Consider the following 56313-nt stretch of genomic DNA (forward strand, 5'->3'; position numbering starts at 1 on the left):
AGTTCGTGCTGCACGACCTCGTCGAGGACGAGACGGTGGCGACGTCCGAGGTCTCCCCGGGGGCGGCGGTCCTCGCCGCCGGTGAGGACCGGGCGGTGCTGTGGGACCGGGGCAGACTGGTGCTCCACGGGGACGGTGCCCCGCTGGTCGTGCCCACGTCCGACGCGATGCCCCGCGACGCCGACCTGGCCGGGCAGGTCCTCTCGGTGACGGAGTACGGCGCGAGCGGGTCGATGACCACGCGGTTCTACGACGTCGGCGCCGGCGAGCCGGCCGGTCTGCCCGGCGGGGAGGTGCCCGCCGGCCCGGGGGCGCTCTCCGCGGACGGCACCCGCTACCTCGCCGAGACGCCCGAGGCCGAGGAGCCGGCCCTGGCCGAGAACCCGGCCGCGGTCGCCCTGTTCGACACCGGGACGGGGGAGCGCGCCGACTTCACCGGGCTGCCGCTGTGGGTGCACGAGTACGTCTGGGTCGACGCGGACACGGTCGCGGTGACCGGCAGCGACCTGGCGGGCGACGGGCAGGACGAGCGGCGCGACGTGTACACCTGCGACCTCGGCAGCATGCGGTGCGTGCTGCGGGCGCCCGACGCGAACCTGGAGGACCGGGCGCCGTACCTGGTCGGCGGCTACGCCGGCTGAGCCGACGCCCGGTCACCTCCGACGACGGCGCCCCGCACGGAGGGTGGGACAATCACCGGGTGCCTGACAACGCTCCCTCCTTCCGCAGCGGGTTCGCCTCGTTCGTCGGACGACCGAACGCCGGCAAGTCGACGCTGACCAACGCCATGGTCGGCACGAAGGTGGCGATCACGTCCTCGCGGCCGCAGACCACCCGGACCGTCGTCCGCGGCATCGTGTCCCGGCCCGACGCCCAGCTCGTCCTGGTCGACACCCCCGGTCTGCACCGGCCCCGGACGTTGCTGGGGGAGCGGCTCAACGACCTGGTCAAGACGACCTGGGCGGAGGTGGACGTGGTCGCGGTCTGCTTCCCGGCCAACGAGAAGATCGGCCCCGGCGACCGGTTCATCGTCAACGAGCTGTCCAAGGTGCGTCGCACGGTCAAGGTCGCGGTGGCCACCAAGACCGACCTCGCCACGCCGGAGCAGCTCGGCGAGCACCTGCTCGCCATCGCCAGGCTCGGCGAGGAGACCGGCACCGACTGGGCCGAGATCGTGCCCGTCTCCGCGAAGTCCGGGGACCAGGTCGGCCTGCTCGCCGACCTCCTCGTCTCGCGACTGCCCGAGGGGCCGATGCTCTACCCCGACGGGGAGCTGACCGACGCGCCCGAGGAGGCGATCGTCGCCGAGCTGATCCGGGAGGCGGCCCTCGAGGGCGTGCGCGACGAGCTGCCGCACTCGATCGCGGTCGTCGTGGAGGAGATGGGTCTGCGTGAGGGACGGTCCGAGGACAAGCCGCTGCTCGACATCCACGCGAACCTGTTCGTGGAGCGGTCCTCGCAGAAGGGGATCGTGATCGGGCACAAGGGCAGCCGGCTGCGCGAGGTCGGCAGCGACGCCCGCAAGCAGATCGAGGCGATGCTCGGCACGCCGGTCTACCTCGACCTGCACGTGAAGATCGCCAAGGACTGGCAGCGCGACCCCAAGCAGCTCCGGCGCCTCGGCTTCTAGGCCGCCCGCCGGTACCCGACGGGACGGTCAGTCCGGGGCCCAGCAGAAGCCGTAGTGCTGGCCCTGCTTCCACTGCGCGCGGGTCGGCCACTCCCAGCCGTACTCGAACCGGGTCGCCGACCCCGCGCCCTCGCTCGCCACGTCGCGGCAGTCGTCGTCGCCGGCGCCCCGCACCGAGGCCGTGCCCGGGTAGCTCTCGTCGTCCCCGAGGTCGATGGTGGCCACCGCGCGCCAGGAGTGGTCACGCGAGCAGATCACCCGCGAGAACCCCGAGGTGCCGGGCGCGGCGGTGCCGCACAGCCCCCAGGTGTCCAGGGCGCCCTCCTCGTCGAGGACCGACTCGAGGCGGGAGGGGCGGGGCAGGTCGGCGAGCCGGTCGCTGGTGGCGAAGGCGACCAGGTCGCAGCGGAACCAGGTGGCGCCGCGGTCGGACTGCTCCAGGGTGGGGCTGTACCAGACCACCTCGAAGCGGCTCAGCGCCCGCAGCTGCCGGGAGCCTGCGACGTACGACGCCAGCTCGCCCGAGCACGTGCCGGCGAGCTGGTCCTGCACGACCCAGGAGTCCACGGCCACCGAGTGCCCGTCGACGACCGTGTCGAGCTCGCCGACGTGGATGGTCTGGGCGTTGTGCGCGTCGGTGCAGGGGACCGGGTCCCGCGAGCTGGTCGGCTCGGTCAGCTCCCGCAGCCGCAGCCGGTAGCAGGCGTCCTCCGGCGGGGCGGGCGGGACCTCGACGGTGGGCTCGGCGGAGGTCGTGGACTCCGACGGCCCGGCCGGCCGTGAGGTGCCCGCGGACGTCGGGGCGTCCGTCGTGCCGGTGCCGTCCGGGGAGCCGGCGGAGGCGCTCGCGCTCGTGGCCGGCGAGGCCGGGGTCGCGGTCGGCTCGCCGGTGTCACAGCCGGCGAGCAGCAGCAGCGAGGCCACCGCGGTGGCCGTCGTACGCAGGGGGGTCAACGGGGTCCGCTCCGGGCTACTGGTCGGTCTTCGCCCAGCAGATCGAGCGGCGGTTGCCGGCGGTCCACTCGGCCTCGTGGAAGTAGGTGTACCCGTAGTCGTAGTCGACCGGGTAGTTGAGCCAGGCACCCACCGAGTCGGAGCAGTAGTCGCGCGACTGCACCTCCACCATCCGGTCCCCGGGGTAGGGGTCCTTCTCCTCGCCCAGCTTGATCGTGGTCACCGCGCGCCAGTCGTGAGGCTCGCTGCAGGGGATCTTCGGCGACCCCGCCACGGTGTCGCCGTCGACGCAGGTCATCCACTGGTCGTCGGGCTTGCCGCGGAGCAGGCCCTTCGCGGTCTCGGGCAGGCTCACGAACGACTCGGACTGCTCACCGCCGCCGACCACGTCGCAGCGGTACCAGCGCGCGCCCTTGTCCCAGGCCTCCTGCGAGGGCCGGAACCAGGCCCAGGTGAGCATCGACCGCATGACCAGGCTCTCGTCACCGCCGAGGAACGCCTGGAAGCGCTTGTTGCACGTGTCGTAGATGTAGGCGCCGAGGTCGGGGTCGTCGATGTCGTCACCGACCGCGAGCCCACCCGGGAAGGTGCCGACGGTGAACGTCTCCGCGGTGTGCTCCTCGGCGCAGTCGACGACCGCGGAGGCGTTGTCCGGCCGGGTGACGTCCTCCGGCGTCAACACCCGGCAGGCACCGACCTCGGGGACCTCGATCGAGTCGCTGCTCCCGCTGGGCTCCTCGGCGGTGAGCCCCGCCGAGCACGCGCCGAGCGCGAGGAGCACCAGCGTGGTGGCCGGTGCGGCCAGGCGGGAGAGCACAGCGGAACCTCTAGGCGTCGGGGGCGATCAGTGCAGCGATGGTACCCCCGAGCTCGTACGCCGAACCCCGGTGCTCGTCGCCGACGTCACCCACCACCTCGAGCACCTCGGCGGCCTGTCGCCAGGACAGTGCCTGCACGATCGACAGCACCGAGCGGACGGCGCCGGCGGTGTCGTAGCGGCCGTGCACGTAGAGCCCGAACGGCCGTCCGGACGTGCGACCTGCGGACTCGTCGGCCGAGCCCGTGCTCGACAGCGCCCCGCCGACCCTGAGGAACGTGGTGTCGAAGAAGTGCTTGAGCGCGCCGCCCATGTAGCCGAAGTTGGCGGGCGTGCCGAGCACGTACCCGTCGGCGGCGAGCACGTCCTCCGCGGTCGCCTCGAGCGCCGGTCGTACGACGACGTCGACGCCCTCGATCGCGTCGTCCCGGGCACCTGCGAGCACCGCCTCGGTCAGCGCCTCCACGGACGGCGTGGGGGAGTGGTGCACGACGAGCAGGGTGGCGGTCATCGGGTCAGCCTGTGGGTGACGTACCGGGCGACGACCCGGGCGCCGAGCAGCTCGTTGACCGCGATCATGTGGTGGTTGCCGACCGCGTTCCAGGTGTCGGTCGCGCCGACCTCGGGGCGCTCCTGGCCGATCCAGCGCAGCATCTCGGTCTTCATCAGCAGCCCGAGGCCGTGCCCGCGGTGGGAGCGGACCACCGAGGTGTCCTCCTGGAAGCCGGTCGCAGGTGCGAACTCGTCGACGCACAGCACCGAGTGCCCGGCCCACTCGCCGGTCTCGCGGTGCCGCGCGATGACCCGGTAGACCGTCTGCCGGCGGGCCGCCATCGCCGTGTCATAGGCGGCGACCCGGTCCGCGGTCCAGTGGTCGTCCTCCTTGTCGGCGTCCTCGCTGGGGGCGTCGTTGATGATCGCGAACAGCGCCACCATGTCCTCGAGCTGCTCGACGGGCGTGGGGCCGACCATCCGGACCAGCTCGTAGTCGCCGGCCTTCGCGGCCGCCTGCGCGTGCAACCGGTCCCACAGCCCGGGCTGCGTGTCGTGCAGGGAGATCCGCCGGATGACGTTGGTGCCGACCGGCTCGTAGCGGAGCGCCGCGAGCGCGGGGATCCCGTCGGTGCCCTCGAACGCCCCCGTGTAGACCTTCGTGCGGCCCGCCTCGGCGGCCACCTCGAGCAGCGCGTCGTGCAGGGCGCGGCCACCGCCGCGGCGCCGTACGTCGGGGTGCACCACGCCGCGGTAGTAGAAGCTGTCGGTGTTGTCGCGCCACGGCAGGTCGGCGTGCACCCGCCCGACGACACGGTCGCCGTCGCGCAGCACCCACAGCGCCCCCGCGGGCGTTCCGTCCCAGCCGTGCCGGGCGGCGTGGAGCAGGGTCGGGCCGGTCACCGGCGGGATCGGCACCCCGCCGGCCGCGTCCGAGGCCCGGACCACCTCCGCCATGGCGTCGGCGGTGTCGAGGTCGAGGTCGTGGGGGTCGATGCGTTCGATGTGCACCGGCACATCCAAACAGAGGGGCCCCGCCGCCGCGCGGGGATATCAGGCCGGGGAGGAGGTGCGGGTCCTGCCGCCCGTCTCAGATCCGGCCGCTCGGCGTGCGGCCTCGGGTGGTGCGGGCTAGGCTGGTCGCCATCATGACGCAGCAGCTTCTCCTCCTTCGCTGCCGCAGCGAGGTTCGCTAGAGCCGGACCCCCTCGCTGCGGAGTTCGTCGTTGCCATCCGGACCACGAGCCGACCCGAGAAGCGAGATGTCGATGAACCCCCAGCCCTCCCCGAAGAACCCCCAGCAGCCGAGCGGCATGCCGCATCAGCGCTACCGGCCGTTCCCCGCGGTCGACGTGCCCGACCGCACCTGGCCCGACCGGACCATCACCCGGGCCCCGCGCTGGTGCGCGGTCGACCTCCGTGACGGCAACCAGGCGCTGATCGACCCGATGACGCCGGCCCGCAAGAAGAAGATGTTCCAGCTCCTCGTCGACATGGGTTACAAGGAGATCGAGGTCGGCTTCCCCAGCGCGAGCCAGACCGACTTCGACTTCGTGCGGATGCTCATCGAGGAGGACCTGATCCCCGACGACGTGGTGATCCAGGTCCTGACCCAGGCCCGCGAGCACCTGATCGAGCGGACCTACGAGGCGATCGCCGGCGCCAAGCAGGCCATCGTGCACCTGTACAACTCGACCTCGACGCTGCAGCGCCGGGTGGTGTTCGGTCTCGACATGGACGGCATCGTCGACATCGCGGTGACCGGCGCGCGGCTGTGCAAGAAGTTCGAGGAGTCCCTCCCGGAGACGACCGTCTTCTACGAGTACTCCCCGGAGTCCTACACCGGCACCGAGCTCGAGTTCGCCGCGCGGATCTGCAACGAGGTGCTCGCGGTCTTCGAGCCGACCGCCGAGAAGCCGGTGATCATCAACCTGCCGGCGACGGTGGAGATGGCCACCCCCAACGTCTACGCGGACTCCATCGAGTGGATGAACCGGCACCTCGACCACCGCGAGCACGTGGTGCTGTCGCTGCACCCCCACAACGACCGGGGTACGGCGGTCGCCGCCGCCGAGCTCGGCTACCAGGCCGGCGCGGACCGGATCGAGGGCTGCTTGTTCGGCAACGGCGAGCGCACCGGCAACGTGTGCCTGGTGACCCTGGGGCTGAACCTGTTCACCCAGGGCGTGGACCCCCAGATCGACTTCTCCGACATCGACGAGGTCCGTCGCACCGTCGAGTACTGCAACCAGCTGCCTGTGCACGAGCGGCACCCGTACGGCGGTGACCTGGTCTACACGGCGTTCTCCGGCTCGCACCAGGACGCGATCAAGAAGGGCTTCGAGGCCCTCGAGCGCGACGCCGCCGCGGCCGGCGTACCCGTGGAGGAGCAGGAGTGGCAGGTGCCGTACCTGCCGATCGACCCGAAGGACGTCGGTCGCTCCTACGAGGCCGTGATCCGGGTGAACAGCCAGTCCGGCAAGGGCGGCGTGGCCTACATCATGAAGTCCGAGCACAAGCTCGAGCTGCCCCGCCGGCTGCAGATCGAGTTCAGCCGGGTGGTCCAGCAGCACACCGACGACGAGGGCGGCGAGATGTCCTCCGAGGAGATCTGGGCCGACTTCGAGGCCGAGTACCTCGCCCGCGAGACGCCGTTGAAGCTGGACTCCGTGCATACCTCCTCGGCGGCCGGGGAGAAGGACGCGCTCGCGGTCAACGTGTGGGTGGACGGCGAGCTGCGGTCGCTGGAGGGCACCGGCAACGGCCCGATCGCGGCGTTCGTGGGCGCGGTCAACGAGCTGGACGGCAACTACGACGTCCGGGTGCTCGACTACCACGAGCACGCGCTGTCCTCGGGCGGCGACGCGATCGCGGCGGCCTACGTGGAGTGCGCGGTCGGCGACCAGATCCTGTGGGGCGTCGGCCTCGACCCGAACATCGTCACCGCCTCGCTGAAGGCCGTGATCTCCGCGGTCAACCGCGCGTAGCCGTTGCGGACCCAGGGCGCTCAGGCGTCCGGGGGCTCCGCGACGCACGCCGTGCCGACCCGGACGAAGCCGACCCGCTCGTAGACCCGGGCGACGGCGTCGTCCTGAGCGGAGAGGAACACCGTCTCCACACCACGGCGGCGGGCGTCCTCGACCAGGGCGTGGGTGATCGCGGCGCCGACCCCGAGCCGGCGTGCCCGGGGCACCACCGCGATCCCGGCCAGCTCGGTGGTGGTGCCGCGCGGCGAGTGGGAGCCCCCGCCGACGGGCCCTCGCCCGTCGTACGCGCCGGCGACGGCGAGCAGCCCGCGCTCCATCGTCCGCGGCTGGCTGCCCGGGTCGCGCGGGGTGACCTCGTCGCTGCCGGCGAAGCCCGCGCCGACGGCGGCGAGCACCGCGCCGAGCGTGGGGGAGTCGGGGGCGAGCAGGTCGACCCGGAGGCCGTCGGGGAGCGCGGGCAGCTTCGGGTCGGCGTCCTCGGGCAGCACCAGCAGCGGGCACTCGTGGACGTGCAGCCCGGACTCGCGAGCGGCGGACAGCAGTGTGGGGGTGGTCTCGTGCACCCACTCCAGCGCCTCGGGCACGCCGAGGTCGCGCTGACGCTCCCGCACCGCGTCGACGGCGGCGGCGGTGAACGGCACCTCGCCGCCCAGCCGCGGCCGTGCGTAGTACGGCCAGCCGGTCGGCTCGGTCTTCACGAACAGCGTGAAGGGGCCGGCCTCCTCGGCGGAGGCGGCCGCCCGGGGCACGGTGTCGTAGTAGGTCTCCAGCGTCTCCAGAACGGTCACGCGGGTGAGCATGTCACCTGAGCTCCCGTCGCGCACGGAGGTTTCGCAGGTCAGCGGGCCCCGGCCCCGGCGAGCTCGGCCGGCGCGACCAGCGGGAGCTGCACCAGCACCCGGGTGCCGACCAGGTGCTCGGACTGCACGTAGATCTCGCCGCCGTGGCTGCGCACGATCGACTGCACGATGGACAGGCCGAGGCCGGTGCCCTGGATCGCGCGCTCACGGGCGGTGGTGGAGCGGAAGAACCGGGTGAACAACGCCGCCTGCTCCTGTGCTGGGATGCCGATCCCGGTGTCGCCCACCTCGAGGTGGGCGTGCGTCCCGTGCTGGTCGAGCCGGCAGGTGACCCGTCCTCCGTCGTCGGTGAACTTGACCGCGTTCCCGACCAGGTTCAGCACCACCCGCTCGAGCTGGCCGCGGTCGCCGAGCACGAGCACGGGCTCGTCCGGGACCTCGAACCTGACGTCGAGCCGGCGGTCGGCGACCATCGGCCGGAGCGTCTCGTGCGCGCGGGTGAGCACCGTGCGCAGGTCGACGGTCGACTTCTCGAGGACGAACGTGCCGGCCTCGATCCGCGAGAGCGTGAGCAGGTCCTCGATCAGCACGATCAGGCGCTCGCCGTTGCGGCGGACCGCGTCGACGAGCCGGTCCTGGTCGGGGGACACCGCGCCGGCGACCCCGTCCTGGAGCATCTCGGTGTAGCCGACGATGCTGGTGATCGGGGTGCGCAGCTCGTGGCTGATGGTGGAGACGAAGTCGTTCTTGGCCCGGTCGAGGTCACGCAGCCGCTCCGCGGCCTGCCGCTCCTTCTCCAGCGTGGCCTCGAGCAGCCGCTGCCCCTCGCGCTGCTCGGTGACGTCGCGGCCGACGGCGAGGTAGCCGATGTGCTGGCCGAGCGCGTCGCGGACGGCGGTGAGCGTGACCGCGACCAGCGAGGTGCTCCCGTCCTTGTGGACGTAGGTCCAGTCGCGGGTCTCGGCGCCCCCGTCGACGTTCGCCACGAGTGCGGCGAAGCCCGGGGCGGTGCCGAGCTCCTCGGCGCGCGCCGCGAGCTCGTCGGGGTCGTGTACGTCGTCCAGCCGGGCGTGCCCGACCAGCTCCTGGGCGGAGTAGCCGAGCAGCGCCTCGGCGCCGGAGTTGAACACGGTGATCGTGCCCCGGACGTTGGTGCCGATGAACGACGTCGCGGACGCGGCCTGGAGCAGGTGGTCGAGCAGGCGGCGGGTGGTGCGCTCCTCGGTGACGTCGATCCCGGTCATCACCACGTGGCTGTGCCCGCCGTCCTCGTCGTGGAGGAAGGCGTTGGACCACACCACCCGGCGGCGCCGGCCGGAGGCGGTCAGCAGGTCGCCCTCGAAACCGGCGGGCGCCCCTCCGGACGCGGGGTGGGCGAGCATGCGGCTCACGGTCGCCCGGTCCTCCGCGGGGACGAGCCTCTCCCACAGCTTCGAGCCGGCCACCCGCTCCTCGTCGTACCCGCTGGCCCGCTGCGCGGCCGGGTTCATCCCGACCACGGTGCCGTCGACGTGCACGACCACGATCAGGCAGCCGGTGGTGTCGAGCACCGCCGAGGTGAAGTCCTTCTCGGTCCGCAGCCGCTGTGACGCCTCGTGCGCGGAGGTGACGTCGATCAGCTGGGCGGTGAACATCGGCTCGTCGCTGTCGGTGGACAGCAGCGACATCGCCACGCCGACGCGGTGGCCCGGGTTCGACGCCAGCCAGGTCTCCTCGCGCCAGCCGGCGAGCGTGCCGGCCAGCAGCGCGTCGGCGACCTCGTCGACCGGGGTCTCGGTCGCCAGCATCGGTGTCCAGGCGCGGCCCTCGAGGTCCTCGGCGGGGGCGCCCAGGATCTCGGCGGCGGTCTGGTTGAGCTGGGCGATCCGCAGCCCGTCCCCGTCCCGGCGCAGCAGCAGCATGCCGACGAAGGACTCGTCGAAGCTCTTGCGGAACAGCTGCTCGCTGGCCTGCAGCCGGGCCGTGGCCGTCCGCTTCTGCTCGACGACCACGGCGAGCGTCAGGGCGATCACCGCCGTGGCGATCAGGAAGGTCTGCACGAGCGAGACGGTGGTGCCGAGGTCGGTGACGCCGGTCGCGGCGCTCACCGCGAACGGTCCCCAGCCACGCACGGTGAGCGCGGAGGTGAGCACCCCGACGAGCACCAGCTCGACGGAGACGGCGCGCAGACCGAGCCGCAGCGCGCCCCAGATCAGCAGCGGCAGGACCAGGAAGGTGAGCCCGAGGTCCTGGCCGGGCGAGAAGACGAGGGCGGTGGCCGTGAGCAGGAGGCTCAGCTGGGCCGCGGCCTCCGCACGGCGCGCGCGGAGCGGGGAGGCGCCCACCCGCAGGGCGAGTGGCGCGATCACCAGGATCGCCGCGCCGTGCGAGGCCGTCACGGTGCGCGCGGCGGCGAGGGCGTCCCCGCCGAGGAGCAGGCCGACGGTGGCGCCGACACCGGCCCCGATCACGAGCGCGCCGAGGACGGTGGCGACCAGGAGCCGGCGCAGGTCGTCCATGGTCCTCAGGGACGGGCGGCCGCCGGTGCCGCGGGTCAGCCACCACGCCACGACGTACGCCTCGGCGGCATTGGCGAGCCCGAAGCCGGCCGCCACGGGCACCGGCCGCCCGGCCGCGGAGTTGGCCAGCGCGCTGACCAGCGCCACGGCGAGGACCAGGTAGGGACGCCAGGCGCGCGGCGCGAGGAGCAGCAGGACGGCCGACAGGCCCGCCGCGGGCCACCACACCGCCACCCGGGTGTCGGCCGGCGCGAGGAGCACCGAGGTCACGCCCAGCAGGAACACGGCGGAGAGCAGCACGGCCACGAGCAGCAGCGGGTGCCTCGTGACGAAGGCAGGCCGGGGCCCGGTCCTTCCCGGGGGACCGGCGGGGAGGCGAGGGCTCATCGGCCGTCGCCCGCACGCCTGAGGTGGGTCCCGAGAAGGCTCATGGAGCAATCCTGATGCATCCGCACCGGCGCGCGGGGCGTTTCCCGTGCTCTCGGGAGGGGCGCGGGTGTGGCCTCCACTACGCTCGGGAACCTGTTCACCTACCGACGGGATGTGCGGATGGCGACCTTGGTCTCGGAGCGGATCGGCCAGTTCTTCCTCGACGAGGACCGGATCGAGTACACCGAGTACGGAGCCGGTGACCGCTGGGTGGTGCTCGTGCACGGCCAGCTGATGCCGCGCCGCATGCACCAGCCGCTTGCCCGCACCCTCGCAGGCGAGGGCTTCCACGTGGTCGCCGTGGACCTCCTCGGACACGGCCGCTCCGACCGGCCCACCGACCCGATGCAGTACTCGATGACCGCGTTCGGCGAGCAGGTGGTCGCCCTGCTCGACCACCTCGACGCCCCGCAGGCGGTGGTGGGGGGTACGTCGCTGGGCGCGAACGTCTCGCTCGAGGTGGCCGCCGCCGCGCCGGACCGGGTCCGGGGCCTGCTGCTCGAGATGCCCGTGCTCGACAACGCCGTGGAGGCCGGCATCATCGCGTTCGCGCCGCTGATGTTCGCGGCCCGCTTCGTGCCGGCCTCGGTGAGCGCCGTACGGGCGGTGAGCAGGATGGTGCCGCGCGGCCTCGTGCCGTTCTGGGCCGGCGTGGTGCTCGACACGCTGAACCAGCGTCCGGCGCCCATGGCGGCCACGATCCACGGCATCTTCTTCGGCCGGATCGCGCCCGCCACCGGGCTGCGCCGCACGATCACCGCGCCGGCGATGGTGGTCGGCCACCCGCGCGACCCGGTGCACCCGTGGGCGGACGCCGCGATGCTCGCCGAGGAGATGCCGCACGCCCGCTTCGTGCAGGCAGGCGGCATCCTCGAGTGGCGGATGCGCCCGGCCCGCCTCGACAAGGAGGCGATCGCCTTCGTCGAGGAGTGCTGGCGCCCCGCGGCCCGCCGCAGGCCCCGCAAGACCGCCCGACCGGGCTGACCGGAGGGCCTCGCGGGAGCGGTCAGCCGGCGGTGACCCCGAGGGCCGCGCGGGCCCGGGCCATTACCTCGGACAGGGGCGCGGCCACGTCGACCACCACGCCGCGCTCGTCGTCCTCGAGCGGCTCGAGGGTGTCGAACTGCGAGCGGAGCAGCGAGGGCGGCATGAAGTGCTCGCGCTCCCGCATCCGCCGCTCGAGCACGGCGAAGTCGGCGTGCAGGTGCACGAAGAACGACTCCGTGCCGGGGACGCCCTCACGGAGGACGTCGCGGTAGCAGCGGCGTAGCGCGGAGCAGGTCAGCACGGTGGACAACCCCTCGGCGTGCCGGTCCCGGGTGACCTGGGCCAGCGCGCGCAGCCACGGCATCCGGTCCTCGTCGGTGAGCGGCGTGCCCGACGACATCTTCGCGATGTTCGCCGCCGGGTGGTAGCTGTCGCCCTCCACCAGGGTGACCCCGAGGTCCGCGGCGAGCAGCGCCCCGACGGTGGACTTGCCGGTCCCGGACACCCCCATCACGACGACGTGCAGCGGCGCGGCGGGCGTCATCGCCGCACCTCCCCGGTGCGGCTCGTGCGCTCGCTAGGCTGCCTGGCATGGCCACCCTGCACAGCGACGTCCTCGCCGACCTCGGCCCGCGCATCGTGGGCGGGGCGCTGCCGGAGGGTGCGACGCTCACCCTGGAGTGGCTCGGCGAGGAGTACGGCGTCTCGCGGACCGTGGCCCGCGAGGTGATCCAGGTGCTCGTGTCCATGGGGCTCGTGGAGAGCCGGCGCCGTACCGGCATCCGGGTCCGTCCACGCCAGGAGTGGGACGCCTTCGACCCCGCCGTGATCCGCTGGCGGCTCGCCGGCGCCGGCCGGTCGACCCACCTGCACGAGCTGTCGCAGCTGCGCGCCGCCGTCGAGCCGGCGTCCGCCGCGCTCGCCGCCGACCACGCCACCGCCGAGCAGCGCCGCGAGGTGGTCCGCCTGGCCGAGGAGCTCGAGGTGACCGGCGCCGCGGGTGACCTCCGCACCTTCCTCGAGCACGACATCGCCTTCCACCGGCTGCTGCTCGAGGCCTCGGGCAACGTGATGTTCGCGGGGCTCGGGGAGGTCGTGGAGGAGGTGCTGCGGGGCCGCACCGACCACCACCTGATGCCGCCGGAGCCCAAGCCCGAGGCCCGCCGCCTGCACCAGATGGTGGCGCAGGCGGTGGCCTCCGGCGAGCCGGACGTCGCCCGCGCCGCGATGACGACGATCTGCCTGGAGGTCGCGACCGAGGTCGCCTCCACGATCGGCGGCACCCGCGACGCGAGCTGAACGTCCGAAGGTCACGTCACGACCCACAGCACGGAGGCGATCGCGAACGCGGTGACGCCGAGCGTCGTCTCCATCACGGTCCAGGTCTTCAGCGTGGTCTTCTCGTCCATCCCGAAGAACCGGCTGACCAGCCAGAAGCCGGAGTCGTTCACGTGCGAGAGCACGGTGGCGCCGGCGGCGATCGCGACCACGACGAGGGCGAGCTTGAAGTCGGTGAGCGCGGCCTCGTCGGCCTGACCCGCGATCAGACCGGCCGTGGTGGTCAGCGCGACGGTGGCCGACCCCTGCGCCACGCGCAGCGCGGTCGCGATCAGGAACGCCGCGAGCAGCAGCGGGATGCCGACGTTCTCCAGCGACTCGGTCAGCGCCGTGCCGATGCCGCTGGTGCGCAGCACGAAGCCGAACATGCCGCCCGCGCCGGTGATCAGGATGATCGAGCAGATCGGGGCCAGCGCCGCGTCGAGGATGTCGCTGGTCTCCGCGAGCGAGCGGCCGCGGGTGCCGAGGACGGCGATCGCGACGAGCAGCGTGATCAGCAGGGCCACCGGGGTGTTGCCGGCGAGCTGGAGGTACTCCACCCAGACGTTGCCCTCGGGGATCGCGCCGGTGGTGACCAAGGTGGTGAGCACGGTGTTGAAGGAGATCAGCGCGAGCGGGAGGAGCAGCAGGCCGAACACGGTGCCGAAGGAGGGCGTCGTGCGGGTCCGGGTGAGCACGGTGCCGGAGGCGGTGCCCGCGTCCGTGCCGGTCGCGCCGCCCCGGGTGCCGGTGGTGTCGTCGTACGTCGTACCGGGAGTGGTGCCGCCGTTGACCTCGCCGAACAGCAGGTCGGGCAGCGGGATGTCGAAGCGGGCGCCGAGCACCTTCGAGACGAGGTAGACGCCGACGTACCAGGAGACGATCGCGACGGGCAGGCCCACGAGGAGGACCACGCCGATGTCCGCGCTGATGGCCTCACCGGCGGCGACCGGTCCGGGGTGCGGCGGGACGAGCGCGTGCATCGCGGCGAAGGCGCCGGCCGCGGGGATCGCGTAGTAGAGCACGGAGCCGCCGAAGCGGCGGGCCACGGTGAGGATGATCGGCAGGAAGACCACGAGGCCGGCGTCGAAGAAGATCGGGAAGCCGAAGATCAGCGCGGCGACACCGAGCGCGAAGGGCGCCCGCTTCTCGCCGAAGCGGTTGATCAGGGTGTCGGCGAGGACCTGGGCCCCGCCGGTGACCTCGAGCAGCCGGCCGAGCATGACCCCGAAACCGACCAGGAGCGCGACGGCGCCCAGGGTGCCGCCGAAGCCGAAGAGCAGTGTCGCGGGCACGTCGGCGACCGGGATTCCCGCGACGACCGCGGTGATGAGGCTGACCAGCACGAGCGACACGAACGCGTGCAGCCGCAGCTTCATGATCAGGAACAGCAGGAGGGCGACGGCGACGGCGGCGATGACCAGCAGGGTGGCCGTGCCGTGGACCGGTGCAATGGGATCCACGAGTGGTCTCCAGGGGTTCGAGGGCATCGGTGTGATGCCGGGCTGTGATGCCCGTTACAGGGCGCGCCCTACTGTGACCGAAAGGTATTACCTTTGGCAAGCCCTGGTGACGGAATCATGTCGGCTCCGCGGGAGGTCGGCTCGGACATCGTGGCCCGGCGAGGGAGAATGGCGACGTGGGTCTCTACCGTGACGAAGCCGTGGTGCTGCGCACCCAGAAGCTGGGTGAGGCGGACCGGATCATCACGCTGCTGACCCGGGGCAACGGCCGGGTCCGCGCGGTCGCGAAGGGCGTCCGCCGTACCAGCTCCCGGTTCGGGTCCCGGCTGGAGCCGTTCACGTACGTCGACCTCCAGCTCGCCGAGGGCCGGTCCCTCGACGTGGTGACCCAGGCCGAGACGCTCTCGCCGTTCGCGGCCAGGATCGGCTCCGACTACGAGCGCTACACCGCCGGCACGGTGATGCTCGAGACCGCCGAGCGGCTGGTCATCGAGGACAAGGAGCCGGCGCTCCAGCAGTTCCTGCTGCTGATCGGGGCCCTCCGGGCGATGTCGTCGGGGGAGCGGTCGCCCTCGGCGGTGCTCGACTCGTTCCTGCTGCGCTCGCTGTCGGTGGCCGGCTACGCGCCGTCGTTCGACGGGTGTGCCCGCTGTGGCCTCGAGGGGCCGCACCGCGCCTTCAGCCCCTCCGGGGGCGGGATGCTCTGCTCCACCTGCCGCGTCCCGGGGTCGGCCAGCCCCGCCGTGGAGACCGTCGCGCTGCTCGGCGCCCTGCTCGCCGGTGACTGGGCGGTCGTCGAGGCCAGCGAGCCGCGGCACCGCAAGGAGGCGACCGGGCTGGTCGCGGCCTACCTCGCCTGGCACCTCGAGCGCGGGCTCAAGTCCCTCTCGCACGTGGAGCGCTGATCAGGAGGAGCGCTCCAGCAGCGCGTCCATCGAGGTGTTGAACTTCTCGAGCAGCCGGCCGAGCTCGGCGCGGTCGTCGTCGGACCAGTCGGCGAGGATCTCGTCGAGCCGGTGGCGGCGGAACTCCCGGGTGCGCTCGAGCACCACCCGGCCCTCGTCGGTCAGGTCCAGGATCGAGGCCCGCCGGTCGGCGGAGTCGGTGTGCCGCTCGGCCAGGCCGGCGCGCTCGAGAGCCTGCACCTGGCGGGTGATCGTGGAGGGGTCGAGGCCGAACGCGGAGGCGAAGGAGCCGAGCCGCTGGGGGCCCTCGTCGGCCACCCGGCACATGATCCCGTAGGCCGAGCGGTCGAGTTCCATCTCCCCGGAGGAGGTGGAGATGTGGATGCGCTGCACGCGCCGCAGCAGCGTCGTCATCTGCTGCTCGATCTTGTCGTTGCCGCCGGCCATGGTCCGTCCTGCTTCCGGGGTCCTGGCCCATGTCCCACGGGTGAGGCATAGGTTTGTCGGCATCATACGGCCGGACCAGGGAGGACGAGGGTGGCTCGAGGCAGGAAGGTGACGTCGCGTCCGCCGGTGCGCGCACCCCGTCCCCATCCCTCCGGCGCCACGCCTCCGGCGATCCCCTCCGAGCTCGTCCCGCACCACGTCGCGGTGGTGATGGACGGCAACGGCCGGTGGGCGAAGGAGCGCGGACTGCCGCGCACCGCCGGGCACGAGCAGGGCGAGCACTCGCTGTTCGACGTGGTCGAGGGTGCCATCGAGATCGGCGTGAAGGCGGTGTCGGCGTACGCCTTCTCCACCGAGAACTGGAAGCGCTCGCCGGACGAGGTCCGCTTCCTCATGGGCTTCAACCGCGACGTGATCCGCCGTCGGCGCGACGAGATGCACGAGCTCGGTGTCCGGGTCCGCTGGGCCGGTCGCGAGCCGAGGCTCTGGCGCTCGGTGGTCAAGGAGCTCAAGGAGGCCGAGGAGCTCACCCGCGACAACGACGTGCTGACGCTGACGATGTGCGTGAACTACGGCGGCCGCGCCGAGCTCGCCGACGCCGCGCGCTCGATCGCCCGGGAGGTCGCGGCCGGGAGGCTCGACCCGGAGAAGGTCGACGAGAAGACCTTCGCGCGGCACCTCTACGTCCCCGAGCTGTCCGAGGCCGACCTGGTCTGGCGGACGTCGGGGGAGGAGCGGCTCTCGAACTTCATGCTCTGGCAGGCGGCGTACTCCGAGCTCGTCTTCAGCGACGTGCTCTGGCCCGACGTGGACCGTCGCCACCTGTGGCAGGCCGTGGACACCTACGCACGCCGCGACCGGCGGTACGGCGGCGCGCTCCCCAACGCCTGACGGGGGCCGCTCAGGCCTCGGGGCCGGTGAGGTCCAGGTACATCACGTGCAGGCCGACGAAGCCGTGCACGGGGTGCCGGAACGCGCCGGGCACGGTGCCCAGGACCTCGAAGCCGAGCGCCTGCCACAGGTGCACGGCGGCCTCGTTGGTCTCCACGACCGCGTTGAACTGCATGCCGCGGTAGCCGGCCGCCCGCGCCCAGTCCACGGTGTGCCGGCCCAGCGCCCGGCCGACGCCGCGGCCGTGTGCCGCCGGGTCGACCATGAAGCTCGCGGTGGCCACGTGGTCACCGCGACCGGGGCGGTTCGGGCCCATCTTCGCCGAGCCGAGGACCCGGCCGGCGTCCACCGCGACCACGGTGCGGCCCGGCGGCCGCTCCATCCACAGCGAGCGCGCCTCGTCGTACCGCGGCTCGGGGAAGGCGTAGGTCTCCCCGGCGACGACGATCGCCTCGTAGATCGGCCAGATCGCGTCCCAGTCGGCGTCGGTGGCGGTGCGGATCTCCATGCCGCGCAGGCTAGCGGCGTGCGCCGCCGGTCCGCGAGCCGGTTCACCGGTGCAGGCGGGCCTCGTAGCCGGGCAGCTCCGCGTCCCGCCCGGAAAGTTCCGCGGCGCTCCCCGCCCTCCTGCCCCGGACGTCACGAACCGCACACGTGTGGAGCTGTGACACGTCCCGGCACGAGGACCGTGCCACGACCGCACACGTGTGCCGTTGTGACTGGCCGCGGTGCCGCCCCCGCGTCAGGCGCAGGTGGGGCAGGTGCCGAAGATCTCGAGCGTGTGGCTGACGTCGGTGAAGCCGTGCTGCGCGGCGACGGAGTCCGACCACTTCTCGACGGCCGGCCCCTCGACCTCCACGGTGCGGCCACAGGCGCGGCAGACCAGGTGGTGGTGGTGCGAGGTGCTGCACCGGCGGTAGATCGCCTCGCCCTCCTCGGTGCGCAGCATGTCGACGTCGCCGTTGTCCGCGAGCGCCTGGAGGGTGCGGTAGACCGTGGACAGCCCGACGTTCTCGCCGCTGCGGCGGAGCAGGTCGTGGATGTCCTGGGCGCTGCGGAAGTCGTCGAAGGACTGCAGCGCCGACGCCACCGCGCGCCGCTGGCGGGTGGGCCGCGCCCCGGCGATCGACGGGGCGGTGGCCGGGTCCTCGGTCTTCCGGCTAGTGCTCGTCATAGTGGCTCCCGTGGGGTGCGTGCCGGTGGCCGTCGTGGACGTAGTCCACGTGGTCGCCGTGGGGGACGGCGGCATGCCCGCAGTCCTCGCCGTGCTCGTGGGCGTGGGACTCCGGTACGACGGTGTGGTCGGCGGCGAGCGCGAGGTCGTCCTCGGCCGTCGCGACGAAGGGGGCGGCGAGCCGCTGCCGGCGGCGCAGCCACACGCCGAGCGGCCAGGCCGCCATGAAGCCGGCCAGGGCGAGGAGCACGATCGTCGACCCGGGCGGGATGTTCGGCACGTAGGCCGCCGTGACCAGCCCGCCGGTCGACGCGAGCGTGCCGAGGCCCATGGCGAGCAGGAGCGTCGTGCGGAAGCCGCGGGTGACCTGCTGTGCGGTGGCCACCGGCACGACCATCAGCGCGCTGACCAGGAGCAGGCCCACCGTGCGCATCGCCACGGTCACGGTGACCGCGGCCATCACGGCGACCAGGATGTTGTAGAACCGCACGTTGAGTCCGGCCACCCGGGCGAACTCCGCGTCCTGGGCGACCGCGAACAGTTGCGGAGACAGCCCGACCGCGACGACGACCACGACCGCGGCGAGCACGACGGTGACCCACACGTCCCCCGAGTCGATCGCCAGGATCGAGCCGAACAGGTAGGTCTGGAGCGTGTTGGCGCCCTGCCCGGCGAGACCGATCAGCATGACGCCGCCGGCGATGCCGCCGTAGAACAGCAGGGCCAGGGCGACGTCGCCGCTGGTGCGGCCCTGCTCGCGGATCACCTCGATCACCACGGCGCCGATGATCGCGACGACCACCGCGGTCACAGTGGGGGAGGTGCCGGTGAGCAGGCCGAGCGCGACGCCGGTGACCGCGATGTGGCCGATCCCGTCGCCCATCAGCGAGAGCCGGCGCTGCACGAGGTAGGTGCCGACCGCCGGGGCGGCGAGACCGGTGAAGAGCGCGGCGACGAGCGCGCGGACCAGGAAGTCGTACTCCAGGAAGCTCATGCGTCACCTCGTCGCGCGCTCTGGTCGAGCGGGGAGGTCACGACCGGGATGTGGTCGGAGGGCCTGCCCTGCAGGTCGGGGTGGTGGTGCCCCTGCCCGGCGAGCCCGGCGTGCTCCACCTCGTGCGCGGTCGCCACCGGGGCGCCGTCGTACGCCACCCGGCCGTCGCGCATCACCACGGTCCGGCCGATCAGCGGCGCCAGCGGGCCGAGCTCGTGGGCGACGAGGATGATCGTCGCGCCGCGGTCGACGAGCGCGCCCAGCGCGTCGGCGAATGCCTGCTGGCTGACCAGGTCGACGCCGGCGGTCGGCTCGTCGAGGACGAGGACGTCCGGGTCCCCGGCGAGCGCCCGGGCGATCAGCACCCGCTGCTGCTGGCCGCCGGAGAGGGTGGCGCAGCCGTCCTTGGCGCGGTCGGAGAGGCCGACCGCCGCGATCGCGTCGCGTACGGCGGCGCGGTCCTCGGCGCGCAGGGGCCGGAGGAACGGTCGGCGGGCGAGCCGCCCCGAGGCCACGACCTCCCACACGGTGGCCGGCACGCCGGAGGTGGCGCTGACCCGCTGGGGGACGAAGCCGATCCGCTGCCAGTCGTGGAAGTCGTCCAGCGGCGTGCCGAAGAGGGACACCTCGCCGCGGCTGGTCGGGACCAGCCCCATCATCGCGCGGACCAGCGTCGACTTGCCCGACCCGTTCGCGCCGAGGACCGCGACGACCTCGCCCTGCTGGACGGTGAGGTCGATGCCGCGCAGGACGGGGCGGCCGCCGAGCGCGACCGCGCCGTCGCGGATCCGGACCACCGGCTCGGGGGCGCTCATCGGCAGCCGTTCGCCTGCTGGAGGGCCCGGAGGTTGGCACGCATGAGGGAAAGGTAGTCCTCCTGGCCGGAGTCGGCGGGGAGTCCCTCGACCGGGTCGAGCACGCCGGTCTCCAGGTCGAGGTCGGAGGCGAGGGTCCGGGCCATGGCCGGGCTGGCGAGCGTCTCCGAGAAGACGGTGGTGACCCCGGTCTCCCGGATCAGGTCCTCGAGCTCGGCGAGGTGGGCCGGGGAGGGCTCGACGTCGGGGGAGAGCCCGGCGACGGCCTCGAAGGTGAGGCCGTACTTCTCCAGGTAGCCGAACGCGTCGTGGCTGACCACGACCGTGTCGAGCTCGCAGCCGGTCAGACCCTCGCGGTAGTCCGCGTCGAGCTGCTCGAGGTCGGCCCGGAGGTCGGCGAGGTTGGCGCGGTAGTCCGCGGCGTGGTCGGGGTCGACCTCGGCCATCTGCTCGGTGAACGCGGTCGCCGCCTCGCCGAGGAGCACGGGGTCGAGCCAGAAGTGCGGGTCGCCGGCCTCACCCTCGTGCGCGGCGTGCTCCTCGGCGCTCTCGCCCTCGTGCCCGGGCTCCTCCTCCGCGGCGTGCAGCGAGACCACCTCGGCCGCGTCCACGACCGAACCGGAGGCGTTCTGCTCGACCGCCTCGTCGACGGCGGGCTGGTACCCGCGCAGGTAGAACGTGAGGTCGGCGCCGGCGATCGCGGCGGTCTTCTCGACGTTGAGCTCCAGGTCGTGCGACTCGACCCCGGGCGCGGTCAGCTGCTCGACCTCCACGTGCTCCCCGGCCACCCGCTCCGCGACGTACTCCAGGGGGTAGAACGACGCCACGACCCGCGGACCGGTGCCCGTTCCGCCGCCGCCCAGCGGGTCGCCGCACGCGGCGAGAAGGGGCGCGAGGAGGGCGAGCGCAGCGACGGCACGGAGACGCGGCGCCGGTGACTTCTTCATGAGAATCATTCTCAATGCGATTGGGAACCATTGTCAAACGGGCTGGTTGTGGCACGCCCTCGCGGCGGGCGGGCGGCCGCGCGGGCGTAGGGTCGCCCCGTGCTGGTGGTGAACAGGTTCAGGGTCGCGGAGGCCGATGCGGCGTCGTTCCGGGGCGACCTGGAGACGGCGCACGGACTGCTGGCTTCGCGGCCCGGGTACGTCGACGGGACGGTCGGCCGGAACGTCGACGACCCGTCGCTGTGGGTGCTGCAGACCCGGTGGGCCGACGTGGGCAGCTACCGGCGCGCGCTGTCGGCGTACGACGTCAAGCTCGGCGCCGTACCGCTGCTGTCGCGCGCCCTCGACGAGCCGTCCGCCTACGAGGTCGTCGACCCCGGCGACGGCGCCGTGCTGAACGAGGCCAGGCCGCGCGATCTGCGCTGACCCACGGGGATTCCCGATTGACCCGCAGCGATAGTCTGAGTCTTCGCTGTCAGCCAGGCAGTGCCCCCGACTGATGGAGCCGGAAGCCCAAGATGAGCAAGCAAAAAGCGAGTGCCAACGTCGACAACATCGTCTCTCTCTGCAAGCGCCGGGGCTTCGTGTACCCGTGCGGCGAGATCTACGGCGGCACCCGGTCGGCCTGGGACTACGGACCGCTCGGCGTGGAGCTGAAGGAGAACATCAAGCGTCAGTGGTGGCGCTCCATGGTGCAGTCCCGCGAGGACGTCGTCGGCCTCGACTCGTCGGTGATCCTGCCCACCAAGGTGTGGGAGGCCTCGGGCCACCTGTCGGCCTTCGTGGACCCGCTCATCGAGTGCCAGTCCTGCCACAAGCGCTTCCGCCAGGACCACCTGCAGGAGGCGTACGCGGAGAAGAAGGGCCTCGACGACCCCGACGCGGTCGGCATGGACCTCATCGCCTGCCCCAACTGCGGCACGAAGAACGCCTGGACCGAGCCGCGGATGTTCAACGGCCTGCTCAAGACGTTCCTCGGCCCCGTCGAGTCCGAGGAGGGCCTGCACTTCCTCCGCCCGGAGACCGCGCAGGGCATCTTCGTGAACTTCGCGAACGTGATGAACTCCTCGCGCCGCAAGCCGCCGTTCGGCATCGGCCAGATCGGCAAGAGCTTCCGCAACGAGATCACCCCGGGCAACTTCATCTTCCGCACCCGCGAGTTCGAGCAGATGGAGTTGGAGTTCTTCGTCAAGCCCGGTGAGGACGAGGGCTGGCACCAGGCCTGGATCGACCTGCGCACCGAGTGGTACACCGACCTCGGCATCGACCCCGACAACCTGCGCCACTACGAGCACCCGACCGAGAAGCTGTCGCACTACTCCAAGCGCACCGTCGACATCGAGTACCGCTTCCAGTTCCAGGGCTCGGAGTGGGGCGAGCTCGAGGGCGTCGCGAACCGCACCGACTTCGACCTCAGCACGCACGCCAAGCACTCCGGCCAGGACCTGTCGTACTTCGACCAGGCCACCGGCGAGCGCTGGACGCCGTACGTCATCGAGCCCGCAGCCGGCGTGAACCGCTCGATGATGGCGTTCCTCATCGACGCCTACGCCGAGGACGAGGCGCCCAACGCCAAGGGCGGCGTCGACAAGCGCACCGTGCTCAAGCTCGACCACCGGCTCGCGCCGGTCAAGGTCGCGGTGCTGCCGCTGTCGCGCAACGCCGACCTCTCGCCGAAGGCCAAGGGCCTCGCCGCGGACCTGCGCACGGTGTGGAACGTGGAGTTCGACGACGCGGGCGCGATCGGCCGCCGCTACCGCCGCCAGGACGAGATCGGCACGCCGTACTGCGTGACCGTCGACTTCGACACCCTCGAGGACAACGCGGTCACCGTGCGCGAGCGCGACACCATGAAGCAGGAGCGGATCGGCCTCGACCAGATCAAGTCCTACTTCGCCGAGCGCCTGCTCGGCTGCTGATCGCAGGACCCGACCGGGACACCCCCGACCGTCGGCGCCGCCGGAGCCCTCCAGGGCTCCGGCGGCGTTTTGCCGTGTACGGGCGATGTGCACAATGAACGGGTGCGTCCTACGAAGAACACCACCCTGCCCATCCGCTCGCTGACCCTCGCGGCCGCCTCCGCGCTCGTCCTCGCCGGGTGCGGATCAGGCGGCGACGAGGCGTCGCAGACCCCGAGCAGCACGGTCAGCGTCTCGCCCTCCCCGAGCAGCACGGTCTCCGTGCCCGCGGGTGCCGAGCTGACCGAGATCGGCGCGGACCTCGCCTTCGGCGACACCGCGACGGTGATCTACGAGCCGAACCAGAAGAAGGGGACCGTCCTCGACCTCACGGTGGAGAGCGCCCGGCGGGGCTCGACCAAGGACTTCTCCGGGTTCATCCTCGACGAGGCCGCCCGCGCCTCGACGCCGTACTACGTCGACGTGAAGGTGAGGAACACCGGCGAGGGCGAGCTCGGCGGGACGCCGGTCCCGCTGTGGGGCGTCGACGACCGGAACACCCTGCTGCCCCCGGCGGCGTTCACCACGACCTTCCCGACGTGCGCGTCGAAGCCGCTGCCGGACGAGTTCAAGCCCGGATCGTCGTTCTCGACCTGCCTGGTCTTCCTGGCCCCGGACCGCGGCACGATGACCGCGGTCAGCTTCCGGCCCAACCAGGACTTCGACCCGATCGAGTGGACCGGCGACATCGCCACCCCCAAGCCGGAGCCGAAGAAGGACACCAAGAAGCCCGACGTGCAGAAGCAGGGCGAGAAACAGCGCTGACCCTGCGAGCGAAGGTGCGCCCGGGACGCCGGATTTGGGCGGTCGGGCGGCCCCCGGGGACAATGGTCCGGTGACCACTACCGCCGCCGCCGTACCCCGGGAGCTCGTCCTGGGGCCGTTGCGCGTGGGCCCGCCCGTGGTGCTCGCGCCGATGGCCGGGATCACCAACGCGGCGTACCGGCGGCTGTGCCGCGAGCAGGGCGCCGGGCTCTACGTCTGCGAGATGATCACCTCCCGCGGGATCGTGGAGCGCGACGAGGTCACCTTGTCGATGCTCGTCTTCGACGAGCTCGAGGACGTCCGGTCGGTGCAGCTCTACGGCACCGACCCGGTCTACGTCGGCAAGGCCGCGGAGATCCTCTGCGCGGAGTACGGCGTCGCCCACATCGACCTGAACTTCGGCTGCCCGGTGCCCAAGGTCACCCGCAAGGGCGGGGGAGGGGCGCTGCCGTGGAAGCGGCGGCTGCTCGGCGACATCCTCACCGCCGCGGTGAAGGCCGCCGAGCCGTACGGCGTCCCGGTGACGATGAAGACCCGCAAGGGCATCGACGACGACCACCTGACCTACCTCGACGCGGGCCGTGTCGCGCAGGAATCCGGCGCCGCCGCGATCGCGCTGCACGGGCGCACCGTGAGCCAGGCCTACTCCGGCACCGCGGACTGGGAGGCGATCGGCAACCTCGTGTCCCACGTCGACATCCCGGTGCTCGGCAACGGTGACATCTGGGAGGCGGCCGACGCGATCCGGATGGTCACCGAGACCGGGGCCGCCGGCGTCGTGGTGGGTCGCGGCTGCCTCGGCCGGCCCTGGCTGTTCCGCGACCTCGCGGCCGCGTTCGCCGGCCAGCAGGTCGCCACCCTGCCCACGCTCGGCGAGGTCGCGGCGATGATGCGCCGCCACGCCGAGCTGCTGTGCCAGCACATGGGCGAGGAGCGCGGCTGCAAGGAGTTCCGCAAGCACGTCTCGTGGTACCTCAAGGGGTTCGCGGCCGGGGGCGAGCTGCGTCGCTCGCTCGCGCTGGTCACCTCGCTGCGTGCCCTCGACGAGCTGCTGGCCCGGCTCGACCCCGACGAGGCGTTCCCGGTGGCCGAGCTCGGCACCCCGCGCGGGCGCCAGGGCAGCCCGCGCCGCGTCGTACTCCCCGAGGGTTGGCTCGACGACACCGACGGCACCGGTACGGCGCTGCGCGAGGACGCTGCGGAGATGTCGGGCGGCTGACCCGGTTCGGACAAAACGGGCGGTGTGTGTTTCACCACCACGACAGGGTCGAATTTGGAGACGGCGGGGGGCGTCATGTTTCACTCGACGTTCTGTTCCGGTTTCCCCTGTCGATCCCCTGGTTGGTGATTTGCCGTGGCGTTCTTCCGCCACAAGTCCGCGTCCTCCTCGTCCATGCCGCTGCCGGCGCGCCTCGTCCGGGTCGGGGTCCCGGTCGCCGCGGCAGCGGTCCTGGGCACCTCGGCCGCCGCGGTCGCCTGGCCCGAGACGAAGGCGCAGTCCACGTCCGCGATCTCGATGCCCGCGCCGGAGGTGCGGGTGAAGCCCGAGGCGGTGCCCGTCCGCGTGGCGCCGATCTCGCGCTCCGCGGACCGGGTCGAGCTGAAGGAGAAGCCCCCGAAGGTCGAGGACCAGGAGTACGCCAGCACGCTGCTCAACGTCTGGTCCGAGCCGACCGAGAAGAGCAAGCTGGTCGACGTGCTCGACGAGCGGGAGAAGATCGCCGTCTCCGAGGACGTCCAGGGCGCCTGGGCCGAGGTCGTCGTGGACAAGAAGTCGCTGTGGGTGCACCGCGCCTACCTCGTCGAGAACAAGCCGGAGCCGCCCGAGCCCGAGCCCGTGCCGGAGCCCGCTCCCGCTGAGGAGTCGGCCCCCGCGGCCGCGCCCGAGGAGGAGGAGGTCGCCTCCTCCGGCGGCCTGTCGACGGCCGAGTGCGCGTCCGGCTCCGACGTCGAGAGCGGTCTGGTGCCCAACGCCGTGGCCGTGCACCGCGCGGTCTGCGCCGCGTTCCCCGAGGTGACCACGTACGGCGGCGTCCGCCCCGGTGACGACGACGAGCACGGCACCGGCCAGGCGCTGGACATCATGATCAGCGACTCGGGCACCGGTGACGCGATCGCCGACTTCGCGCGGGACAACGCGGACGCCCTCGGCGTCAGCGAGGTCATCTGGGCCCAGCAGATCTGGACCGTGGAACGCAGCAGCGAGGGCTGGCGTTACATGGAGGACCGTGGTTCCGACACGGCCAACCACTACGACCACGTCCACGTCACCGTCTACTGACCCAGCCTCAGGGGGAAACTGCCGTGAGACCGCCGTCCGTCGTCGTCCTCGACGTCAACGAGACCCTGTCGGACCTGCGTCCGATGGGGCAGCGGTTCGCGGAGGTCGGCGCGGACCCGTCCCTGGCACGGCTGTGGTTCGCCTCGGTCCTGCGGGACGGGTTCGCGCTGACCGCTGCCCGGAGCACCGCCACCTTCCGGGACCTCGGCGCCGACCTGCTGCGTGAGCTGCTGCCCCGGGAGGTGTCCGCGGTGCCCGGCGAGGGGCCGGAGCTCGAGCGGGCCGTGGAGCACGTGCTGTCCGGGTTCATGGAGCTGCCGCTCTACCCCGACGTGGCCCCGGGCGTGCGTGCCCTCGCCGAGCAGGGGCTGCGCGTCGTGACGCTGAGCAACGGGTCGGCCGAGGTCGCGGAGCGCCTGCTCGGCGACGCGGGCCTGCGCGACCTGTTCTCCGACGTCCTCTCCGTCGAGGACGCCGGGGTGTGGAAGCCGGGGCCCGGCGCCTACGAGCACGCCGCCGACGTCTGCGGCACCCCGCTCCCGGACATGCTGATGGTCGCGGTGCACCCCTGGGACGTCGACGGCGCTGCCCGCGCCGGCATGCAGACCGCGTGGGTCGACCGCGACCGCCGGCCCTACCCGTCGTACGCCACGCCGCCGGTGCTCACCGTCGCCTCGCTCGTCGAGCTGGCCGGGACGCTCGGCGCCTGAGGGGTTCGCCACCGGCCCGGGGTGTCGGTGCCGCGCAGTACGCTCGCCTGCGATGGGGTCGATGACGAGCAGGTACGACGAGGCCGCGTGCGCCCGCTGGGTGGACGAGCCTCCGAAGCGCGCCGAGCGGACGCCGTTCGAGCGCGACCGGGCCCGCCTGGTGCACTCGGCCGCGCTGCGCCGTCTCGCCGCGAAGACCCAGGTCGTGGGGCCGCAGTCCGACGACTTCGTCCGCAACCGGCTGACCCACACGCTCGAGGTGGCCCAGGTCGCCCGTGACCTCGCCAAGACCCTGGGGTGTGACCCCGACGTGGTCGAGACCGCCGCGCTCGCGCACGACATCGGCCACCCGCCGTTCGGGCACAACGGCGAGCGGGTCCTCGCCGAGCTGAGCGCCGCGTGCGGGGGCTTCGAGGGCAACGCGCAGACGCTGCGGATCCTCACCCGGCTGGAGGCCAAGTCGGTCGACGCCGCGGGGCGCTCGGTCGGACTGAACCTCACCCGGGCCACCCTCGACGCGAGCACGAAGTACCCCTGGCCGCGCACCGGGGCGACCGACCCGCGCGGCGTCCACGCCGACGGCACGGCCAGCGCGGTGCGCAAGTTCGGGGTGTACGACGACGACCTGCCGGTGTTCAGCTGGATGCGTGCCGGCGCCGAGCCGGGCCGGCGCTGCCTGGAGGCGCAGGTCATGGATCTCTCCGACGACGTGGCCTACTCCGTGCACGACCTGGAGGACGCGGTCGTGGCCGGGCGGATCGACCTGTCCTGGCTGCGGGACACCGGCCGCCGCCGCGAGGTGTGGGGCACGGTGCGCGACTGGTACCTGCCCGACGCCTCCGACGCCGAGCTCGACGAGGCCCTCGACGCCCTGTCCGCGACGGGCGCGTGGCCCACGGCGCCGTACGACGGGAGCCGCTCCGCGCAGGCCGCGCTGAAGAACCTGACCAGCGACCTGATCGGCCGGTTCTGCACGAGCGTCCAGCACGCCACGCACGAGAAGTACGGCACCGGTCCGCTGGTGCGCTACGACGCAGACCTGGTCGTGCCGCGCGCGACCGGGCTGGAGATCGGCTGCCTCAAGGGGATCGCCGCGCACTACGTGATGCGCGCCGACGACCGGGTCTCGGTGATGGTCACCCAGCGAGAGGTGGTCGCCGACCTGGTCACCGCGCTGCGGGACGGGCCGCCCGACCTGTTCGAGCCGGCCTTCCGCGCCGACCTCGCGGAGGCCGGCTCCGACGCGGCCCGGCTGCGGGTGGTGGTGGACCAGGTAGCCTCGCTGACCGACGCCTCCGCCCTCGCCTGGCACGCCCGGCTGCGCTGACGGCGGCGTGCTCGCGGGCGTCGTGAAACGGCCCGACGAGACCGGTTCCACAGTGTCCGGGAACCGGGTCAACGGCCGCTCGGGCACGACGTAGACTCGCACCTCGTGGCAGGCCTGATCCGAGAGGAAGACATCGCGCAGGTGCGCGAGCGCGCCCGGATCGAGGAGGTCGTCGCCTCCTACGTCACGCTGCGCAACGCCGGCGGCGGCTCGGAGAAGGGCCTGTGCCCCTTCCACGACGAGAAGTCCCCGTCGTTCCACGTCACCCCGTCCCGCAACGTCTTCTACTGCTTCGGGTGCGGTGAGGGCGGCGACGTCATCGGATTCCTGCAGAAGATCGAGGGCCTCGGGTTCACCGGCGCCGTCGAGCGGCTCGCGGAGAAGTACGGCGTCCAGCTGCGCTACACCGAGGGCGACGGCCCAGCGAAGCCGCGCCGCGACACCAACCTGAGGCCCCGGCTGATCGAGGCGCACAAGGTAGCGGGGGAGTACTACGTCGACCGGCTCGGTTCCGCGGAGGGGGTCGCGGGTCGGCAGTTCCTCTCCGAGCGCGGCTTCGACAAGGCCGCTGCCGAGCGCTTCGGCGTCGGGTTCGCACCGCGCGACGGCGACGCGCTCTACAAGCACCTGCGCCAGAAGGGCTTCAAGGACGAGGAGCTCGTCACCGGCGGTCTGGTCGCGCAGGGCCAGCGAGGTCACTACGACCGGTTCCGCGGCCGACTGCTCTGGCCGATCCGCGACACCTCCGGCGACACCATCGGCTTCGGCGCGCGGCGGCTGTTCGACGACGACCGGATCGACGCGAAGTACCTGAACACCCCCGAGAGCCCGATCTACAAGAAGAGCCACGTGCTCTACGGGATCGACCTCGCCCGCCGCGACATCGCCCGCTCGTCCCAGGCGGTGGTCGTCGAGGGGTACACCGACGTGATGGCCGCGCACCTGGCCGGAGTCCCGACCGCGGTCGCGACCTGCGGCACCGCGTTCGGTGAGGACCACGCCCGGGTGCTGCGCCGGCTGCTGCACGACCACGAGGAGTTCCGCGGTGAGGTGATCTTCACCTTCGACGGGGACGAGGCCGGCCAGCGGGCGGCGCTGCGTGCCTTCGGCGGCGACCAGCAGTTCGTCGGGCAGACCTATGTCGCGGTGGAGCCCGACGGGCTCGACCCCTGCGACCTGCGGCTGCAGAAGGGCGACGCCGCGGTCCGGGAGCTCGTCGCGCGACGGATCCCGCTGTACCGGTTCGTGTTGAGCAACGTGGTCTCCCGCTACGACCTCGACCGCGCCGACGGCCGGGTCGACGCGCTGCGCGAGGCCGCGAAGCTCGTGTCGAGCATCCGCGACAAGTCCAAGGTGGACGCGTTCGCCCGCGAGCTGGCCGGCATGGTCGGCATCGACGTCGACGAGGCCCGGGCCGAGGTACGCCGCGCCGCCTTCCGTCCCGCGAAGAGCGGCGACGACCGCCGTCGACCGGGCACGGACCGCGGGGCGCCGTACGCCCAGGCCCCCGAGCAGCCGGAGCGGCCCGCCGCCCCGCCGCTGCCCGACCTGCGCGACCCGCGGTTCTCCCTCGAACGGGAGACCCTGAAGCTCGTCGTGCAGCACCCGCTCGTCGTGGGCCGCGCCGCGAAGGACGTCGACGCCGACGACTTCACCCACCCGACGTACCGCGGGGTGTGGGAGGCGGTCAGCGCCTGTGGAGGTCCGTCCGCCGCGCCCGGGAACGACGTCTGGGTGGCGAAGCTGCAGGAGAACGTCGCCGAGCCCGCGGTCGCGCAGGCGCTGAACGCGCTCGCGGTCGAGCCGCTGCTGTCGATGAAGGAGCCGAACGACGCCTACGTCGCCGCGCATGTCTACCGGCTCCAGGAGGTGACGGTGATGCGGCGGATCGCGGACGTGAAGTCGAAGCTGCAACGCACCAACCCGGTCGAGCACGCCACCGAGTACAACCGGATGTTCGGCGAGCTGGTCGCCCTCGAGCAGCACCGCCGCAACCTGCGCGAGCGGGCGATCGGCGGGGAGGCGTAGTGCGCAAGCCGTTCCGGCGCGGTGTCGAGGTGCCCGCCGAGGTGGTCGAGCGGGCCGAGCTCGGCCGCGGCGAGAAGGTGCTCGCCGGCGCCAGGACCGGGGACGGAGGCTGGCTGCTGGGCACGCGTGACGTGCTGCTGGTGGTGCCCGCGTCCGGTGCGCAGACCGTCTCGGAGACCGGGGGCGCGGCCGCCGTGACCCGGATCCCGTGGCAGCGGGTCGAGACCGCGGACTGGAAGCGTGACGACGAGCAGCTGCGGGTCGTCGAGGTCGGCGACTTCGGTCGTGAGCGGCCGGTGCACACGTTCTCCATCGGCGACCCCGGCTTGCTGGTCGAGCTGGTGCGGGAGCGGGTCACCGCCTCCGTGGTGCTCCAGCGGCGGGTCGTGGTCGAGGGCAAGCGCGGGCTCTACGTGATCGCGCGGCGGCCGCCCCGCGGTGACGGCGAGGTGACCTGGGTCTACGAGTTCGACCCCGGGATCGACCCGGAGGACCCGGCCGTGATGGCGGCCGCGGAGGCCGGTCTGGTGGCCGCCCAGGAGGAGCTCGGGCTCTGACGCCGCCGCTCCGCCCTCGATTTAGCGGAGCAGCAGTTGACTTGCTAACCTATGCGGGCCGCGGCGTTCGCGCCGCTTGATCCCCTGTAGCTCAATTGGCAGAGCATTCGGCTGTTAACCGGAGGGTTGTTGGTTCGAGTCCAACCGGGGGAGCTTCACGCGATAGGGCCCTGAGGGGCCCTTCGTCGTTTCCGGAGTCGTCTCGTGCGCCCGGCTCAGTCGCCCCAGCCCATCGAGAACACCTCGAACGGCGCCGCGTGGGCAACCCCGAGCCGGCTGCCGGACGCGCGGGACATCCCCTCCAGGAACTCGGCCGGGTCGAAGTCCTCCCAGCCCAGTCCGTCGATGTAGGCCCGGTGCGCGCGCAACGACGCCACGCCCTTGTCGAAGGTGGCGGTGATGTCGGCCGCGTGGCGGGCGTCGGGGGAGGCCGCCGCCCACACCTGGGACACCCCGCCCCACGGCTCGAGGCCGTCCTCGACCTGCTCGTGGAAGACCCACCGGTTCCCCGCGTCACGGACCGCGTCCAGCGTGGCCTTGCCGGTGGCGATGTGGTCGGCCTGGTTGAGGTTCCGGCCGCCCCAGCTGTCGCGGAAGTTGTTGGTGATCACTACGTCGGGCCGGTGCCGGCGTACGGCGGCGGTAATGGCACGCCGCAGCGGGACGCCGTACTCGAGGATCCCGTCGGGCAGCCCGAGGAAGTCCACCCCGTCGACCCCCACGATCCGCGCGGACTCGATCTGCTCGGCCTCGCGGACCGCCTTCGCCTCGGACGGGTGCATGCCGTCGATGCCCGCCTCGCCGCTGGTGACCATGCAGTAGACGACGTCCTTGCCCTGGCCGGTCCAGCGGGCGACGGCCGCGGCCGCGCCGAACTCCATGTCGTCGGGGTGCGCGACGACGCACAGGGCGCGCTGCCAGTCCTCCGTGACGTGCTCGAACGGGGGAGGGGCCTGGTCCGGGACGCTGTCGCTCATGCGTCGAGCATGGCACGTGGGTCTGCCCGAGGACATGGTCTTGCTGGCGGTAGGCTTCCGGGTCGGAGCGGCTGCGGTCTGGCGGCGCTCGAGCGGGGCGGTAGCTCAGTCGGTTAGAGCAGAGGACTCATAATCCTTGGGTCGTGGGTTCGAGTCCCACCCGCCCTACCCTGTGATGTCTCGAGACATCGTGGACGCCCGAACCCTCAGGTCCGGGGCGTTGTTCGTCCTGATGGGGCCTCTGGGTGCTCCGGTGGCACCAAGCTGCACAAGCAACGCGACCTTGGCCACCACGAATCCCAGCCTGAACAGAGCGATCCCCGTACGAAGCCACGTGAGAAGGCTGCGGTCATTGGCGAGCTCGTCACGGGTGAGGGGACGCAGGGGGCAGAACCATCGCTTCTGCCCGAGGACCGAGGTGGTCAAGCAACTCCTCCATCGCCTGCTTCCGGACCAACAACGGCACAAGGTCCCGGACAGGAGCGCCCTCGAAGTGAGACCAGAGGCACTCAACCAGGATTTTCACTTGATCGACCGTCACCGATGGAAACTGGACGTGGAGTTCGCGTTCGACCGATCTCTTGAGGTGAGCTTCGTCCGCCGCAGTGCGCTGCAGCGGGATCCGGGCGCGCGCGTCATCAGCCTCAATCGTCATGGCTCCCGTCCCTCTCCGCGGAGGCGAAATCGCCGAGGACCAGCAGCGCCGCCTCGCCATCGTCAGTTAGCTCACCGAGATCCCTTCAACAATGAGGGCGCCGACCCGGAGCCGCATCATCCGATGTGTAGGAGAGCCACCCCGGCGCTGTACCCGGACAAATTCAGCGGACAGCGCCTGCTGGAGAGTCACGTGCCGAACAGTCTGGCCGGGCCGCAGCCGTAGGAGAAGTCCCGTGCGTTGTTCCGCTGGCACTACTCCCAGTGATCCCAAGCTTGGACCGGCGTTGTCCGCAACTCACCCGAGACTTGGTTGCCCTCCGACGTCCCGAAGTGATCGCAGTCGACGGCGTTGTTGGTTCCGGCAAGATGACCTTTGCGAGCCTACTTGCGTGGGCGATCGATGGCGCCGGACGACCGGCAGTCATCGTGCACGAGGACGACTTCCTGGCTCCGCGGAAGACCCGGTACCGCCTCGGCCAGGAGTCGCCGGAGGGATTCTTCCGCGACTCCTGGTGGACCGGTGGGACTGGTCAGTCTTCCTCGACGTGCCCTTCACCGAGACTGCTCGACGGATGGCACACAGGGACGGCAGCCACCCTGATCCGGAGCATCCGACGATGCGGCGCTGCGTCGAGGGTCAACGGATCTACTTCGCCGTGTGCCGACCCGGGCCACGGTGGTCATGGACAGCACGCACCCGGTTCCGAACTAGGCACTCCATCGGCCGACGACCATCGCCCGGGACTGCCGCGGTGCGTGCGGGGCTGCCCGGGTCTTGCCGCCTCCTTATGCTGGTTAGACGGTCGACCCAGCGCCAGCTACTCGGGGACGACCTCCGGCCCTGGCGATCCGCTCTGCCATCGCGTTGTCACTCGACTCACTCCACTCCTCCGCCACCGTGAACCAAGCAGCTCTACCCGGTAAACCCCAGACTCCCGATAGTGCGGATCAACAGGCTCCTCCAGGGGCACACCAGTCCGGACATAGTGCCACCAACGTCGAGTCGCGAGTCTCGGCAGACTGAAGACGAAGAGCACGGCCGCGACGGCCTGGAGCCACGAAGTTCTGCCACTGACACCGACGAGCAGCAAGAACGTGGTCATCAGCAACCTGGGTGCTGCCCGCTGGCACTCGTGCGCGTCTAGCATCTCCGTGTGCCGTCGCTCTATTTCTATGCTGTCGAGGACGACCATCCCTTGCTCGTCGACTGCCTGTTCGAGCCCGACCTGGATCTCAGAGCGTTTGAGACCCAGTCGCGTCCGAACGAAGGCATACGCGAGTTCCATTCTGCTGACGAGGTGCTGGGTGCTTGGCGGGGTTCGTCGCCCAGCCGCCTCACCCTCGTGCTTCTTGCCCCCGACAGTGGCGTGGCTCCTACGTTCCGGAAGGTCTCGCTGCGAGGTCCGTCCTACCGACGGGGTGACTACGACTTCCGCTGCGAGGGTTGGGGCTTGATTCACCTCCACGTGGGCCAGGTGACGCACGACCAACTGTCCCGCTCAACGCTGGGACACAACAGCGAAAGGCGCGCTGCGGGTCGGGCGCAGACCTACGACTGGCTCGGTGCTCCCGACGCGTGGAACTGGGAAGCGGTGACTGCGACTTCTCGTGCACTGAACCGAGGAATACGAAAGGCTGCCTCCGGCTTCGTCGGCTCTCGTCCAATTCTGCCGGCGGCATATCAGGCGAGCCAGTCAGGGTTGTTGCTCGACCCCGCCTGAGCGCGCGAGCCTGAGGCCGCGGTGGTGGACTGTCTAGGTGGCGGCGCAGCGGAATCCCATGTTCCCGGTGGAGCTGTCCGGTGTGTTGGCTGTTCGGGCCGCGACGCGGTACCGGTTGCAGTAGGAGTGGTGACACAGGTAAGAGCCGCCGCGGATGACCTTGGACTCGCCGCCCCGCGGACCTCTGGGGTCGGCCGTCGCGGTGTTCGGGTGGGTGGCGCTGAACCAGTCGGCGCACCATTCCCAGACGTTGCCCGCGACGTTGTGGAGACCGAAGCCGTTGGGGTCGAAGGCCTCGACCGGTGCGGTGCCGAGATAGCCGTCGGCCATGGTGTTCTCGGTGGGGAAGGTGCCTTGCCAGATGTTGCACATCCACCGGCCGCCGGGTGTCAGCTCGTCGCCCCACGCGTACCTCGCGTTCTCGAGGCCGCCGCGAGCGGCGTACTCCCATTCGGCTTCCGTGGGAAGTCGCCGCCCGGCCCACTGGCAGTACGCGACAGCGTCGTTCCACGAGACATGCACCACCGGATGGTCCATCCGCTCGGTGAGTGACGAGCTTGGGCCCTCGGGGTGTCGCCAGTCGGCGCCATACACCTGCCGCCACCACGGTGCTTGCGTCACCGCGCTGGCGATCGGAAAGCCGGCAGGCAGCAGGCCGGCGAAGACGAACGACCAGCCGTACCGCTCGGCGTCGGTTCGGTAGTCGGTGGCGTTCACGAACTCCGCGAACCTCCGGTTGGAGGTGGCGTACCGGTCGATACGGAACGGTGAAAGGGTGACCCGGCGAATCGGGCCTTCGCCGTCGGCAGTGAACCCGTCAGGGTCGTCGCCGCCCATCGTGAACGACCCGCCTGGCAGATGCAGCAGCGAGCTGTCCGCGGCGATGCTTGTGGTGGTGGCCTGCCCTGGGCCGGCACGCGAAGGCGCGGGGTTGTCGCCGCTGTCCCCGCGCGGTGCCGCACAGCAAACGGGTCGCGCGGCTGCTTGTCGCTCATCCATGGGCGTGTCTACGGCCCGGTCGCGGCCATCTGCTGCTGCGCGCCGGCGAGTGCGCCTCTGAGCGCCTGGACGTGGTGGCCGCTCGCTTCGCCATGTGCCTTGATGACCGCCCTGGTCATGACCGGTTCCACTGCGGTGGCTGAGGAACGCGGGTAGGCCAGGATCAGCGCGGCGCAGCCGAGCGGGATCACCGTCGCCGCCTGACCCTTGACCTTTGTCTCGGTGAGCAGGTGCAGCGCCTCGCCGAGGACCCCGCCCATCGCGGCACCGAAGCCGGTGGTGAAGGGGATCAGCGGCCAGGCGACCAGTCCGGTGAGGAATCCGAGGGTGCCGAGCCCTTGCGCGGCCTCGCGGACCATGTGGTCGGACTGTTCCACCGAGACCTTGCCAGTCAGGTCCCTGCCGACCAGGATCGCGCCGTGCAGGTAGGCGCCGCAGGCCAGTGCGGCCTGGTAGTCGTCGTGGGCAGCGGTCTGGGACAGGTAGCTGCCGATCAGCACGTCGGTGGTCTCGTGGTCGAAGGGCAACGAGAGGACCTTGAGTCCGGCGGTGGCGGGGTTCATCCCGAGATCCCGTGTGCGGCGTGGGCGTGGTGGGCGAGCTTGTGGACGGCTTGCTCGTCCTCGACACTGAGATGCGGCTTGACGTCGAAGACGACTTTCTTGACCGTGCCGGTGAACGCGAACGGCCGCCGGTCGGCGTAGCTCAGGTCGACCACGCCGCCGTTGTCCCGGCCGATGTCCATGCCCGAGTAGGCGGAGAAGCGCATCGGGACCGTGTGGTCCATCCGTCCGCCGCCGACCGGGGCGTCGTTCACGAACAGCGTGACCTGCCCACCGGTGGCGGGCTTGGCCGCGTCGGCGGCGAACTCCATCCGCACGTTCACCTCGCCGGTCGGTAGCGAGCTGTCGGCCTGTTGGCGATAGACGAACACGCCCATCATCGAGTAGGTGTGGGTCAGTCGGCCGGCGTCGACGAACAGCGAGAAGCCGCCAAGGTGGTCGGCCTCGGCGACGATCACCCCTTCGACACCATCGTCGGGTACGACGAGGTCTGCGCTGATCGCGTAGGAGCGGTTGTAGATGCGCGGGATCATGCCGGGTGCGACGTTCTGGACATCACCGCGGAACTCCATCGTGTCGGTGTCGTCGAGGGGCGGCGTGATGCCGAAGAAGGACGACAGCGTGGCCAGAAGCGGCAGCACCTTGTACTTCTCTGCCTCCTGCCAGAACAGGTCCTTGAGGTCCTGGACCTTCTCGGGGTGGTCGGCGGCCAGATCGTGGGCCTGGGTGAAGTCGTCGGGCAGGTAGTACAGCTCGGCCGGGTCGGCGTCGGGATCCCATACGTCCGGGGCGTAGGGCCGCAGAGCCTCGGGGGTGACCACCCACGGGATGCGCGGGGTCCTCATCGCCAGCCACCAGCCGTCCTGGTACATGGCGCGGTTGCCGATCGTCTCGAAGTACTGCTGGGTGTGCGTCTCCGGCGCCGCCTCGTCGACCAGCGAGTCGGCGAAGGTGAAGCCGTGCAGCGGTTCCTGGTCGACCCCGTCCACCCGGGTCGGGGCGGGGATGCCGGCGATGTCGAGAATGGTCGCGCCGACATCGGTCACGTGGGTGAACTGGGAACGCAGACCGCCAGGCTCGACGATGCGCTCGGGCCAGTGGATCACCATCGGGTTGCGGGTGCCGCCGAGGTGCGAGCAGACCTGTTTTCCCCACTTGAACGGGGTGTTCCCGGCCCATGCCCAGGCAGCCGAGTAGTGCGGGTCCATGATGGGCCCGCCCCAGGACTCGTTGCCGCCGTACCGCTCGGCGAGCTGGAGCTGCATCTCGTCGGTGAGCGGGATGCCGTTCTGCATCGTCATCTCGTTGAACGATCCGGTGACGGTGCCTTCGAGGCTGGCGCCGTTGTCGCCCCAGATCCAGATGACCACAGTGTTGTCGAGCTCGCCCAGCTCCTCGATCGCGTCGATGACCCGACCGACGTTGTGGTCGGCGTTCTCCGAGTAGCCGGCGTACACCTCCATCTGACGTGCGTAGAGAGCCTGCAGTCGTGGAGGGACGTCGTCCCAGGCCGGGATGGCGTCGTCTCTCGGCGTCAGCTCCGCGTCTTCGGGGACGACCCCGAGCCGCTTCTGCCGCTCGAAGACCTCTTCCCGCAACCGGTCCCAGCCCTGGTCGAACTGGCCCTTGTACTTGTCTGCCCACTCCGAGGCGACGTGATGCGGGGCGTGGCTGCATCCGGTGGAGAAGTAGACGAAGAATGGCTTGTGCGCCTCCTGACCACGCACCCCGTGCAGCCATTCGATGGTCTTGTCGGCCATCGCGTCGGGCAGGTAGTAGGGGTTCTCCTCGTCGTAGTACTCCGCCGGGGTCCCGATGATCTTCTGGTTCTCCGCCAGGCAAGGGTCCCACTGGCCGGAGTCGCCGCCGAGGAAGCCGTAGAAGTAATCGAAACCCCAACCGTTCGGCCAGCGTCCGAGGGGGCCGGCCGGGCCCTGCTGCCCGTCTGGCGTCAGATGCCACTTCCCGAATGCGGCGGTGCTGTAGCCGTTGTCGCGCAGGATCCGCGGCAGCGGAGCACACTCGAGCGGAAGCATCGCGGTGTAGCCGGGGAAGCCGCTGGAGAACTCACCCACCGACCCGAAACCGACCGCGTGGTTGTTCCGGGCCGTCAGCAAGGCCGCGCGCGTCGGGGAGCACAGCGCCGTGACATGGAACCGGTTGTACCGCAACCCCGCCTCGGCCAGCCGTGTGTAGTTCGGGGTCTGAATCGGCCCCCCGAACGTGCTCGGATTCCCGAACCCGGCGTCGTCGATCAGCACCAACAACACGTTCGGCGCGCCCTGAGGAGGTTCGGGATGACGGATCAGGTTCCAGTCCGGTTCGGAGCCTCGAAGGGTATGGTTCGCCGTCCCTGCGAACTCCGGTGCGCTCAGCGGCAGGATCGTGCGGTCGGGCTCGGTCATGAGAGATCTCCACGTCAGTCATCCACGCCTTGACTCGGTCGGCGCGGGCGCCCCACTGGGCCGGTGTGCACGTCGAGCACACTCGTTCCTACGACCATCCGACGACCCGAAGACGATGTAATCATCCGCGACGGATGACCTCGATCAGACCGACCGTAGACCTCGGCGGGCGCTCGCAGAGCCCCTGGTCGCGAGCTCGTAGACCTGCGCCACCCGCTCGTCCGCCACACGATGACCGACGACTCGTTGGCCCCGGAGGGTGTCGGTCGGCTGAGACCTGCGGGTCACTCATCCATTCCTTGAGCTGACTCGGTCACCCGACCGGACTCGCAGGCGCGCGCCGGCGGCGCCTCGCCGTCACAGATTGCGGCGGCTAGCGCTACCGCCTCACTCTCACGCTTCGCGGCCAGGGCGACCCACGGCCAGGTCGCCAGCGCCCACACCGCGGCGATGATCATGATCTCTGCCAGCACGTACCACGGCCATGCACCGAACAGGTCGAGAATCGACGCCGCACCCGGCTTTGCGTTGAGGTAGCCGTAGTTGGTGTCCGCCACGACGTTGAACGCGAAGACGGTCGCCGCCCACACCGTCGTCACCATCATCGACGTCCGGTAGGTGCGCCAGTCCGGGGTCAGGCCCAGGCCCCACGTCAGGTAGATGGCGGCCCACACGACCAGAAGATGCATCGCCCAGAACAGCAGGAAGACGGGGTCGGGGAAGTCGGACACGAGGTCCGGCGTGATGATTGCCTGGGTGGTGAGGGTGAGGCCCCAGAAGTACGTGAGGCCGACCGCCCACCACCGATGGGTCCACAGGGCGTAGGCCGCAACCAGCGAGGCCAGGTCACACAGCTGCAGGGGCAGCGTGCGCTCGAGATCCCAGTAGCCGGGCGTGAAGTAGAGGATCTGCAACGGGAGCGTGGACGCCAGCATCGCCACCGCGAGCGGCCTGCCGAGGCGATCCGCACGATCGCTCGTTCGGTAGGCTCGGCCGACCCAGACGAGGGCGACAGCGACCACGACGAGCAGGATGATCGCGAGCTGATGCGACGTGCCGTAGGGCGAGAACTGCTCTGCGCTGTCCCCAGTGGTCATGATCGATCCCCGCCTTCTCGTTCAGCCGGACCTCGTGCGCCTGGAATGCACGCTCCATGTCTCTCACTGTCGACGGTGGTGACCGCGGGCACATCCGCTCACCTACTCAGATCCCGTGATCCACCCGTCCACCAGCCGCCGGAGCGGTGCATGCGCGTCAGGTAGTGCGAACGAGGCAGAGACAAGGGCTCGCAGGGACGGGATGCTGGTCACGGTCGAGTCGCCGGCCCAGTGGGGGAGAGAGCATGCGTACGTCATCAGTCAGACCACTCGTGGCCGCCGCACTGGTGGCCGTGTCAGTCCTCCTCGGGGCCACGGCGCCGGCGTCCGCCACGAACAGCAGGCGCGTGGACAACACCCTTTGCCAGGTGGAGGACGGAGTCACGATCTGCCAGACCGTGACCGGGACCTACAGCCTGAGCACGACTCCCTCGGGCCGGTGGATCCTGACCGTCCACCTCGTGCAGGAGGAGTACATCTATGCCGAGACGACGTACTACGCGAGCCTCGAGATCGACGAGCAGTACGTCTACCGGAACGGCGAGCCCGTGGTCGTGGTCTCCAGCCGCCTCCAGCAGATCGAGCAGGACGGTGACCTCACGAGCTGCACCGACTTCGGACGGCTGGTCTTCGCGAACGGTCAGGTTCGGTTCGAGTCGACCACGACGGACTGCACCTAGCCAACGCGCAGCAGACGCCGAGAAGCGTGGGACCTTCGCCTCTGCAGCGAGGGGTGCGGGCGTCCCACCGTGGTGGGTATGGGTGACGCCATCGCGACCGCGCACGGCAGGCTGCGCGGCAGCGTCGTCGACGGTGTGCACGCGTTCCTGGGCGTTCCGTACGCAGCGCCGCCGTCGGGTGCGAACCGGCTCCGCCCGCCCCGGCCGGTGGAACCGTGGAGTGGTGAGCGTGACGCCACCAGGTACGGACCGTCGCCGCCTCAGGTGGCGGCTCCGGAGGCGGCCGGGACGGACTGGGACACCGCCCTGACCGGTGAGGACTGCCTGCTCCTCAACGTCTGGACTCCCGACCCCGGCGGCGCCGGGCTGCCGGTGATGGTGTGGATCCAGGGCGGCGCGTTCACGATCTCGTCGACGGCGTCGTACGACGGGAGCCACTTCGCCCGCGACGGCGTGGTCTGCGTGGTCATCAACTGGCGCGTCGGGGCCGACGGGTTCCTGTACCTCGGCGACGATGTCGCGAACGTCGGTCTGCTCGACCAGGTCGCGGCACTGGAGTGGGTGCGGGAGAACATCGCCGCGTTCGGCGGTGACCCCGGCAACGTCACCGTGTTCGGGGAGTCGGCCGGCGCGATGAGCATCGGCACCCTGCTCTCCATGCCCCGCGCCGAGGGGCTGTTCCGCCGCGCGATCCCGCAGAGCGGCGCGGCGCATCAGGTCAGCTCGCCGACGACCGCATCGCGGATCGGCCGGTCATTGGCCGAGAAGCTGGGGGTGCCGCCGACTCGTGAGGAGATCGCCGCCGTGCCGGTGGACCGGCGGCTGGCGGCGCAGACGGAGCTGGAGGCAGAGGTTTTCGCGGACCAGGAGCGCTGGGGTCCGGAGATGGTCGGCAGCTCGATGCCGTGGCAGCCGGTGGTCGACGGCGACGTCGTCCCCGGTCCGCCGCTGGAGCGGATCGCGGCCGGCGCCGGTACTCAGGTGGACCTCCTGGTCGGCACCAACACCGACGACTGGAGGCTGTTCCTGGTCATCACCGGTGCGATCGATCAGGTCACCGAGCAGGACCTGACCGCACCCGTCACCGTCTCCGGGAACCGGTCCCTGGCTGCCTACGGCCTCCCGGTCGAGAGCGCCCTCGCGGCGTACCGGTCCCGGTATCCCGACGCGAGTCCCGGGGAGCTGCTCGCCGCGGTGCAGACCGACTGGTGGGTGCGCATCCCCGCCATCCGCCTGGCCGACGCCCACGTGAACGACACCTCGAACAGCTACATGTACGAGTTCGCCTGGTCCGCCCCGGGCCTCGGCGCTGTCCACGCCGTCGAGATCCCGTTCGTCTTCGACACCGTGAGCAAGGACGCCCGGCTCTTCGGGCCGCTGCTGGGGGAGGACCCGCCGCAGGAGCTCGCCGACACCATGCACGCCGCCTGGGTCTCCTTCGCCACGAGCGGTGACCCGGGCTGGCCGACGTACGACCTGGGCAGCCGCGCCACGATGCGCTTCGACACGACGTCCCAGGTCGTGGAAGATCCCCGGACCTGGGAACGCGCGCTCTGGGAAGGCCTCCGCTAGCGACAGCCAGCGGCGCGTTCGTGGCGGCGTCAGGGCGTCCGGCCGGGTCACGACAGGCGGCTGAGGAACGCGAGGGTGCGGTCGGTCAGCAGGCGGGCGGACTCGGGCTCGTAGTCCACCGAGCCCGAGTCGGCGAACAGATGGCCCGAGCCCGGGTACAGGTACAGCTCCGCGGAGTCGATCTCCTCGGCCAGCGCCTGGCACACGTCGACGTCGCCCAGCTCGTCACCCTCCATGACGTGCATCTGGAGTGGCACCCCCGCGGGCCACGGCCGCTCGAACTCCGACGTGGGAGCCCCCGCGTGGAACAGCAACGCACCCGCGGCCCCCGACCGGGTCTGCGCAAGCTCCTGGGCCGGCATCACCCCGAGGGAGAACCCGGCGTAGACGATCTCGTGCGGCAGGTCGTCGGCGGCGGCGAGGCCCCTGGCGTGGAGCTCGCCGAAACCCGTCTTCCTGGCGAAGGCGAGACCGGCCTCGAGGTCGGAGAAGACGTTCCCGTCGTACACGTCCGGCGTGTGCACCGTGTGGCCGGCGCCGCGAAGCTGCTCGGCGAACTCGAGGACGCCGGGCGTGAGCCCCAGGGCGTGGTGGAAAAGAAGGATCTCTGTCATCCCTCGCACGCTAGAGCACGCCACCCCCACTTTCGCCGAAAGCACGCACCCCGCCGGCCCCGCGCCCTCTCGGGCGACCCGTACCGTGGGCACCGTGCGGAGCCACAGCGAGCGCGTGTACGAGGTCGAGGCCGCCGCCTCGTCGGAGCTGGCCTGGTCCCTGGTCGCGCGGCCGTCCCGGTGGCCCCGGTGGGCGCCGCACCTCCGGGGCGCGTGGGGTCTCGGGAGCCCGGAGGTGCGTGAGGGCGCCCGCGGCGCCGTACGCCTGCTGGGACTGGTGCCGGTGCCGGCGCGGATCGTCTCGGTCGATGCCGGCCGGGCGTGGACGTGGCAGGTGGGGCCGGTGCACCTGGTCCACGCGGTGGAGCCACTGGACGCCGGGTGTCGCCTGGTCTTCCGCCTGAGCGGCCCCGCCGTCGTCGTGCGGCCGTACGGACCCGTGGTCCACCTGCTCCTGCGAAACCTCGGTCGCGTCGCCGAGCAGGAGGCCGCGCACGGGGCCGCGGAGTCCTGAGCCGCGTGGCCTGTGGGGCCGAGACGCGGGCGTCCTTCCCCGCCGTGGGAGCCCTCACCGAGGCCTGTCGAGCACCATCGGCTCGGTAGATCCCGAGGTAGCGCACCAGATCCCCCATTTTGGCCACAACCGGGCGGAGACGGGCTTAATCTTTGCCTCGCCACGGGAGTCGTGGCACATCACAACTCGGGAGACCCCTTGACCCGCTCCGCCCTGCGTCGCGCTGCCCTGGCTGCCGCTGCGGCCGTCGCTCTGTCCACCATCGGCACCGGCGTCGCGCACGCCGAGCGCCTGGCCTTCACCGACCGGCGCGGCGACGTCTGGTCGGTCGACCTCGACGCGCTGGTCGAGGAGGAGATCACGTCTCCCGAGGACATCCCCTTCGAGGCGGAGCCGAAGGTGAAGAACGGCGACATCGAGCGCACCGTCCTCCGCCATGGGCGGCGGACCGTGTCGGTTCACGTCGACTTCGCGGAGCTCCGTCGAGTCGGGGAGTTCCGGGGCGACTTCCTGACCTTCCGCACCGACACCGGCGCCCGACGCATGGTGATGCTCTTCGCCGGGCAGGGCCTGTGGCGGGGCGGGATGGAGGTCATCCGGCCGGGAGCCGGGGAGATTCTCGACTGCGGGGCGACCCACAAGATCGACTACGCCGAGAACACCGTCGACCTCCGCTTCCCGCGTGCCTGCTTCGGTGAGCCGCGCTGGCTGCAGATGCGTGCGGAGAGCGGCTGGGCGCGGCTCGAGGCGGGCCGCGTGTACGGCGACAACGCCCACAACCGTGCGCCCCAGAACTGGCAGTTCACCCAGCGGGTCTTCTCCAACTAGTCCCACCGGCCGGCGCAGGTGGGCCGCCTGCGCCGGCCGTTCAGCCACGAGCGGCTGACAGTGTCCATCGCCGGTGCGTTAATGGACTGATGGGGTGGCGAAGGACGCTTCACCAGCATCGAGTCGCCGTGCGTGTCGGCGCCGTGCTCGCGCCCCTGCTCGTCTGTGCGGCGATGTCGCTCCGGCGCGAGGCCTTCACCAACTCCACCGCGGTGCTCGTGCTCGCCACCGTCATCGTGGCGGTGGCGTCGGCGTGCGACCGGTACGCCGGTGTGCTGGCCGCGGTGTCGAGCGGTGCCTGGTTCGACTTCTTCCTGACCGAGCCCTACCTGCGTTTCACGATCGACGACCCGGACGACATCGGGGACATGGTGCTGCTGGTTGTGATCGGGCTGGCCGTCACCGAGATCGCCCTCTGGGATGAGCGTGAGCAGGCGCGGGCCAGCGGTCGTACCGGCCCGCCTCGACGTCGTCCTCGGCACCGCCGAGCCGGTGCTCGCCCCGCACGACTCGGTCGACGACCTGATCGACCGGGTCACCGGGCAGATCACCGAGATGCTGGGGGTCACCCGGACGCGCTTCGTCGCCGGACCGGTCCATGACAGCCGGCTCGCCGTGCTCGGCCACGATGGGATGGTCACCCGGCGGGACGCAAGTCACGCAGCGGGTCTTCTCCCACTAGTCCCACCGGCCGGCGCAGGTGGGCCGCCTGCGCCGGCCGATGCGGCACGAGCGGCTGACAGTGCCCACCGTCGGTGGGTTAATGGACGGATGGGGTGGCGAGAGACCCTTCACCAGCATCGAGGCGCCGTGCGTGTCGGCGCTGTGCTCGCGCCTCTGGTCGCCTGTGCGGTGATGTCGCTCTGGCGCGAGTCCGTCACCGACTCCACCGCGGTGCTCGTGCTCGCCGCCGTCATCGTGGCGGCGGCGTCGGTGGGTGACCGGTACGCGGGTGTGCTGGCCGCGGTGTCGAGCGGTGCCTGGTTCGACTTCTTCCTGACCGAGCCCTACCTGCGTTTCACGATCGACGACCCGGACGACATCGGGGACATGGTGCTGCTGGTCCTGATCGGGGTGGCCGTCACCGAGATCGCCCTCTGGGGTGAGCGCGAGCAGGCGCGGGCCAGCCGTCGTACCGGCTACCTCGACGGCGTCCTGGGCACCGCCGAGCTGGTGCTGGCCACGCCCGTCTCGGTCGACGACCTGATCGATCGGGTCACCGGCCAGATCACCGAGGTGCTGGGGGTCACCCGCACGCGCTTCGTCGCCGGACCGGTCCACGACAACCGGCTCGCCGTGCTCGACCACGACGGGGTGGTCACCCGGGCGGGACGGAGGGTCGACGTCAGTCGCGACGGGCTGCCGACCGACGAGGAGACCGCGCTGCTGGTCGTGCGGGACGGCGAGACGCTGGGGTACTTCGTGGTCACCTCGGCCACCGACATCGCCCGCCCCTCGGTCGAGCAACGGCGCGTCGCCGTGCTGATGGCCGACCAGGTCGCCTCGCTGCTCGGCCGACGCCTGGGCTGACCCGGCCACCGGATGCCGGACGATGAGGCAGACGTCCGCACGATGGTCTACCCTGGCTTAGGTAAGCCTTACCTACTCATGGGGGTGCCGTGATCGTCTGCCACTGCGGGGTCGTGAACGACCGAGCCGTCGTCGACGCGATCGAGTCCGGTGCGCAGACGTTGGGAGGCGTGTGCAGGGCGACCGGCGCCGGCCAGAGCTGCGGTGCGTGTGTCTTCTCCCTGCGGCGCCTGCTGTGCGAGCATGAGCCGACCGTCGCATCCCTGCCGGAGGTCGAAGTTGCAGCCAGCTAGCCCCCGCATCGTGGACCTGCTCAACGACGCGCTCACCTTCGAGCTGACCGTCACCAACACCTACTTCCTGCACGCCCGCATGCTCGACAGCTGGGGCTTCGGTCGGCTCGGCAAGGTGTTCTACGACCTCTCCATCGACGAGATGCGGGACGCCGACGACCTCATCAACCGGATCCTGCTCTTCGACGGGCACCCCAACGTCCAGCGGCTCAACGCCATCCAGGTGGGGGAGAACGCCGAGGAGATGCTGCGCCTCGCCCTCGAGAGCGAGAAGGCCGCCGTCGCGCAGTTCAACGCGAGCGCCAAGGAGTGTCGCGAGCTCGGGGACCACGGCAGCGCCGCGGTGTTCGAGGAGATGGTGCGTGACGAGGAGAAGCACGCCGACTGGTTCGAGAGCCAGCTCGACGCGATCGAACGGGTCGGCGTCAACCAGTACCTCGCCCAGCAGATCGACCCCGGCGGGCCGTTCGACTGAAGTGGCGTGGTCTGGCCCACGGCCGTCACCCGCCCGGAATCAGGGAACGCTCACGCGCGACGGGCTACATTGCGGCGGTGCGTAACTACTTCGACGACCTCGGGACCCTGGGGTCTGTCTACGAGACGGTGGACTGGGCTGCAACTCCGCTCGGACCAGTCGCGTCCTGGAGCGAGGCGCTGGTCACCACCGTCGACCTCATGACCAAGACCCGGTTCCCCGTCACGCTCATGTGGGGGCCGGAGCTCGTCCTCGTCTACAACGAGGCGTTCGTCCCGCTGATCGCCGACAAGCACCCGAGTGCCCTGGGCACGCCGGCACGCGACGTGTTCCCGGAGGCGTGGCCGCTGATCGGCCCCATGCTGCACGGGGTGCTGGACGGGAACGACGCCACCTGGGTCGAGGACGAGTACGTACCACTGCACCGGCGCGGCTTCCTCGAGGAGTGCTACTTCACGTTCTCCTACTCGCCGGTGCGGGGCCGCGACAACCGCGTCGAGGGCGTCATGGACATCGCCGCGGAGACCACGGAGGAGGTCCTCTCCCGGCGTCGCCTGCAGCTGCTGAGCCGGCTCAACGAACGTCTCGCCCACGTCGAGCTTCCCGAGGAGATGCGCGACAACGCACTGCCGCTCCTGCGGGCCGCGGCCCACGACTTCCCCGAGGCCGACATCCGGCTCAGCACGGTCGGTGGCGCCGCCGCGGGGCCGGTACCCGACGACCCGGCGGAGGTCGTCGCCCTCGGGTACGGCGTGCTCGAGACCCGGGGTGACCGCCGGGTGGCGCGGCTGCCGCTGAGCTCCTCCGACGCGGGGGAGCAGTGCCTCCTCGTGGTCACGCTCAGCCCGTTCCTGGCCCTGGACGACGACTACCTGGGGTTCCTCCGCCTGGTCGCGGCCGCGCTCCGGGAGGCGCTGGAGCGGGTGCGGGTGAGGAGCGCCGAACGGCACATGGCCGAGGTCCAGCGGGGGATGTCCGAGGCATTCCAGCGCAGCCTGCTCCCACGGTTCATCCGGTCGCAGCGCCCGGAGGTGGCGGTGCGCTACCAGCCGGCGGTCGAGCTGGCCCAGATCGGCGGGGACTGGTACGACCTGTTCGAGCTGTCCGACGGCTCGCTGACGGTGGTGATCGGTGACGTCGCCGGCCACGACCAGCAGGCCGCCGCGGCGATGGCCGAGGTGCGCAACATGTTGCGCGGAGTCGCCTACACGATGCATCCCGACGCGCCCGGCCAGGTGCTGCGGGGGGTCGACCGGGTCATGCTGGCGACCGCGCAGGACATCGTCGCCACCGCCGTACTCGCGCAGGTGAGCGGTGACGGCCGGGGGCCGCTGACGCTCCGCTGGTCCAACGCCGGGCACCCGCCGCCGGTGCTGATCGAGCCGGACGGACGGACTCGTCTGCTCGAGGACGCTCCCGACCTGCTGCTCGGCGTGGACGCCACGACGTCGCGGGGGGACCACTGCGTCACCCTGCCGCCGGGAACCACCGTGGTCCTCTACACCGACGGCCTCATCGAACGTCGTGGCGTCCCGGTCGCCGAGGGGCTTGCCTGGATCGTCGAGGTGCTGCGGGACTGCCACCGCCTGGGCGTGGAGGAGCTGTGCGACCACCTGCTGCGCAGCTCGGTCGCGGCCGAGGACGACATCGCCCTGCTCGTCCTCCGGGCCTGACGGTTGGGGCGTTGGCGTCTCCCGCCGAGGAGGTCCGGCGTGGTCCGGCGTGGGGACCGACGGGTCTCGCCCCGCGACCGCAGCGCCACTAGGGTGCGAAGGGTCCGCACCGTTTCCTCGACCCAGGAGTCCGCGATGGCCTCTCGACTCAACCCGTACATCAGCTTCGGCGGCGACGCCCGGCAGGCCATGGAGTTCTACCAGGCCGTCTTCGGCGGCAACCTGACCCTGAGCACCTTCGGCGAGTTCGGGGCTCCCGACCCCGGATCGGCCGACAAGATCATGCACGCCAATCTCGAGACCGACCGCGGGTTCACCCTGATGGGCGCCGACACCCCGCCCGGGATGGAGCACAACCCGGGCAACAACATCGCGGTGAGCCTCAGCGGGGACGACGCCGACGAGCTGCGTGGCTACTGGGAGAAGCTCTCCGCCAGCGGCAGCGTGTCGGTCCCGCTGGAGCGGCAGATGTGGGGCGACGAGTTCGGCGCCTGCGAGGACCGGTTCGGGATCTCGTGGATGGTCAACATCGCCCAGCCCCAGGGCTGAGCACCGGACTCGCCCGCGGCAGCCGTACGGCGACCAGGGCGGCCGAGACCGCGGCGACCGCACCGCCGAGGGGCTGGACGACCGGGACGGGGATCCCGAGCAGCGCGAACACGACCAGACCCGTGGCGTAGCCGTAGCCCGGCCAGCGGAGCTCCGGCGACGTCCGGGCGAGCGCGAGCCCGAAGACCACGGCACCGGCGACGAACAGCAGCAGGCCGACCCCGGCGGTGCTGAACAGCGGCGTTCCGTACACGTCCGCGTCGATGTCGCGTGCGGTCTCGTCGCCGGCCAGGAACGCCCGACCGATCGCCGGCTGCGCGAACGCGGCGGCCGCGAAGACCGCGGTCAGCAGCGTGTTCGCGACGATGGTCAGCGACGTGGCCACGAGCGCCGGCACAGCCGCCGGGCCCCGGACCAGCAGGAGCAGCGCGGCGACCAGACCGACCAGGCCGAGCCCGGCGCCGAGGATGCTCGCGCCCAGGTGGCTGGCCAGGAAGAGGTCGGTGGTGACGTAGCGGGAGTAGCCCGCGAAGTCGGTCTCCGGGTCCGGCTGGTGGGTCAGCGTGGACAGGGTGAGCAGCACGCCGTACACCGGGAGCAGCCAGAGACCCGCCCGGACCAGGGCCAGCGTCCTGCTGGTCGGGTCCCCCGTCGGCGCGGTCATGCGTCGACGGTAGGCCAGCCGCGGAGCCCGCCGACATGGCCCGGACGGACCCTCAGGCGTCCTGCTCGGCACGTTCCTTGATGCCGAGCAGCATCTTGCGTTCCATCGCGAAGTGCACGGGGGTGAGCGCGTACTTGTTCATCAGCCACCCCGCCGGGCTCGGCCGGAAGTCGCTCTGGAACCGGACCACGAGCCGCGTCCCGCCCCAGGAGGTGGGCCTCAGCCGGAACGTCCAGCACGGGTACGGCAGGTTGCCCGCGAGCGCGTCGGCGCGGCTGCCGGAGGGACCGAGCACGAGGACGTGCGGGGCCTCGAGCCGGGCCACGACGAAGCGCAGCGGCGGATCCGTCCCGGCGGGGACCAGCCGGACCACGTCGCCCACGGCGAGGTCCTGCAGCTCGGGGTGGATCCGGTCCGCGCTGTGCATGTGCAGGCCGACGAGGTTCTCCAGCCAGTCGTAGCTGTACATCCCGCCACGACCCTGCCCCAGCTGCACGAGCCACGGCCACACGCGCTCGACCGGTGCGTCGATCGTGACCGCATGGGTGGTGCGGTACCTCGCCTCGCCGACGATCTCGTCGCCCGGCAGGGACTCCTCGGTCTCGTCGGGGGTGGCGCCCCAGTGCGTCATCGCCGGCCAGCGGGAGACGCCGTACGCCGCGCCGGCCGCGACGGCCAGCGCGAGGGGCCTGGTGAGCATCCTGGTCGAGGGCATGCCTCGATCATGTGCCGTGGCGGCGCCGTACGACAGGGACGATGGTCACGACCTCGGCGACGGGCGGGGACGTCGGAGCCGCTCGACCAGCCGGGCCCGGTGCGCGGAGACGCGGGACCAGACGACCTGCTGCGTCGCCAGGGTGATCCAGCCGGCGAGGGCCATGCCGGACAGGTTCAGCAGCAGCTGGAGCGAGCTGCCCCAGATCTCGTCGCCGGCGCCGAAGGCCAGCCCCAGGGCGACGTTCCCGGCCGCCGGGACCGTCGTCACCGAGATGAACACCCCGGACAGCCCGCCGACGCGGGCCGAGGTGAGGGAGAGGACGCCGGCGGCCGCGGCGATGACCGCGACGATGAACGACCACTTGTCGGGGGTGTAGATGAAGGCGGTGTCCGGCCGGTGGCCGGTCACGTCCGCGAGCGTCACCCAGCCCAGCGCGCGGCCGACCAGCGCCGCGGCCGTCGTCGCCGCGATCGCCACGGCGAAGCCGGCCAGGAGCGTGCGGACGGCGATCGCCAGCAGGGAGTAGCGACGACGCACGAGCGCCACGCCGAGCGCGGCGACCGCGCCGAACTCCGGGCCGAGCACCATCGCCCCGATCACCAGGATCTGGGAGTCGAGCACGATCGCGACGCCGGCGATCAGGGTGGCCAGCACCATGAAGCTGACGTAGGTCCAGTTGAGCTCGGACTCCTCGTAGGACCGCTGCGTGACGTCCGCCCAGACGACGGCGTCGGCGCTGCTTCCCGGGGACCGCCGCTCCGCGTCGAACCCGGTCTGCGAGAGCCAGGCCCGTACCGGTTCCACGTGCAGGCTGCCCTCGTGGTGGACGCCGAGGTCGCGCAGCCGGTCGATGACGTCGTTGGCGGCCTCCCGGGCGACGTCGGCGAGCACCAGGTCGCCGCGCGGACGGACCGCCGCGCCCCGGATCGTGGACAGGCTGCTGACGGCCGGGTCGTCCAGGGCGGCCAGCACGTCGTCGGTCAGGTGGGTCGGTGCCGTGATCCGCAGGTGCAGCATCCGCACAGTGTGCCGCAAGCGACACCACGTCATCCCGAAGGCCGTGCGGGGGCACGAGTCAGTGACGCCGGACGTCGGTGCCGGGGTCGAACCGGTAGCCCATACCGGGCTCGTTGAGCAGGTAGCGCGGCCGCGCCGGGTCCGGCTCGAGCTTGCGGCGCAGCTGGGCCATGTAGAGCCGCAAGTTGCCCTGCGCGTTCTCGTACCCGGGCCCCCAGACCTCGCGGAGCAGCTGCTTCTGGCTGAGCAGCTTGCCGGGATGCCGCAGCAGCACCTCGAGCAGGTGCCACTCGGTCGGTGTCAGACGTACGTCGACGACGCCGTCCTCGTCGGTGTACGTGACCCTCCGGGCGGCGAGGTCGACGGTGGCCCGCCCGAGCTGCACCGCGGGCTGGCTCTCGGGCGACCCGGCGCGCCGGGTGAGGGCGCGCAGGCGGGCCAGCAGCTCGTCGACCCCGAACGGCTTGGTGAGGTAGTCGTCCGCGCCGGCGTCGAGGGCCTCGACCTTGTCGATGCTGTCGCTGCGCCCGGACAGGACGAGGATCGGCGCGCTGCTCCAGCCCCGCAGGCCCCGGATCACGTCGACCCCGTCGAGGTCCGGGAGGCCGAGGTCGAGGATCACGAGGTCAGGCGGGTTGCGCGCCGCCGTCGCCAGCGCCTCCGCGCCGGTGGTGGCGGTGTGCACCTCGTACCGGCGGGCGCGCAGGTTGATGGCCAGGGCGCGCACGATCTGGGGCTCGTCGTCGACCACGAGGACCCGGTTCACGGCTCGGCCTCCGTCCGCGCCGCCGGCTCGGCACGTCGTTCACGGCGTCCCGGCTCGGGGGCCGGCGCCTGGTCTGGCGCCGGGACGGCGTTGAGCGACACGACCATGGTCAGCCCGCCGCCGGGCGTCTCCTCGGGGGTCAGCGTGCCACCCATCACCTCGGTCAGGCCGCGGGCCAGGGCGAGGCCGAGGCCGACCCCGGTGGTGTTGTCGGTGTCGCCGAGCCGCTGGAACGGTGCGAAGACCCGCTCGCGCGCTTCCGGCGGGATCCCCGGTCCCCGGTCGATCACCCGGAGCTGCACGGTGCCCCTGAGGCGGCTCCCGGTGAGCGTGGGCGGTGCGGCGGCGGGGGAGTGGCGCACCGCGTTGGCGAGCAGGTTGGCGACGACCCGCTCCAGCAGCCCGGGGTCGGCGAGGACCTCGGGGAGGTCGTCGGGGAGGTCGATGACGACGTGCCGACCCTCGTCGCCGACGTCGTCGAGCGCGCGGGCGACCACCTCGAGCAGCGCGGTGGGGCGGGTGAGCACGTCGAGGGCACCGGCCTGGAGCCGGCTCAGGTCGAGCAGGTTGTCGACGAGTGCGGCCAGCTTGTCCAGCGACTCGTCGGCTGTCTCGAGGAGCTCCTCACGGTCCTCCTCGGACCAGTGGACGTCCCGGCTGAGCAGGCTGGTGACGGCGGCCTTGGCCGCGGCGAGCGGGGTCCGCAGGTCGTGGCCGACGGCGGCGAGCAGTGCGGTGCGCATCTTGTTCGCCTCGGCGAGGGGTACGGCGGCCGCCGCGGCCGCACTCAGCCTCTGCCGCTCCAGGACGACGGCGGCCTGCGCCGCGAACGCCCCCACGAGACGCTGCTCGTCGGCGTGCAGGGGGCGGCCCCGCAGCGCGAGGACCACGTCGTCGCCGAACGGCACCGCGGTGTCCGCCTCCTCGGGGCGGGTGCAGACGTCCGTGCCGGCTCCGGCCACCACCGACCAGTCGGCGGCCGGGCCCTGGGCCATGACCCCACCCCCGGCGCGGGGCGCGGGCCGGCGCTCGAGCAGGGTCGCCGAGGTGAGGGAGAACGACTCGCGGACCCGATCCAGGAGCGCCTGCAGGGCGTGCTCCCCGCGCAGCACGCTGCCGGCCAGCGTGGCGAGCGTCTCGGACTCGGCTGCCGAGCGCGCGGCCTGGCGGGTGCGCCGGGAGGCGAGGTCCACCACCGAGCTGACCAGGAGGGCGACCGCGACGAAGACGCCGAGGGCGAGCACGTTGTTGCCCTCGTTCACGGCGAACGTGTGCAGCGGCGGCGTGAAGTAGTAGTTGAGCAGGAGCGACCCGCCCACGGCCGCGACCAGCGCCGGCAGGAAGCCGCCGACCAGGGCGACCACCACCACGACCAGGAGGAAGACCAGCACGTCGCTGACGAGGTTCAAGGTGGCCCGGTGGGACGACAGCGTGAGCGTCAGCAGCGGGGGGAGCGCCACGGCCAGGACGAAGCCCTGGAACCGGCGGCGCGAGCTGAGCGTTCCGCGCAGCCGCGGGATCCGGGTTCCGCGGCCGGTCTCGCTGTGCGTGACGATGTGGACGTCGATGTCGCCCGAGTCGCGGATCGTGGTGGCGCCGATGCCGGGACCCGAGAACAGGGTGGCCAGCCACGACCGCCGGCTCGCGCCGAGCACCAGCTGGGTGGCGTTCTCGGCGCGGGCGAACGTGAGCAGGGCCTCGGGCACGTCCTCCCCGAGGATCTGGTGGTAGGTACCGCCGAGGGACTCGACGAGCCGTCGCTGGTCCGCGAGCGCGGCAGGGTCGGCGCCGGTGAGGCCGTCCGAGCGCGTGACGTGGACCGCGAGCAGCTCGCCTCCGGTCGACCGGGCGGCGATCCGCGCCGCCCGACGGACCAGGGTCTCGCCCTCCGGCCCGCCGGTGAGCGCGACCACCACCCGCTCGCGCGTCTCCCAGGTGCCCTCGATCTCGTGCTCGGACCGGTAGGTCTGCAGGGCCTCGTCGACCTTGTCGGCGGTCCACAGCAGGGCGAGCTCGCGCAGCGCGGTCAGGTTGCCGACGCGGAAGTAGTTGCTCAGCGCCGCGTCCACCTTCTCGGCGGCGTAGACGTTGCCGTGAGCCATCCTGCGCCGCAGCGCCTCGGGTGCCATGTCGACGAGCTCCACCTGGTCGGCGGCGCGTACGACGGAGTCGGGAACCGTCTCGCGCTGGGCCACTCCGGTGATCTTGGCGACGACGTCGTTGACCGACTCGAGGTGCTGGATGTTCACCGTGGAGACCACGTCGATCCCGGCGCCGAGGAGCTCCTCGACGTCCTGCCAGCGCTTCTCGTTGCGCGACCCCGGCACGTTCGTGTGCGCGAGCTCGTCGACCAGCGCCACCGCGGGCCGGCGGGCGAGCACCGCGTCGACGTCCATCTCGGTGAACACGGCCTCGCGGTACCGCAGCTCGCGCCGGGAGACGATCTCCAGTCCCTCGGTCATCTCCGCGGTGTGCAGCCGGCCGTGGGTCTCGACGAAGCCGACGACCACGTCGGTGCCGCGCTCGAGGCGACGCCGGCCCTCGCCGAGCATGGCGTAGGTCTTGCCGACGCCGGGCGCGGCGCCCAGGTACACCCTCAACCGTCCTCGTGCCATGCCACCTCCCGTCGGCTCGTGCGCGCGCGGCGTCGATTCCGTCTACTCCGAGTCTGCCTCGTCCGGCGTGCCGGCCTGCTCGTCGAGCGCCAGGTTCAGCAGCAGCACGTTGACGCGCGGCTCGCCGAGGAAGCCGAGGGACCTGCCCTGCGTGAGGTCGTCGACCAGGCGGCGTACCTGCTCGGGGGCGAGGCCGCGCTCGCGGGCCACCCGCGCGGCCTGCAGGTGGGCGTAAGCCGGGCTGATGTGCGGGTCGAGCCCGGACCCGCTGGCGAGCAGGGCGTCCGGGGGCACCTGTTCGGGATCGACCCCGTCGAGCGCGGCGACGAGGGCCCGGCGCTCCTCCACCAGCGCGACGAGGTCCGGGTTCTCCGGGCCGTAGTTGGAGGCCGAGCTGGACAGCGGGTCGTAGCCCCCGCCCGCGGCCGAGGGCCGGTTCTGGAAGTACGCCGGGTCGGGCTCGGTGACCGGCACTCCGACGGCATCGGTGACGGGCTCACCGTCCTCGGTGACCGGCCGGGTGAAGGACTGCCCGAGGAGCTCCGAGCCGACCAGCCCGTCCCGGGACGCGACCAGCGAGCCGTCGGCGTGGTCGGGGAGGACCACCTGCGCGACGGCGGTCAGGAGCAGCGGGTAGGCCACGCCCACGACGAGCGTCAGGACGAGCAGGGCGCGGAGCCCGGCGCCGAGCTGGCGCAGTGCGGCAGGAGTCGATGTCCTCACGGGGTACCTCTCAGCCGATTCCGGGGATCCGTGAGACCAGCAGGTCCAGGAGCTTGATGCCGACGAACGGGGCGACGACGCCGCCGAGGCCGTAGACCGTCAGGTTGCGGCGCAGCATGGCCGCCGCCGAGGAGGGCCGGTACCGGACACCGCGCAGGGCCAACGGGATCAGCGCGACGATGACCAGCGCGTTGAAGACGACCGCGGACAGGATCGCCGACTGCGGCGTCGCCAGCCGCATGACGTTGAGCGTGTCCAGGCCGACGAAGACGCCGCTGAACATCGCCGGGATGATCGCGAAGTACTTCGCGACGTCGTTGGCGATCGAGAAGGTGGTCAGGGAGCCCCGCGTGATGAGCAGCTGCTTGCCGATGCCCACGATCTCGATGAGCTTCGTCGGGTTGGAGTCGAGGTCGACCATGTTGCCGGCCTCCTTCGCCGCCGACGTACCGCTGTTCATCGCGACCCCGACGTCGGCCTGGGCCAGTGCGGGGGCGTCGTTGGTGCCGTCCCCGGTCATCGCGACGAGCCGGCCGCCTTCCTGCTCCCGCTTGATCAGCGCCATCTTGTCCTCGGGCGTCGCCTCGGCGAGGAAGTCGTCGACGCCGGCCTCCTCGGCGATCGCGCGCGCCGTGAGGGGGTTGTCGCCGGTGATCATCACGGTGCGGATCCCCATCCGGCGCATCTCGTCGAAGCGCTCGCGCATGCCTTCCTTGACGATGTCCTTGAGCCCGATCACGCCGAGGGCGCGGGCGGGCCCCCCGTCGAGGTGCTCGGCGACGACGAGCGGGGTCCCCCCGGCGGTGGAGATGGCGTCGACGATCGCGCCGACCTCCTCGGTGGGATGGCCGCCGTTCTCCCGGACCCACTTCATCACCGCGGCCGCGGCGCCCTTGCGGATCCGGCGGCCACCGTCGAGGTCGACGCCGGACATCCGGGTCTGCGCGGTGAACTCGACGAAGTGCGCGTGGGTCAGCTCACCGGGCCGACGCTCGCGCAGTCCGTGGTCGCGCTTGGCGAGCACGACGATCGACCGGCCTTCCGGGGTCTCGTCGGCGAGGCTGGACAGCTGGGCGGCACTCGCGACGGCCCGGGGGTCGACGCCGTCCACCGGGTGGAACTCGGAGGCCTGCCGGTTGCCCAGCGTGATGGTGCCGGTCTTGTCGAGCAGCAGCGTGTCGACGTCGCCGGCGGCCTCGACGGCGCGCCCGGACATGGCCAGCACGTTGTGTTGCACCAGGCGGTCCATGCCGGCGATGCCGATCGCGGACAGCAGCGCCCCGATCGTGGTCGGGATCAGGCACACCAGCAGCGCCACCAGGACGATGAGCGACTGCTCGGCGCCGGAGTAGATCGCGAACGGCTGGAGGGTGACCGTGGCGGCCAGGAAGATGACGGTCAGGCTGGCCAGCAGGATGTCGAGGGCGATCTCGTTGGGCGTCTTCTGCCGGGAGGCGCCTTCGACGAGCGCGATCATCCGGTCGATGAAGCCCTCGCCGGGCTTCGCGGTGATCCGGACCACGATCCGGTCCGAGAGCACCCTGGTGCCCCCGGTGACCGAGCTGCGGTCGCCGCCGGACTCGCGGATCACCGGGGCGGACTCGCCGGTGATCGCCGACTCGTCGACGCTGGCGATCCCCTCGACCACGTCGCCGTCGCCGGGGATGATCTGCCCTGCCTCGACCACCACGTGGTCGCCGACCAGCAGGTCGGGAGCACCGACCTGCTCCTCCGAGCCGTCCTCGCGCAGGCGCCGTGCCACGGTCTCGGTCTTGGCGCGGCGGAGCGTGGCGGCCTGCGCCTTGCCGCGTCCCTCGGCGACGGCCTCCGCCAGGTTCGCGAAGACGACGGTGAGCCACAGCCACGCCACCACCGACCAGGCGAAGGTGCTGGGGACGGTGACGGCCAGGACCGTCGACAGCACGGCGCCGGTCTCGACCACGAACATGACGGGGTGCCTGACCATGGTTCGCGGGTCGAGCTTGCGCAGCGCGTCCGGGAGCGAGGACGCCAGCAGGTGGAGGGGGGTCACGACAGGCCCTCCGCGAGCGGACCGAGGGCGAGGACCGGGAAGAAGGTGAGCCCGGCGACGACGACGACCACGCCGGTCAGCATCCCGACGAACAGCGGGCGGTGGGTCGGCAGCGTCCCCGCCGTGGCCGGCACGTGCTGCTGGCCGGCCAGGGAGCCGGCGAGGGCCAGCACCAGCACGATCGGGACGAAGCGCACGAAGAGCATGGTGAGACCGAGCACGGTGTTGTACCAGGCGCTGTCGACCGAGAGGCCGGCGAACGCCGACCCGTTGTTGTTGCCGGCCGACATGAACGCGTAGAGCACCTCGGACAGCCCGTGCGGCCCCGGGTTGAGGATCGACTCCCGGGGGCCCGGCAGGGCCATCGACACCCCCGTGCCGGCCAGCACGACGACCGGCATCGTGAGGATGTACAGCGCGACCAGCTTCATCTCGCGGGCGCGGATCTTCTTGCGCAG

General features: G+C 71.6%; 57 protein-coding genes and 2 tRNA genes (2 of these 59 only partly in view). 29 read left to right on the forward strand and 30 right to left on the reverse strand.

The genetic code is table 11. The features are described 5' to 3' along the window. Both K1X13_RS18345 and era read left to right on the forward strand, forming a co-directional pair. Nucleotides 1-641, forward strand: partial view of a hypothetical protein gene (locus K1X13_RS18345; protein ID WP_221026579.1) — the 3' portion only. Its footprint begins 565 nt before the window's first position; the window shows 641 of its 1206 coding nt (coding positions 566-1206); the start codon falls outside the window, past its left edge; the stop codon is at nucleotides 639-641. Between the two features lie 59 nt (nucleotides 642-700). Beyond that, a complete protein-coding gene (gene era / locus K1X13_RS18350; RefSeq protein WP_221026580.1) occupies nucleotides 701-1630 on the forward strand; it encodes a GTPase Era in 930 nt (309 codons plus the stop codon). A 27-nt stretch (nucleotides 1631-1657) separates the two neighbouring features. Here the strand turns inward: era and K1X13_RS18355 are convergent, their stop codons facing one another. Genes K1X13_RS18355 through K1X13_RS18370 form a run of 4 tightly spaced genes read right to left on the reverse strand, consistent with a single transcriptional unit; the run spans nucleotide 1658 to nucleotide 4904 of the window. After that, on the reverse strand, nucleotides 1658-2584 hold the full coding sequence (locus tag K1X13_RS18355; RefSeq protein ID WP_221026581.1) for a septum formation family protein: 927 nt from the start codon (nucleotides 2582-2584) through the stop codon (nucleotides 1658-1660). A gap of 16 nt (nucleotides 2585-2600) precedes the next feature. Next, the gene (locus tag K1X13_RS18360; RefSeq protein ID WP_221026582.1) at nucleotides 2601-3401 is read right to left on the reverse strand and encodes a septum formation family protein; all 801 of its coding nucleotides are present in this window, start codon (nucleotides 3399-3401) and stop codon (nucleotides 2601-2603) included. A gap of 10 nt (nucleotides 3402-3411) precedes the next feature. Next, a complete protein-coding gene (locus tag K1X13_RS18365) occupies nucleotides 3412-3912 on the reverse strand; it encodes a flavodoxin family protein (protein ID WP_221026583.1) in 501 nt (166 codons plus the stop codon). Continuing rightward, entirely contained in the window at nucleotides 3909-4904 is a 996-nt protein-coding gene (locus K1X13_RS18370) for a GNAT family N-acetyltransferase (protein WP_221026584.1), read from the reverse strand. Before K1X13_RS18370 ends, K1X13_RS18365 begins: the two co-directional genes overlap by 4 nt. Before the next feature lie 257 nt (nucleotides 4905-5161). Here K1X13_RS18370 and leuA point away from each other — a divergent pair, with 257 nt between their 5' ends. Next, nucleotides 5162-6880: a 2-isopropylmalate synthase gene (gene leuA / locus K1X13_RS18375; protein WP_221026585.1), complete on the forward strand. Its 1719-nt coding sequence runs from the start codon at nucleotides 5162-5164 to the stop codon at nucleotides 6878-6880. 20 nt (nucleotides 6881-6900) lie between these two features. Here the strand turns inward: leuA and K1X13_RS18380 are convergent, their stop codons facing one another. After that, nucleotides 6901-7668, reverse strand: a complete 768-nt coding sequence (locus K1X13_RS18380; protein ID WP_221026586.1) for a GNAT family N-acetyltransferase — start codon at nucleotides 7666-7668, stop codon at nucleotides 6901-6903. A gap of 50 nt (nucleotides 7669-7718) precedes the next feature. Beyond that, nucleotides 7719-10565: a sensor histidine kinase gene (locus K1X13_RS18385; protein ID WP_221026587.1), complete on the reverse strand. Its 2847-nt coding sequence runs from the start codon at nucleotides 10563-10565 to the stop codon at nucleotides 7719-7721. A 162-nt stretch (nucleotides 10566-10727) separates the two neighbouring features. Between K1X13_RS18385 and K1X13_RS18390 the strand changes: the two genes are divergently transcribed. Next, complete coding sequence (locus tag K1X13_RS18390; protein ID WP_221026588.1) at nucleotides 10728-11591, forward strand: alpha/beta fold hydrolase; 864 nt, start codon at nucleotides 10728-10730, stop codon at nucleotides 11589-11591. A 22-nt stretch (nucleotides 11592-11613) separates the two neighbouring features. Here K1X13_RS18390 and K1X13_RS18395 read toward each other — a convergent pair whose 3' ends face one another. After that, nucleotides 11614-12138, reverse strand: a complete 525-nt coding sequence (locus K1X13_RS18395; protein ID WP_221026589.1) for a gluconokinase — start codon at nucleotides 12136-12138, stop codon at nucleotides 11614-11616. Nucleotides 12139-12185: 47 nt separating this feature from the next. Between K1X13_RS18395 and K1X13_RS18400 the strand changes: the two genes are divergently transcribed. Next, nucleotides 12186-12893, forward strand: a complete 708-nt coding sequence (locus tag K1X13_RS18400) for a FadR/GntR family transcriptional regulator (protein ID WP_221026590.1) — start codon at nucleotides 12186-12188, stop codon at nucleotides 12891-12893. Between the two features lie 11 nt (nucleotides 12894-12904). On the opposite strand, the gene K1X13_RS18405 is transcribed toward K1X13_RS18400, so the two are convergent. Continuing rightward, nucleotides 12905-14374 (reverse strand): GntP family permease, encoded by a 1470-nt coding sequence (locus tag K1X13_RS18405; protein ID WP_221026591.1) that lies wholly within the window; start codon nucleotides 14372-14374, stop codon nucleotides 12905-12907. A gap of 176 nt (nucleotides 14375-14550) precedes the next feature. On the opposite strand from K1X13_RS18405, the gene recO reads away from it, so the two are divergent. Next, nucleotides 14551-15279, forward strand: a complete 729-nt coding sequence (gene recO, locus K1X13_RS18410) for a DNA repair protein RecO (protein WP_221026592.1) — start codon at nucleotides 14551-14553, stop codon at nucleotides 15277-15279. Here the strand turns inward: recO and K1X13_RS18415 are convergent, their stop codons facing one another. After that, complete coding sequence (locus K1X13_RS18415) at nucleotides 15280-15726, reverse strand: MarR family winged helix-turn-helix transcriptional regulator (protein ID WP_221026593.1); 447 nt, start codon at nucleotides 15724-15726, stop codon at nucleotides 15280-15282. Nucleotides 15727-15852: 126 nt separating this feature from the next. Between K1X13_RS18415 and K1X13_RS18420 the strand changes: the two genes are divergently transcribed. Then, nucleotides 15853-16617: an isoprenyl transferase gene (locus tag K1X13_RS18420; protein ID WP_221026594.1), complete on the forward strand. Its 765-nt coding sequence runs from the start codon at nucleotides 15853-15855 to the stop codon at nucleotides 16615-16617. Between the two features lie 10 nt (nucleotides 16618-16627). Here K1X13_RS18420 and K1X13_RS18425 read toward each other — a convergent pair whose 3' ends face one another. The 5 genes from K1X13_RS18425 to K1X13_RS18445 all read right to left on the reverse strand — a co-directional run bounded on the left by K1X13_RS18425 (nucleotide 16628) and on the right by K1X13_RS18445 (nucleotide 20547). Further along, nucleotides 16628-17125, reverse strand: coding sequence for a GNAT family N-acetyltransferase (locus K1X13_RS18425; RefSeq protein WP_221026595.1), 498 nt, complete (start codon nucleotides 17123-17125; stop codon nucleotides 16628-16630). A gap of 234 nt (nucleotides 17126-17359) precedes the next feature. Then, a complete protein-coding gene (locus K1X13_RS18430) occupies nucleotides 17360-17791 on the reverse strand; it encodes a Fur family transcriptional regulator (RefSeq protein ID WP_221026596.1) in 432 nt (143 codons plus the stop codon). Then, a complete protein-coding gene (locus K1X13_RS18435; RefSeq protein WP_221026597.1) occupies nucleotides 17778-18785 on the reverse strand; it encodes a metal ABC transporter permease in 1008 nt (335 codons plus the stop codon). Before K1X13_RS18435 ends, K1X13_RS18430 begins: the two co-directional genes overlap by 14 nt. After that, nucleotides 18782-19600: a metal ABC transporter ATP-binding protein gene (locus tag K1X13_RS18440; RefSeq protein WP_221026598.1), complete on the reverse strand. Its 819-nt coding sequence runs from the start codon at nucleotides 19598-19600 to the stop codon at nucleotides 18782-18784. The genes K1X13_RS18435 and K1X13_RS18440 overlap by 4 nt, the downstream gene beginning before the upstream one ends. Continuing rightward, nucleotides 19597-20547, reverse strand: a complete 951-nt coding sequence (locus K1X13_RS18445) for a metal ABC transporter substrate-binding protein (protein ID WP_221026599.1) — start codon at nucleotides 20545-20547, stop codon at nucleotides 19597-19599. The genes K1X13_RS18440 and K1X13_RS18445 overlap by 4 nt, the downstream gene beginning before the upstream one ends. 99 nt (nucleotides 20548-20646) lie before the next feature. Here K1X13_RS18445 and K1X13_RS18450 point away from each other — a divergent pair, with 99 nt between their 5' ends. From K1X13_RS18450 to K1X13_RS18495, 10 genes are all read left to right on the forward strand, one after another. Further along, nucleotides 20647-20973 carry an antibiotic biosynthesis monooxygenase family protein gene (locus tag K1X13_RS18450; RefSeq protein ID WP_221026600.1) on the forward strand — a complete coding sequence of 109 codons (327 nt, stop codon included), beginning with the start codon at nucleotides 20647-20649 and terminating at the stop codon, nucleotides 20971-20973. 92 nt (nucleotides 20974-21065) lie between these two features. Next, complete coding sequence (locus K1X13_RS18455) at nucleotides 21066-22466, forward strand: glycine--tRNA ligase (RefSeq protein ID WP_221026601.1); 1401 nt, start codon at nucleotides 21066-21068, stop codon at nucleotides 22464-22466. Between the two features lie 102 nt (nucleotides 22467-22568). Further along, a complete protein-coding gene (locus K1X13_RS18460) occupies nucleotides 22569-23270 on the forward strand; it encodes a hypothetical protein (RefSeq protein WP_221026602.1) in 702 nt (233 codons plus the stop codon). A gap of 70 nt (nucleotides 23271-23340) precedes the next feature. Beyond that, a complete protein-coding gene (dusB, locus tag K1X13_RS18465; RefSeq protein ID WP_221026603.1) occupies nucleotides 23341-24489 on the forward strand; it encodes a tRNA dihydrouridine synthase DusB in 1149 nt (382 codons plus the stop codon). Nucleotides 24490-24624: 135 nt separating this feature from the next. Further along, nucleotides 24625-25551: an SH3 domain-containing protein gene (locus tag K1X13_RS18470; protein WP_308249632.1), complete on the forward strand. Its 927-nt coding sequence runs from the start codon at nucleotides 24625-24627 to the stop codon at nucleotides 25549-25551. Nucleotides 25552-25574: 23 nt separating this feature from the next. Continuing rightward, nucleotides 25575-26261, forward strand: coding sequence for a haloacid dehalogenase type II (locus K1X13_RS18475; RefSeq protein WP_221026604.1), 687 nt, complete (start codon nucleotides 25575-25577; stop codon nucleotides 26259-26261). 52 nt (nucleotides 26262-26313) lie between these two features. Continuing rightward, entirely contained in the window at nucleotides 26314-27588 is a 1275-nt protein-coding gene (locus K1X13_RS18480; RefSeq protein WP_225915347.1) for a deoxyguanosinetriphosphate triphosphohydrolase, read from the forward strand. Nucleotides 27589-27693: 105 nt separating this feature from the next. Continuing rightward, nucleotides 27694-29616: a DNA primase gene (dnaG, locus tag K1X13_RS18485; RefSeq protein WP_221026605.1), complete on the forward strand. Its 1923-nt coding sequence runs from the start codon at nucleotides 27694-27696 to the stop codon at nucleotides 29614-29616. After that, the gene (locus tag K1X13_RS18490) at nucleotides 29616-30173 is read left to right on the forward strand and encodes a hypothetical protein (protein WP_221026606.1); all 558 of its coding nucleotides are present in this window, start codon (nucleotides 29616-29618) and stop codon (nucleotides 30171-30173) included. Before dnaG ends, K1X13_RS18490 begins: the two co-directional genes overlap by 1 nt. Nucleotides 30174-30253: 80 nt before the next feature. Beyond that, a tRNA-Asn gene (locus tag K1X13_RS18495) sits at nucleotides 30254-30326 on the forward strand. Nucleotides 30327-30388: 62 nt separating this feature from the next. Here the strand turns inward: K1X13_RS18495 and K1X13_RS18500 are convergent. After that, entirely contained in the window at nucleotides 30389-31150 is a 762-nt protein-coding gene (locus tag K1X13_RS18500; RefSeq protein WP_221026607.1) for a PIG-L deacetylase family protein, read from the reverse strand. Between the two features lie 94 nt (nucleotides 31151-31244). On the opposite strand from K1X13_RS18500, the gene K1X13_RS18505 reads away from it, so the two are divergent. Beyond that, a tRNA-Ile gene (locus K1X13_RS18505) sits at nucleotides 31245-31318 on the forward strand. Here the strand turns inward: K1X13_RS18505 and K1X13_RS19870 are convergent. Together K1X13_RS19870 and K1X13_RS18515 are read right to left on the reverse strand one after the other, a co-directional pair. After that, the gene (locus K1X13_RS19870) at nucleotides 31316-31618 is read right to left on the reverse strand and encodes a DUF202 domain-containing protein (RefSeq protein ID WP_372450713.1); all 303 of its coding nucleotides are present in this window, start codon (nucleotides 31616-31618) and stop codon (nucleotides 31316-31318) included. The genes K1X13_RS18505 and K1X13_RS19870 overlap by 3 nt on opposite strands. After that, nucleotides 31515-31805, reverse strand: a complete 291-nt coding sequence (locus tag K1X13_RS18515; protein ID WP_221026724.1) for a three-helix bundle dimerization domain-containing protein — start codon at nucleotides 31803-31805, stop codon at nucleotides 31515-31517. Before K1X13_RS18515 ends, K1X13_RS19870 begins: the two co-directional genes overlap by 104 nt. Before the next feature lie 1156 nt (nucleotides 31806-32961). On the opposite strand from K1X13_RS18515, the gene K1X13_RS18520 reads away from it, so the two are divergent. Continuing rightward, the gene (locus tag K1X13_RS18520) at nucleotides 32962-33528 is read left to right on the forward strand and encodes a hypothetical protein (RefSeq protein ID WP_221026609.1); all 567 of its coding nucleotides are present in this window, start codon (nucleotides 32962-32964) and stop codon (nucleotides 33526-33528) included. 33 nt (nucleotides 33529-33561) lie between these two features. Here K1X13_RS18520 and K1X13_RS18525 read toward each other — a convergent pair whose 3' ends face one another. From K1X13_RS18525 to K1X13_RS18540, 4 genes are all read right to left on the reverse strand, one after another. Beyond that, on the reverse strand, nucleotides 33562-34527 hold the full coding sequence (locus tag K1X13_RS18525; RefSeq protein ID WP_221026610.1) for a formylglycine-generating enzyme family protein: 966 nt from the start codon (nucleotides 34525-34527) through the stop codon (nucleotides 33562-33564). Between the two features lie 8 nt (nucleotides 34528-34535). After that, nucleotides 34536-35090 carry a hypothetical protein gene (locus K1X13_RS18530; protein WP_221026611.1) on the reverse strand — a complete coding sequence of 185 codons (555 nt, stop codon included), beginning with the start codon at nucleotides 35088-35090 and terminating at the stop codon, nucleotides 34536-34538. Then, nucleotides 35087-37495, reverse strand: a complete 2409-nt coding sequence (locus K1X13_RS18535) for an arylsulfatase (RefSeq protein WP_221026612.1) — start codon at nucleotides 37493-37495, stop codon at nucleotides 35087-35089. The genes K1X13_RS18530 and K1X13_RS18535 overlap by 4 nt, the downstream gene beginning before the upstream one ends. A gap of 284 nt (nucleotides 37496-37779) precedes the next feature. Continuing rightward, nucleotides 37780-38592 (reverse strand): YwaF family protein, encoded by an 813-nt coding sequence (locus tag K1X13_RS18540; RefSeq protein ID WP_221026613.1) that lies wholly within the window; start codon nucleotides 38590-38592, stop codon nucleotides 37780-37782. A gap of 368 nt (nucleotides 38593-38960) precedes the next feature. Here K1X13_RS18540 and K1X13_RS18545 point away from each other — a divergent pair, with 368 nt between their 5' ends. Further along, a complete protein-coding gene (locus tag K1X13_RS18545) occupies nucleotides 38961-39272 on the forward strand; it encodes a hypothetical protein (RefSeq protein WP_221026614.1) in 312 nt (103 codons plus the stop codon). 78 nt (nucleotides 39273-39350) lie between these two features. Beyond that, on the forward strand, nucleotides 39351-40844 hold the full coding sequence (locus tag K1X13_RS18550; RefSeq protein WP_221026615.1) for a carboxylesterase/lipase family protein: 1494 nt from the start codon (nucleotides 39351-39353) through the stop codon (nucleotides 40842-40844). Between the two features lie 47 nt (nucleotides 40845-40891). Here the strand turns inward: K1X13_RS18550 and K1X13_RS18555 are convergent, their stop codons facing one another. Continuing rightward, a complete protein-coding gene (locus K1X13_RS18555) occupies nucleotides 40892-41458 on the reverse strand; it encodes a dienelactone hydrolase family protein (protein WP_221026616.1) in 567 nt (188 codons plus the stop codon). Nucleotides 41459-41552: 94 nt separating this feature from the next. Here K1X13_RS18555 and K1X13_RS18560 point away from each other — a divergent pair, with 94 nt between their 5' ends. From K1X13_RS18560 to K1X13_RS18595, 8 genes are all read left to right on the forward strand, one after another. After that, nucleotides 41553-41972, forward strand: coding sequence for an SRPBCC family protein (locus K1X13_RS18560; protein ID WP_308249633.1), 420 nt, complete (start codon nucleotides 41553-41555; stop codon nucleotides 41970-41972). Nucleotides 41973-42170: 198 nt separating this feature from the next. Further along, nucleotides 42171-42800, forward strand: coding sequence for a hypothetical protein (locus K1X13_RS18565; RefSeq protein ID WP_221026617.1), 630 nt, complete (start codon nucleotides 42171-42173; stop codon nucleotides 42798-42800). Nucleotides 42801-42928: 128 nt separating this feature from the next. Continuing rightward, complete coding sequence (locus tag K1X13_RS18570) at nucleotides 42929-43402, forward strand: DUF4118 domain-containing protein (RefSeq protein ID WP_221026618.1); 474 nt, start codon at nucleotides 42929-42931, stop codon at nucleotides 43400-43402. A 208-nt stretch (nucleotides 43403-43610) separates the two neighbouring features. Further along, nucleotides 43611-44330 carry a DUF4118 domain-containing protein gene (locus K1X13_RS18575; RefSeq protein ID WP_308249634.1) on the forward strand — a complete coding sequence of 240 codons (720 nt, stop codon included), beginning with the start codon at nucleotides 43611-43613 and terminating at the stop codon, nucleotides 44328-44330. Between the two features lie 89 nt (nucleotides 44331-44419). Further along, nucleotides 44420-44623: a (2Fe-2S)-binding protein gene (locus tag K1X13_RS18580; RefSeq protein WP_221026620.1), complete on the forward strand. Its 204-nt coding sequence runs from the start codon at nucleotides 44420-44422 to the stop codon at nucleotides 44621-44623. Between the two features lie 10 nt (nucleotides 44624-44633). Continuing rightward, nucleotides 44634-45098, forward strand: coding sequence for a bacterioferritin (gene bfr, locus K1X13_RS18585; protein ID WP_308249635.1), 465 nt, complete (start codon nucleotides 44634-44636; stop codon nucleotides 45096-45098). Nucleotides 45099-45175: 77 nt separating this feature from the next. After that, nucleotides 45176-46771 carry a SpoIIE family protein phosphatase gene (locus K1X13_RS18590; RefSeq protein WP_221026622.1) on the forward strand — a complete coding sequence of 532 codons (1596 nt, stop codon included), beginning with the start codon at nucleotides 45176-45178 and terminating at the stop codon, nucleotides 46769-46771. A gap of 135 nt (nucleotides 46772-46906) precedes the next feature. Then, a complete protein-coding gene (locus K1X13_RS18595; protein WP_221026623.1) occupies nucleotides 46907-47320 on the forward strand; it encodes a VOC family protein in 414 nt (137 codons plus the stop codon). On the opposite strand, the gene K1X13_RS18600 is transcribed toward K1X13_RS18595, so the two are convergent. The 8 genes in view from K1X13_RS18600 to kdpA are tightly spaced (at most 58 nt apart) and all read right to left on the reverse strand, a layout consistent with a single transcriptional unit that may run on beyond the window. Beyond that, nucleotides 47295-47984 carry a hypothetical protein gene (locus tag K1X13_RS18600; protein ID WP_221026624.1) on the reverse strand — a complete coding sequence of 230 codons (690 nt, stop codon included), beginning with the start codon at nucleotides 47982-47984 and terminating at the stop codon, nucleotides 47295-47297. The genes K1X13_RS18595 and K1X13_RS18600 overlap by 26 nt on opposite strands. Nucleotides 47985-48036: 52 nt before the next feature. Beyond that, nucleotides 48037-48699: a hypothetical protein gene (locus K1X13_RS18605; protein WP_221026625.1), complete on the reverse strand. Its 663-nt coding sequence runs from the start codon at nucleotides 48697-48699 to the stop codon at nucleotides 48037-48039. Nucleotides 48700-48744: 45 nt separating this feature from the next. Further along, nucleotides 48745-49719: a DUF389 domain-containing protein gene (locus K1X13_RS18610; RefSeq protein WP_221026626.1), complete on the reverse strand. Its 975-nt coding sequence runs from the start codon at nucleotides 49717-49719 to the stop codon at nucleotides 48745-48747. Between the two features lie 58 nt (nucleotides 49720-49777). Beyond that, entirely contained in the window at nucleotides 49778-50485 is a 708-nt protein-coding gene (locus tag K1X13_RS18615; RefSeq protein WP_221026627.1) for a response regulator, read from the reverse strand. Next, the gene (locus K1X13_RS18620) at nucleotides 50482-53100 is read right to left on the reverse strand and encodes a DUF4118 domain-containing protein (protein ID WP_225915350.1); all 2619 of its coding nucleotides are present in this window, start codon (nucleotides 53098-53100) and stop codon (nucleotides 50482-50484) included. The genes K1X13_RS18615 and K1X13_RS18620 overlap by 4 nt, the downstream gene beginning before the upstream one ends. 42 nt (nucleotides 53101-53142) lie before the next feature. Next, a complete protein-coding gene (locus tag K1X13_RS18625; RefSeq protein ID WP_308249636.1) occupies nucleotides 53143-53823 on the reverse strand; it encodes a potassium-transporting ATPase subunit C in 681 nt (226 codons plus the stop codon). Between the two features lie 10 nt (nucleotides 53824-53833). Further along, nucleotides 53834-55855 (reverse strand): potassium-transporting ATPase subunit KdpB, encoded by a 2022-nt coding sequence (gene kdpB / locus K1X13_RS18630; protein WP_308249637.1) that lies wholly within the window; start codon nucleotides 55853-55855, stop codon nucleotides 53834-53836. Beyond that, nucleotides 55852-56313 carry the 3' end of a potassium-transporting ATPase subunit KdpA gene (kdpA, locus tag K1X13_RS18635; RefSeq protein WP_221026628.1) on the reverse strand. Its footprint extends 1200 nt past the window's final position, so the window shows 462 of its 1662 coding nt (coding positions 1201-1662); its start codon lies beyond the right edge, outside the window; its stop codon occupies nucleotides 55852-55854. The genes kdpB and kdpA overlap by 4 nt, the downstream gene beginning before the upstream one ends.

The sequence above is a fragment of the Nocardioides jiangsuensis genome (genome assembly GCF_019679455.1).
Classification (GTDB): domain Bacteria; phylum Actinomycetota; class Actinomycetes; order Propionibacteriales; family Nocardioidaceae; genus Nocardioides_C; species Nocardioides_C jiangsuensis.

Coding starts and splice junctions, on each gene's coding strand:
- K1X13_RS18455 (WP_221026601.1), top strand. CDS start 21,066: ATGAGCAAGCAAAAAGCGAGTGCCAACGTCGACAACATCGTCTCTCTC.
- K1X13_RS18385 (WP_221026587.1), bottom strand. CDS start 10,565: ATGAGCCCTCGCCTCCCCGCCGGTCCCCCGGGAAGGACCGGGCCCCGG.
- K1X13_RS18595 (WP_221026623.1), top strand. CDS start 46,907: ATGGCCTCTCGACTCAACCCGTACATCAGCTTCGGCGGCGACGCCCGG.
- K1X13_RS18415 (WP_221026593.1), bottom strand. CDS start 15,726: ATGGCCGGCGGCAACGACAAGATCGAGCAGCAGATGACGACGCTGCTG.
- K1X13_RS18620 (WP_225915350.1), bottom strand. CDS start 53,100: ATGGCACGAGGACGGTTGAGGGTGTACCTGGGCGCCGCGCCCGGCGTC.
- K1X13_RS18535 (WP_221026612.1), bottom strand. CDS start 37,495: ATGACCGAGCCCGACCGCACGATCCTGCCGCTGAGCGCACCGGAGTTC.
- K1X13_RS18365 (WP_221026583.1), bottom strand. CDS start 3,912: ATGACCGCCACCCTGCTCGTCGTGCACCACTCCCCCACGCCGTCCGTG.
- K1X13_RS18540 (WP_221026613.1), bottom strand. CDS start 38,592: ATGACCACTGGGGACAGCGCAGAGCAGTTCTCGCCCTACGGCACGTCG.
- K1X13_RS18395 (WP_221026589.1), bottom strand. CDS start 12,138: ATGACGCCCGCCGCGCCGCTGCACGTCGTCGTGATGGGGGTGTCCGGG.
- K1X13_RS18445 (WP_221026599.1), bottom strand. CDS start 20,547: ATGAAGAAGTCACCGGCGCCGCGTCTCCGTGCCGTCGCTGCGCTCGCC.
- K1X13_RS18530 (WP_221026611.1), bottom strand. CDS start 35,090: ATGAACCCCGCCACCGCCGGACTCAAGGTCCTCTCGTTGCCCTTCGAC.
- K1X13_RS18480 (WP_225915347.1), top strand. CDS start 26,314: ATGGGGTCGATGACGAGCAGGTACGACGAGGCCGCGTGCGCCCGCTGG.
- K1X13_RS18430 (WP_221026596.1), bottom strand. CDS start 17,791: ATGACGAGCACTAGCCGGAAGACCGAGGACCCGGCCACCGCCCCGTCG.
- K1X13_RS18550 (WP_221026615.1), top strand. CDS start 39,351: ATGGGTGACGCCATCGCGACCGCGCACGGCAGGCTGCGCGGCAGCGTC.
- K1X13_RS18500 (WP_221026607.1), bottom strand. CDS start 31,150: ATGAGCGACAGCGTCCCGGACCAGGCCCCTCCCCCGTTCGAGCACGTC.
- K1X13_RS18425 (WP_221026595.1), bottom strand. CDS start 17,125: ATGGAGATCCGCACCGCCACCGACGCCGACTGGGACGCGATCTGGCCG.
- K1X13_RS18525 (WP_221026610.1), bottom strand. CDS start 34,527: ATGGATGAGCGACAAGCAGCCGCGCGACCCGTTTGCTGTGCGGCACCG.
- K1X13_RS18600 (WP_221026624.1), bottom strand. CDS start 47,984: ATGACCGCGCCGACGGGGGACCCGACCAGCAGGACGCTGGCCCTGGTC.
- K1X13_RS18435 (WP_221026597.1), bottom strand. CDS start 18,785: ATGAGCTTCCTGGAGTACGACTTCCTGGTCCGCGCGCTCGTCGCCGCG.
- K1X13_RS18515 (WP_221026724.1), bottom strand. CDS start 31,805: ATGACGATTGAGGCTGATGACGCGCGCGCCCGGATCCCGCTGCAGCGC.
- K1X13_RS18605 (WP_221026625.1), bottom strand. CDS start 48,699: ATGCCCTCGACCAGGATGCTCACCAGGCCCCTCGCGCTGGCCGTCGCG.
- K1X13_RS18390 (WP_221026588.1), top strand. CDS start 10,728: ATGGCGACCTTGGTCTCGGAGCGGATCGGCCAGTTCTTCCTCGACGAG.
- K1X13_RS18555 (WP_221026616.1), bottom strand. CDS start 41,458: ATGACAGAGATCCTTCTTTTCCACCACGCCCTGGGGCTCACGCCCGGC.
- K1X13_RS18400 (WP_221026590.1), top strand. CDS start 12,186: ATGGCCACCCTGCACAGCGACGTCCTCGCCGACCTCGGCCCGCGCATC.
- K1X13_RS18610 (WP_221026626.1), bottom strand. CDS start 49,719: ATGCTGCACCTGCGGATCACGGCACCGACCCACCTGACCGACGACGTG.
- leuA (WP_221026585.1), top strand. CDS start 5,162: ATGAACCCCCAGCCCTCCCCGAAGAACCCCCAGCAGCCGAGCGGCATG.
- K1X13_RS18440 (WP_221026598.1), bottom strand. CDS start 19,600: ATGAGCGCCCCCGAGCCGGTGGTCCGGATCCGCGACGGCGCGGTCGCG.